Source organism: Rhodococcus sp. P4_E4, assembly GCF_056401575.1.
The window spans coordinates 1-57,671 of sequence record NZ_JBFUJB010000028.1 but is presented as its reverse complement, the minus strand read 5'-3'; the positions used below and the strand labels follow the sequence as shown (position 1 = coordinate 57,671).

Sequence of the window (57,671 nt, the reverse complement as noted above, 5' to 3'; positions counted from 1 at the left end):
GTAGTGGTCCGCTACACGACGTGATTGTCGTCGACCTCACGCGCGCACTCGCGGGTCCTCACGCGGCAATGATGCTCGGCGATCTGGGTGCCGACGTGATCAAGGTCGAATCACCTCACGGTGGCGACGACACCCGTGGGTGGGGGCCGCCTTTTGTGGAGCCACCGCTGGAACCACCGAACACGCAACGGGAATCGACGTATTTCCTGTCCACGAACCGGAACAAGAAGTCGATCACGCTCGACCTCAAATCCGACAGCGGGCGCGCAACCCTCGAAGATCTTGTCTGCCGCGCCGACGTTCTCATGGAGAACTTCCGCACCGGAGTTCTCGATCGACTCGGATTCTCCACCGAGCGGCTGGCCGAACTCAATCCTCGACTGATCGTCCTGTCCATCAGCGGTTTCGGCCACGACGGCCCGGAAGGTGGTCGCGCCGGTTACGACCAGATCGCCCAGGGGGAAGCCGGACTCATGTCGCTGACCGGCTCGAGCCCGGACGACGTTCAACGAGTCGGAGTTCCGATCGCCGATCTTCTCGCCGGAATGTACGGGGCGTTCGGTGTCGTCGCGGCTTTGAAGGAACGCGAACAGACGGGGAGAGGCCGTGTCGTTCGAACGTCGCTCTTGGCCAGCGTGGTCGGTGTTCACGCGTTTCAAGGAACGAAGTGGACCGTCGCCGGCGAGGTAGGCACAGCGCAAGGCAACCACCATCCCTCCATCGCACCGTACGGACTCTTTCGTACCGGCGATGGCGCAGTACAGATCTCGGTCGGCAGCGAAAGCCTGTGGAGAAGATTCTGCGAAGGATTCGACCTCGACCCTGACGCCCCCGGTATGGCAACAAACGCCGAACGCGTCGAAAATCATTTCCAGGTCGTCGAATTGATCGAACGTACCTTCAAACCGTATTCGCGTGACGAGCTTCTGACCGAACTCGACCGCATCGGAATACCGGCAGGACGGGTTCGGACGATCTCCGAAGTGTACGAATGGGAACAGACCCGATCACAGGGATTGCTCGTCGACGTCGACCACAGCACGCTCGGAAACATCACTCTGCCCGGGCCGCCGCTGCGATTCTTCGATCCGGACGGAACCGAAGTGACGGAGACCCGGCACACCGCACCGCCGGTACTCGGTGAAGACACTGACGAAGTCATGTCGTGGCTACAAGGATTCACCCGATGAACCGCCTGACGGCTCGCGACTTGCTCGACCTGGTGATCGATGCCGGCACCTGGAAGTCGTGGGATACCCCTCCGATCCCCGTCGCGACCGACTCCGATTACGCCGAAGCACTTCTGCGGGCGCAGGAGAAGACCGGGCTCGACGAGTCCGTCCTGACCGGAAGCGCCTCCGTCCGAGGCCGCCGTGTGGCAATCATCGTCTGCGAGTTCGGTTTTCTCGGCGGATCGATCGGCGTGGCGGCGGGCGAACGCCTCGTCGTCGCCATCCGTCGAGCGACGCAAGAGCAGCTGCCCCTTCTTGCGCTTCCCACCTCCGGAGGAACGCGTATGCAGGAGGGGACAACGGCATTTCTGCAGATGGTCAAGATCACCGCGGCGCTCATCAAGCACAAAGAAGCGCACCTGCCCTACATCGTCTACCTCCGAAATCCCACCACCGGAGGCGTATTCGCGTCCTGGGGGTCACTCGGTCACGTGACGATCGCGGAGCCAGGAGCCCTCGTGGGATTCCTCGGCCCCCGGGTGTTCGAGGCCTTGTACAACTCACCTTTCCCCGTCGGTGTCCAGACAGCGGAGAACCTTCACGAGCACGGACTCATCGATGCGGTGAGGCCGCCAGACCAGCTCGCCGAAATCGTCGACCGCGCATTGCGCATCATCACCTCGAGACGTCGTGGGTACTCGTTGCCGAGTGACCCGTGCTCGTACGATTGCCCACCCGATACGTCGGCGTGGGAATCCGTCGTCGCATCCCGACGCGAAGACCGACCGGGGATCCGGGAAGTGTTGCTCAATTCCGCCTCGGACATGCTCCCGCTCAACGGAACCGGCCAAGGCGAGAACGATCCCGGCATCATGCTCGCGCTCGTTCGCTTCGGCGACATGCCCTGCGTCCTTCTCGGACAGGACCGACGCGGACAGACTGCTCACTCCCCACTCGGCCCCGGCGCTCTGCGGGAAGCTCGGCGAGGGATGCGGCTTGCCGCAGAGCTCGACCTGCCGTTGGTGACGATCATCGACACGGCAGGCGCGGCACTGTCGAAGGAAGCCGAAGAAGGTGGATTGGCCGGCGAGATCGCTCGGTGCATAGCCGACATGATTTCACTCGAGGTCCCGACCATTTCCCTCCTGCTCGGGCAGGGCACCGGCGGCGGCGCCCTGGCACTGATTCCGGCCGATCGAGTGCTGGCGGCCCGCCACGGTTGGCTCTCGCCCTTACCTCCCGAGGGGGCGAGCGCGATCATGTTCCACGACATCACGCACGCTCCGGAGATGGCGGCCGGTCAAGGGATACGGTCCTTCGATCTGCTCACGGGCGGCATCGTCGATCGGGTCATCCCCGAATTTCCCGATGCCGCGGACGAATCCGCCGCCTTCTGCACTCGCGTCGGAGCGGTACTGCACTACGAACTGAGCGTGCTTCCTCCAAGGAGGATGTCCGGCCTTCGACAATCGAGCACACTCAGCCAAGTGTCACGTGAGCTGCGGGGCGGGTTCTTCCCGTTCGCCGCCGGGAGCCTTCGAATCCGGCTTGTTCGGTTCCGGATTCTTCGCATTCAGCTCCGGGTTCTTCGAACCGATGAACTGGCACAGGTGGTACATCCCGATCACGACGATGGTGCCGAGCGCGATCCCGCTGAGCGAGAACGTGTCACTGAACTTCAGAGCCGTGTCGCCGATACCGATGATCAGACCGGCCGCGATCGGCATGAGGTTGAGCGGATTCCCGAAGTCGACGCCGTTCTCCTTCCAGATCTTGGCGCCGAGCAGACCGATCATGCCGTAGAGCACCACGGTGATTCCGCCGAGAACACCGCCGGGCGTCGCCGAGATGACGGCACCGAACTTGGGGGAGAAGCCGAGCATCATCGCGACGATGCCCGCGACCGCGTAGGCGGCGGTGGAGTACACACGGGTCGCTGCCATGACACCGATGTTCTCGGCGTACGTCGTGGTGGGCGAACCGCCGACGCTGCTGGCGATGGCGGTGGCGAAACCGTCACCGGCGAGCGCGCGTCCCATGTACGGGTCGAGATCGTCGCCGGTCATCTCTGCGACTGCCTTGACGTGGCCGGCATTCTCCGCGATCAACGCGATGACACCGGGAAGGACCAGGATGATGAACGTCAGGCTGAACGACGGAGCGTGGATGCCGACGATTCCGTTGGCCTCGTCCGAGAACGGGGGCAGGCCGAACCACGACGCCGACTGCACCGAATCCCAGTTGACGCGGAAGTGCTCGGTGATCTGACCGGTGCCTGCGTCGTACGAGGTGATCGTGCCCGAGACCCGGTCGAGGATCCAGGAGAGGACGTAGCCGAAGATCAGCGCGAGGAAGATGGCGATGCGCGCCATGAAGCCTCGTAGCGCGATACTCATGACGATCAGGGCCACCATGACGATCAGAGCCACCCACTGGTCCTGCGGCCAGTACAGCCCCGCGACGACGGGTGCCAGGTTGAATCCGATCAGCATCACCACTGCGCCGGTCACCACCGGGGGAAGAACCTTGAATACGACCCGGCCACCGAGGAAGTGGATCGCGATACCGATGGCTGCCAGGACCAGTCCGGACACCAGGATCGCGCCGGTCACCTCTGCGGACGTTCCGCCTTGGGCACGAATGGCGGCGATACCGCCGACGAAGGCCGCCGACGTACCGAGGTAGCTGGGAATGCGTCCCTTGACCACCAGCAGGAAGAAGAGCGTACAAAAGCCCGACATCATCACGGCAAGTTGAGGATTGAGCCCCATGATGATCGGGAAGACGAACGTCGCGCCGAACATCGACACCACGTGCTGGCTGCCCAGCCCGATGGTTCTTCCCCAGCTGAGCCGCTCGCCGGGAGCGACCACTTCACCCGGTCTGATGTTCTTTCCATCTCCGTGCAACGTCCAAATCGGCATGATGGGACCTTTCGTGCAGAGGAAGGTGTCCGAACGCTGAGTGTGCTCCAGCTCACAAAACACCGTGACTGGAGTGAAACGCTATTACAGCGAGGGGGTATCGACGTGATGACAATCTGCCAGAACCCACGGACCCGGATTGGCAATATTAGTGATTGATGCCGCGCATCGCGGTTATCTTCAGTGCTAGAGACAGATCCAGCCGGAGCTCGGGTTGCGCGGTGAAGGGTCCAAGCATTTTCTCCAGCTTAACGACCCTGTAACGCAGTGTGTTGTAATGGAAGTGGAGCTTGCGCGCTGTCTCGGCGATGTTGATGTTGGTCGCGAGCAAGACTTCCAATGTCTTGCGCATGTCCTGCGCTTCGGCAGTTTCCTCCGTCAGTTCCCGCAATGTCTCCCGGGCGAACGTCTCCAGCTCGTTTTCGTCCTCGACCAGACTGAGCAGTCTGTACACACCGAGATCGTCGAACTGAGTCACCGTCCACGGACCGGAGATCCGGCGTCCGACGGTCAGTGCGGTGCGCGCCTGACTGTAGAGCGCGGGGACGGCGTCGATCGCCGCTGTCGGCCGGGACACCCCGACACTGAACGGCCTTCTCCCGCCGCCACCTTCACCGCGAACGACCGTGACGAGGTCCCGCACCAATGCCATCGTGTCGGTGCCGACGCCCATGACGATCACCGTCTCGCCCGTCAGCGCGGTCACCGCCGCACCGGGATCGCGGTGGGCGATCGCCCCGGAGAACGCCATCGCCTGGCGATCGACGACGGGCAGCCGAGCGGGCGCCGCAGAGGCCGGTTCGTCGATCGGGTCCGGCTCGATCGAGACGATCACCAGCGGGCGATCGAAGTCCCAACCGAACGTCTTGGCGTGGGAGACAACGTGATCGTGGTCCCCGGCCCGGCCGAGGAGCAGGTCGTGAACGAAGTTGGCGCGATGGCGTTCTTCCACCGACGCCACGGCCTGCTCACGGGTGATGACCAACGCGCACACCGACGCCGCTCGCTCGACCAGGTACTGGTCGTAACTCGTCATCACGCGCTCACCGGTGAACAACGCGAGACGCCCGTGGTCGATGTGATTGGCGGAAATCGCGGACACCGCGATGAATTGACCGTCGAACTCGTGCAGACCCAACCCGCCCTCGACGGTGTCGGTCCGCAGACGACCGGTGGAATCGACGGCGGGACAGGCAGACAGATGCTTGCGCTCCGCGGCATCCCCGGCGCGGCAGATCTCGCGTCCGTCCGAGGTGGTGATCAGGGCGGCGCCCTTCATCTCCCGTGCGATGACCTCGGTCAATTGCGGGAGGCCGCCGCCGCCCATCACGACGTCGACCAGCAGCCGTCGCAAGCGCTCGGCCCCGAACATGGCGTCGATCTGGGCCGACTCCGTCTGCTCACGGTCTCTCGCCGCAGGGTGATCGCACGCACCGTGAAAAACCAGGAGCGGGAAGCCTGCGTTTTCGGCCGCGTCGACCAGTTCCGGCGCGAGAGTGTCCCCGTCTGCTCCGAATTGGACGGCGAGCGCTGCAACTCCGCGCGTCGACAACCGTCCGACAAATGCTTTGAAGGTTTCGGTGACCCGGGCGAGGGTTTCCGGCGTGGTGATCAGCAACTGTCCGTGTCGCAGCCACGGACCGATGTCCGGAACCGCCATGAATCCCACCCGGGCTACCGTCGGGTCTTCGGAGCCGCCGGCGACCTTTCGAACACCAGGAAGGAGCGGGGTTCGAAGAAGTTCGGAGAGAACAGCATTCACCTCGGATGCCGGTACGGCCGGGTTTGCCACTTGGCAGGCACCTCGATTTCATTCGGATCACGGAAGATGGTTCACGAAAGAAACGATCCTATCCCCACCGAACACAAGATGTCCGAATTCAGCGCAGTCGACTCAGGCCGTTCGATGCAGGGCGGTCGGATTCTCCTGAGGTGGCGGGTGGATCGGCCCCTGCAGATCCCGCAGTTCCAAACCGGATGCATTGCGCAGGGTCTTGGTCATCTCGGCGAGGATCGACACTGCAGTCTCCTCCGGCGTCCTGGCGCCGAGGTCCAACCCGATCGGTGAGTGCAGACGCCCCAACTCGACGTCGGTGACGCCTCGCTCCTTCAACAGCGCCACCCGACGCTCATGCGTCGCACGACTTCCCATCGCGCCGACGTATGCAGCCGGCGAACGCAGCGCGATCTCGAGCAAGGGGATGTCGAACTTCTCGTCGTGCGTGAGCACGGCCAGGACGGTTTTGTTGTCGATCGGTGCGGTTTCGAGGAACTTGTGTGGCCACATGACGACCAGATCGTGGGCGTCGGGGAAGCGCGCCCGTGTCGCGAAGACCGGCCGTGCGTCCACGACGGTCACTCGGTAACCCGCAAAGGCGCCCAACGTACACATCGAGGCGGCGAAGTCGATGGCTCCGAAGACGTACATCCTCGGTAGCGGCGCGAAGATCTCGACCAGCAAGTCGTGCTGCGAATCGATGAGAGTTCCCGCCGGCGCGACAAAGGCTACGGACTCACCGGTGTCCATCGTGCGCAACAGGATGGAGACCTCGTCCTCCGTGGCATCCAGATCCCCGCTGCGTCGGCCGTGCTCGACGACGAGGTGCCGCGCCGGCGCTCCCGGACGCACTTCGGTGACCACGACGACGGGCGTATCGGCCTCGATTCGTTCACAGACCTGACCGAACTCGGCGAAATCGGCTCCGACGGCCTGGACAAACACTTCGATGGTTCCGCCGCAGGTCAGCCCTACTCCGATGGCGTCGTCGTCGGAGACGCTGAAGACCTCGACGCGACTGGTGCCGTCGGCGAGAACCTCCTGGGCGATCTCGTACAGTGCACTCTCGATACACCCGCCCGAGACGCTGCCGACTACCTCCCCGGAGCGTGAGACGGCCATCGAAGCACCGGGCATGCGCGGTGAGGATCGCCAGGTACGGACAACCGTCGCCAGTGCAAAATCCTCGCCGCGGGCGTGCCACTGCGCCAGCTGAGTGGAAATGTCGCGCATCGCCTCGCCTCCCGCTTGCATCGCCGTCCGTAGAGAGTTCACGGTATCGGCCCACCGCAATCCTGCCTGTCACACAATGCGCCTAAATCCGGGCCCTGCAGTTGTGCAATGTCGCCGTCGCATCACCGTGCGCTCTCGACCAGTGTTGTCACCGAGCCCAGCCGAAAGCAGGCCTGACCTTCATTCTTCCCCTCTCCGACGATCACTGCAGCGGTAATTCACGCAGATGGTGCGACGGATCGAGTGGGCGACGTTGCACACCACAGAACCGAGGTTTCTCCCATGGACCAATTGCTCAGCGGTATCAAAGTTCTCGACCTCACCCGCGCTCTCGCGGGCCCTCTGTGCACGTCGCTGCTCTCGGACTTCGGCGCCGACGTGGTCAAGGTCGAAACCCGTGGCTCCGGCGACAGTTCGCGTCAGTGGCCGCCGTTCGACGGCGATCGAAGCCTCTACTTCGCTTCCGTGAACCGCGGCAAGAGGTCGATCGCCATCGACATGCGCAGTGACCGCGGGCGGAAACTGCTTCGCAGCCTGGCCCTCGACGCGGATGTGCTGGTCGAGAACTTCCGTCCGGGAGTGCTGGCCGACATGGGGCTCGATCCCGATTCGCTAGAGCAGGAGAATCCGGGTCTCGTCGTGATGAGCATCAGTGGTTTCGGCCCGGTGGGCCCTGACCAGTTCGCGCCCGGACTCGATCAGGTGGCCCAGGGCATGTCCGGGTTGATGTCGGTCACCGGCGCCGGGGAACAGACCCCGATGCGGGTCGGTATCCCCATCATCGACACGGTCTCGGGCATCTACGCGGCGCTGGGTATCACGGCGGCGTTGGCTTCGCGCGGACGCGACGGTCGTGGGCACCGCGTGCAGACCTCGTTGCTGGAATCCGCGATCTCGATCATGACCTTCCAGGCGCAGGACTACCTGAGCACCGGGCGGGTGTCGACGCCGAACGGCAATACGCACCCGACGATCACGCCGTACGGCGCTTTCGACACTGCCGACTTCCCGATCAACATTGCCACCGGCTCGGACAAGCACTGGATCGCGCTGTGCTCGGTGATCGGCGACCCCGATCTCGCCTTCCGTGCCGAATATGCCACGGGTAAAGAACGTTTGGCGCACCGAGACCAACTGACCAAAGAACTCGAGGACCTACTGACCACGAAGGGCGCCGCACAGTGGATCGCCGAGATCCGCGGTGCCGGAATCCCCTGCGGCCCGATTCATTCGATCGATCAGGTGTTCTCCGACCCGCAGGTCGAGGCATTGCAGATGGTCGAGCAGACCCAGAGCGCCGACGGAACATCGATTCCCGTTGTCCGCGGACCGTTCTGGGTGGACGGCAAGACCCTTCCCGTCAGGAATGCGCCACCCATGACTCTCGGCGGTGACGCCGACGGCGTACTCACCGACTTCGGCCTGCGCCCGGAGGAGATCGAGGATCTTCGCGCAAATTCGGTGATCTGACCGCACACTAGTAACAGAGCAGACGCTCTGTTACTGTGCGTTCATGCCTCGGCCACGCGTCCACGATCTCGACACGCTGCTCGACGCTGCCGAAAAACTTGCCGCCACTGCCGGACCGAGCGCTGTCACGGTCAGGGCGGTCTCCGACGCCACCGGTGTATCCAACGGGGCGATCTATCACGCATTCGGCTCTCGCAGTGGACTGGTCGGTAGCGCGTGGCTGCGTGCCGCGCAACGATTTCTCGCGCTTCAGCAATCGAGAGTGGACGACGCTCTCGCGGACCCCGCGCCGACCTCCGCGGTTTCCGCCGTCGTCGCAGCCGCCGAAGTTCCGGCCGTCTTCGCGCTCGACTACCCACAATCCGCGTTGCTGCTGCTGACGATTCAGCGCGACGAACTGCTCGGCACCGACGTCCCTGCCGACATCGCCGAGAAACTCACACAACTCGACCGGTCTCTGGTCGAGTTGTTCATCCGGTTGTCGACCGCGCTCTGGGGCCGCAAGGACGGCCGAGCCGTCGAAGCAATCGAAGCCTGTGTTGTCGGCCTGCCTACCGGGCTGCTCATTCATCCCGCCAAACGCGCCGACGGTTGGCGAGTCCCCGACGCCGCAGCACGCGCGCGGTTGGATGCCGCCGTTCGAGCGGTTCTGCATCTCGACCCACCACTGCCCAAGCCCCGCAACAGGAAAGGCCAATCATGACCGCAACTCTGCGCTTCGAAGACAAGATCGCCGTTCTCGATCTCGGCGAGGACGAGAATCGATTCTCGCCGGATTGGCTCGATTCCGTCGACCAGCTACTCGACCAGGCTCTGAGCGAAGGCGCACACGCCCTGGTCACCACGGCGACGGGCAAGTTCTACTCCAACGGACTCGACCTCGACTGGCTGGGCGCGAACGGCGACAAGGCGAAGTGGTATGTGCAGCAAGTCCAGTCGCTGTTCGCCCGGATGCTGACGTTCCCCATGCCCACCGTCGCGGCGATCAACGGCCACGCCTTCGGAGCGGGCGCCATGCTCGGCATCGCGCACGATTACCGCGTCATGCGCGATGATCGCGGCTACTACTGCTTCCCGGAGGTGGACATCAACATCCCCTTCACCGAAGGAATGGCAGCTCTCATCCAGGCCAAGCTCAGCCCGGCGTCGGCAATCGTCGCCATGACCACGGGGCGGCGATACGGCGGAAGTGACGCATTCGCAGCCGGTTTGGTGGACTTCACCGCATCCGTCGATGCTTTGACCGCGAAGGCCATCGAAATGGTTGCGCCGATCGGCCCGAAGAATGCGGGCACACTTGGGGCAATCAAATCGACGATGTTCGCTTCAGTGGTCACCGCTCTGAACACCGACGGCTAAGAGCGCTGGACTGCGTTCTCGCAGAGCCGCTTCCAGATCATCGGCAACACTTTCGGGATCGCGGCCTTCTGTGCTCAGAACCACGTCGACCCCACTGAGCGTCGGCATCGAACCGGCCAGCAGTTGTGACGCTTCCACCAGAGCGTCCAACCCGGCCCAGCCGGCCGGTTCACGTTCGACGATTCTGGTGCGCAACGTATCCGGATCGGCCTCGAGGCGCGCCAGCAGGTGCCCCTCGGCGCCGGTCGCAGCCAGCAAGGCATGCCCGTAGTCGTCGTCTTCGACGGTCGCCGTGAGGAACAGGAGTTCGTACCCCGCTTCCCGGTACGACGCGCACAACATCCCGACGTGTGCGATTGCCCGCTCGGTTCCCAGCGGCGGGTAGCACCGCTCGAGTTCGTCCACCTCGATCATCGCGTTGCTCACCCCGGCCTCGCCGAGTCGATCGTGAAGCGCGGTCAGCACGGAACTCTTCCCCGCGCCCGGCGGGCCTGTCAGCAGTAGTACGAACACGTCCTCCACTATTCCAGAGCCTTGTGCAGGCGCGGGGCGGCGAGAAGGCTGGAGAAGACAGATTGACGTGCACAACAGCCCTGATCGGAGCACAGCGATGACCACCACGATCACCGAAATCGCGCCGGACATCTACCGACTGTCGACCTTCGTGGACGAAGCGAACCTCACGATGAACCAGTTTCTCGTCGACGGCGAGGAACCCTTGCTCTTCCACACCGGGCAGCGAGCGTTGTTCACCTCAGCTTCCGACGCACTCTCCACGCTGATCGACATCGACCGTCTGAAATGGATCACGTTCGGTCACGTCGAGGCCGACGAGTGCGGGTCCATGAACTCCTGGCTTGCGGCGGCCCCCGAAGCACAAGTGGCGCACGGCGCGATGGGGTGCTTCGTTCAGGTCAACGATCTGGCCGATCGGGCGCCACTTCCCTTGCAGGACGGCGACGTACTCGAAACCGGCAGGCGCCGAGTCCGGCACATCGACACCCCGCACGTCCCGCACGGTTGGGACGCGGGCCTGATGTTCGAGGAGACGACGTCCACGCTGTTCTGCGGAGATCTCTTCACTGCGTTCGGGCACCACCCCGCGACTACCGAGCACGAAATCGTCGGTCCCGCTTTGGAAGCCGAGGACTTGGGCCACGCCACCTGCCTCACCCCGGATCTCGAACCCACGATCCGCGCCCTGGCCGACCTCGAGCCGCGGATTCTGGCTACCATGCATGCACCGACGTACTACGGCGACTGCGTCACCACGCTTCACGACCTGGCCGACTCGTACGCAACACGTTTCGCAGCCGAAACCGAAAGATGGAAGTCAGACTAGAGCTTGCGCATTCGACGTGATTCGCGCCGCCACGGACAGCGCAACATGCTCGTGGAACGGTCGCGCCACCACCTGCACTCCGATCGGCAAACCGTCGCGGGAGAGTCCTACCGGAACCACGACCGACGGAAGGCCGAGCACACTGATCGCCCGGCAACTCGCGAGCGCGTCCATCCACGTGAGTTTGCGACCGCCCACCTCGAAGCTCTCCACACCGAGCGGCGGAGCGAGCACCGACGCAACCGGCAGAATCAGGACGTCGCCCACCTCGCCGAGGAAGTCGGTGATCAACACCGCGCGATCCGCCCACAGCGCTTCCACCTCGGCTGAACTCCGATCATGGCCTGCCGCAAGCATGGCGGTGATGTCCGCGTCGAAAGAGTGCGCTGAACCTGCGGCGAGAGAGTGGATGTCCGCGTGGGTCTCGACCGATCGCAACGCGCCGAAAAGCGCGTTGGCCCGCGGCAGAGCCAGACCGTCGTACTCACTCGCGTCCAGGCTGTTCGCCACCGAGCGAACCGCCGACAGGATTTTTTCGTCGACAGGCATGGTCCCTTCGCCGGGTGTCCAGCGGATGTCGAGGTGTTCGACGTCGACCGAGTCCGGCTCGGTCCACGCGAGATACGGCTTCGACAGGACGCGCAGCGCAAGCGTCGCATCACCGAGGTTGCGGGCCAGTGGGCCGATGGTCTGGATCGTGCCGTGCATCGTCGCCGGATTGGCGAGTACCCGTCCATCCGAAAGCACGCCGGGGTATTGCCCTTCCGGGTCGATACGGCCGAGCGTCGGGCGAACCGAAGTGAGGCCGGTGCAGTGGGCGGGCCAACGCACCGAGCCACCAAAATCCGTACCGAGTCCGAGCACGCTCATTCCGGCAGCAACCGACGCGGACTCACCGCCACTCGATCCGCCGGGGGACCGGACGACGCCGTCCGGTCGCACCGGGCTGGCCGTGGTTCCGAACAGTTCGTTGCGCGTCAGGCCGCACGCGCCGAATTCCGGCGTGTTGGTCTTGCCGATCAGGATTGCGCCGGCAGCCTTGAACGCTGCAACGGCCGGGGCGTCGACGGCCGGTATGTTGTCCGCCAGAGTGCGAGAACCGGCGGTGGTACGCACGCCGGCTGTGGCGATCAAGTCCTTGACCGTGAACGGAACCCCGGCAAGGGGACCGAGTGTCTCGCCGAGAAGGCGACGTTCATCCAGGTTGTCTGCGGCCGCACGCGCGTCCTCGGCGCACACGGTGACCAGTGCGTTGAGCTCGCCGTTGCATTCGTCGATCCGTGCGAGATGTTCTTCGACGACGGTCCGCGTCGACGCCTGACCCGACCGCACGGCTTCGGCGATGGATCGGGCATCACGGCCCACCCAGCTCTCACGACTCATCGCACGCCTCCCCTCGCCGGACTCCTCTGCCGAGCGTAAGGACAGCGAGCAACCCGAGAAACGACCACAATGCACATACCGACGGCTCCGGCGATGTGAGGTTTTGCCACAACGTCCGCGGTTCCGGAGGGATCGGTCAGGTGCTGGTACCTACAAACCCTGCCTGATGAATGCAGCAAGCTTCTCGATCTGTTGCTCGTTTCGTTTGTAATGCCGCCACTGGCCGATTCGTGTGGTGGTGACCAGATCCGCGGCCTGGAGTGCGGCCATGTACTGAGACGCAGTCGATTGCGACACCTTCGCCCTCGCTTGTATGTGCTTGAGGCACACTCCGACCTCCTCGGCAGGCTCGAGCTGAGGGGGAAAGCTCCCGGGGTCTTTCAACCACTGCAGGATTTGTACACGCATCGGGTTGGCCAGCGCCTTGAACGCCGTTTCCCACTCGGTTGTTGCGTCTTCCATGCTCGAGATCATACCGCTAGATCGCGAAATGCCGATATATATGGTTCACTCCCTATATCGCAACATCGCGATATTTCAATGGGAGGCTGAAATGGTGCATCACAATAAAGTCGCACTCGTGGTCGGAGCCCGAGGTGTGATCGGTGGGAACTTGATCGATCACCTCGGATCAACCGGCGAATGGAAGATCATCGGACTCTCGCGCAGAGGCGGCACGAACACCGACCGGGTCGAACACATCGCAGTCGACCTGCTCGATCCTTCCCGGACTGCAGCGGCACTGAGCGGACTGGACGACGTCACCCACGTCTTCTACGCCGCCTATCAAGACCGCCCGACATGGGCCGAGCTGGTCCCGCCCAACTTGGCGATGCTGGTCAACACTCTCGACGCCATCGAACCCGTTGCCGGCGGACTCGAGCACGTCAGCCTGATGCAGGGCTACAAGGTTTACGGGGCACATCTCGGACCGTTCAAAACTCCGGCCCGCGAGAGCGATCCACCGCACATGCCACCCGAGTTCAACGTCGACCAACAGCAGTTCCTCGAACGCAGGCAGCTCGGCAAGTCGTGGACGTGGTCGGCGATCAGACCCTCGGTCGTCTCCGGATTCGCGTTGGGCAACCCGATGAACCTCGCGATGGTCATCGCCGTCTACGCGACCATCTCGAAGAAACTGGGTGTCCCACTCCGATTCCCCGGCAAGCCCGGCGCGTACACCAGCTTGATCGAGATGACCGACGCCGGACTCCTGGCCGAAGCAACGGTCTGGGCCGCGACCAATCCCGAGTGCGCAAATCAGGCGTTCAACATCAACAACGGCGACCTGTTTCGCTGGCAGGAAATGTGGCCGAAGATCGCAGCCTTCTTCGACATGGACGTCGCACCTCCGCTCCCGATGTCCCTCGATGTCGCAATGGCGGACAAGGAGTCGGTGTGGGATGAACTCGTCGAGGAACACCAACTTGCTCGGACCCCGTATTCCGATGTCTCGTCCTGGGGGTTCGGTGACTTCGTATTCGGATGGGACTACGACTTTTTCGCTGACGGATCGAAAGCTCGGCGGTTCGGATTTCACCGCCACGTCGACACCGAAGCGATGTTCCTCGACATCTTCGCCAATCTGCAGGCTCGGAAGATAATCCCCTGACTACGAACATCGTCACTTCGGATCCTACGAACACTGTCACTGTCGGACCCCGGGACTACCGTCGTAGGCGGGGTTTGAAAAGCAGGGGTTTCGGCGAGTCGTCGGTAGGGCCCCATGCGCCCCCCGGACCAGAGGAGCGACGATGTCGGACAATACTTTCGATCTGGAAATCCTGAGTGCCTGGACTACTTTCGAGACTCATCTCGCTCGCTACATCTCCGTGATGGAGGACGACGACACCCTCGTGGTGGAGTCGCATTACGACAGCATGGACGAACTGGCGGACGCACCCGCGTGCATCCAGTTCTTCGCGTGGAATCAGACCTCCGTGCGCTGTGAAGTCCCTTCCAACAGGTTTCTGCATCCACTGCGGATGCTCGAACCGGAAGACCATTCAGCGCTGCTCGACATGGGGTTCAGCGCTCCCGATCTGTGCGAGCACGAGCCCGAGGGCAACGGATCCATGTCCTTCTACATCGACGTCGACCGCACTCGTCCCGAGGAACTGGTGACAAAGGTGCTCCGCGTCTTCCGCGAGATGTGGAGCATTGCGCACCCGTCGTTCCTGCGTGCCAGCACCAGTGGACGCGAGTCGACGCCGGCGTTCGCCACGACGCCGTCGCACGCTCCCTCGGGTTCGGGTGACATGCTGCGGATCCTGGTCGACGGGGCCGTCGAACGCCTTCTCGGCCATCCACCCAAGCGTGACGACGACGGCGACATCCCGCTGGTCCGCGGTGAGCAGGTCACCTATGTTCGTGTCCTCGAGGACGACGAGTACGTGGAGGTGTTCTCGCGGGTCGTGCATTCGGTGGAGAACGTCGATAACGCTGCTGTTGTTCTCGCCCAGCTCAATCGGCAGTGGCCGACCATCAAACTCATTCTCGTCGAGCAGAGTGTGCTGGGCGTGGTCCGCGTAGACGGCGCACCCTTCGTCGCCGAGCACCTCCTGCGGGCTCTGCGCTCGTTCGCCGAATTGGCCGAAGCATCCGACGAACTCGCCGAAGAACTGGGCGGGCAACCCATTCGCGCTACCGGAGACACCGCCTTCAACGACGGGATGGCCTCCGAGCACGAAGATCCCGGTGCCGAATACGAATCACACGAGTGCCACGAATTTCCTCCGGCACTCATGGCGCTCCTCGAACTCGACGCCGACGGAACGGGCGAGCTCAGCGCCGAAGAGGTTGCCGTGATCTGTGAGCACGACCGCGACACCATTCTCGACTACCTGAGGATCAGCCAGGAGCAGGAGACGGCGTGGCACGAGGCGTTGACCGAGTCCATCCGGCGCAAGGACGATGACACCGACCTGTGTGCGGGCGAAAAGCGCGCGTGGACGCACGCGATCCGCAACCTCAGGCGCGGACTGCGCGTCGTCGTGCTTCCCGCCAAGGATGCAGCGCCGACCCAGCTCGGCCTCTTCGACGATCAGGCCTGAGAGCCGGAAATCGAGCGCTGTGTCAGCCCGGTAGCGGGATGACGATGCCAGGCAAGATCTCGATCTGACGCGGCAACTGGGGAAGCTGCGGCACTTCGATCGGCGGCAGGCCGGGCACCTCGATGGGTGCTGGGGGAGCGGCCGCGCCCGTCGTGGGCGTGCCCGTCCCGTCACCCGAGGTCACACCGGAGTTGGCGGGAACGCCGGCCTGCCCGCCGATGGGATCGGGCCACGGGAAGCTCTCCCAGTCGGAGCCCTTCAACGCGCCGTCCATCGTGCTCTTCCAAATGTCCGCAGGCACTCCGGAGCCGTAGATCAAACCACCGTAGGAGTTGGTGATGGCCTGCGCGTCGGAAGTCCCGATCCACACCGCGGTGGACAGCGACGGCGTGTAACCGACCATCCACGCATCCTTGTTCTGCCCCGTGTCACCCAACTGCGCGGTGCCGGTCTTGGCAGCAGACGGGCGTCCACCGGCGAGCGCGTGACCGTTCGAGTACGACGCGATCGGCAGCATTGCCTGCGTGATGTTGTCGGCAACGGCAGCATCGAGACGACGCTCACCGGGAGAGACCGGGCGATCGAGCAGGACTTCACCTTCGGCCGTCACGACCTTCTGGATGAAGTGCGGCTGCTGGTACACACCGGAGTTGGCGAGCGTCGCGTACGCGGATGCCATGTCGATAACACGAGACTGATACTGGCCGAGCACGATTCCGTTCTCCGGCGGGCCACCCTCCTGTGTGAGCGTCGGGTAGTCGAGTCCGGGAATCTGTTCGGGGATGCCGGCCAGATGGGCGGCGTCGGCGATCTTCTGGGCACCGTTCTCCATCGAGAGCATCAACCGGTAGAAGCTGGTGTTCAGCGAACGCTTGAGTGCCTCGGCGATGGTGCATCGACCACAGGATTCGCCGCCGACGTTTCCGATGGTCACACCGTTGATCGTGAGCGGTGAACTGTCGAACCGTGCGGACAGCGGAATGTCTTCCATCAATGCTGCGACCAGGCCGAAGACCTTGAACGCTGAACCGGTCTGCAGCGGCGCCTGGGCGTAGTCGAATCCCGCTCCGTCGTCACCGCCGTAATAGGCGTCGACGCCACCGGTCTTGGGGTCGATGGACACTACTGCGGTCCGCAGGTCTTCCGGTTCACCGTCGAGATTCCGCTTGACGGCGCCCAGCGCAGCTTCCTGCGCAACCGGGTCGATGGTTGTCGTGATTTGCAGACCAGCGGTGTTCAGCGTCTGGTCGCTGATACCGGCCTCGGCCAGTTCCTTGAGTACCTGAGTCTTGATGTGGCCTTCGGGTCCGGGCGCCTGGTTCAGATCGGTCGGCCGATTGGCGGGGGCGACAGCCGGGAACTGCATCGCGTCGCGATCCGTCTTGGTCAGGCTGCCCAGTTCCACCATGCCGTTGAGAACGTAGTCCCAGCGCGCTTGCAGCGCGGACAGATTGGTCTCGGGGTCCAGGAACGACGGGCTCTGGATGACGGAAGCGAGAACTGCGCCTTCCTCGACGCTCAGCTCACTGACCGGCTTGTCGAAGTACGCGTTCGACGCGGCGGCGATGCCGTAGGCACCGCGACCGAAGTAGATGGTGTTGAGATACGCGGCAAGAATGTCGTCCTTGGACCATTCGCGCGCCATCTTGGCGGAGATGACAAGCTCACGCAGCTTCCTGTCGATACTGCGCTTGTCACCGACCAAGACGTTCTTCACGTATTGCTGAGTGATCGTCGAGCCACCGCCGGCGCTTTCCTTGCCCATCACGTTGTCTCGGGCAGCGCGAGCAAATCCGGAGATCGAGAAGCCGGGGTTGGTGTAGAAGTTGCGATCCTCCGCCGAGAGCACCGAATCGCGGACGTGAATCGGGATGGCCGACAACGCGACCTCGGTGCGGTTTCCCTCCGCCGGCACCACCTTGCCGAGCACGGTCGTGCCGTCGGCCATGTAGATGGTGGACACCTGATTGGTCTGCATGTCCGAGGGGCGCGGGACATCGGTCCGGCTGTACGCGACAGCAAAAACCGACGCAGGCACGATGATCATCAGGAGCACGAGAACGTAGATGGTCCGCCGGACGTACCGCCACTTGGAGCGCTGCTTCTTCTCCGGCTTGGCCGACTTGCTCGACCGTGGGGAATTAGCCGACTTGCCCGATCGAGCCGACGACTGATCGCCACCCGTCGCACTCGATCTGTTCGATGGACTCACTCAACACTCCCGGTCGTGGATCCGGACTTACCGGCACCATTCCACCAGGGTGATATCTCGATCAGATAACTCCCGGCAACTGCGATACCGAAATGTCACCCTACCGGGCTGGCTACTCGCGACGTTCTGCTCGGACCGCGTTCCGATATCCGCGGAACGCCAGCCCGAGAGCGACGACGCAACCGAGCAGCACCAAAGACGGCATCACGCCGGGGTCGCCCTTGACGATCGCGACCACAGCGCCGATCAACGCCATGAGGGTGAAGACCGAGATGAAGCCGGCGATCAGCTCCATGCGCTGGGCGCGCGAAGCCCGCCTCATCGATACCGCGCGCCCGAAGCCCGCATCACGACTTGACGCCGCCTGCGGTCAGACCGGCGATGATGCGTCGCTGGAAGATGAGAACCATGATGACCAGCGGGATCATCACAAGGGTTCCGCCGGCCATGATCGAGGTGTACGGCGTGACGAATGGGTCGGTTCCGGAGAATTTGGCCATCGCCACCGTGACGGGCGCGGTTTTGTCACTAGAGAGTTGCAGCGAGAGCAGGTACTCGTTGACCGTTGCGATGAAAGCCAAAATCGCGGTGGTGAACAGGGCCGGCGCGGCGAGCGGCAGCATGATCAGACGGAAGGCCTGGCCACGGGTGGCGCCGTCGATACGCGCCGCTTCTTCGAGCTCCCACGGAAGTTCGGAGAAGAACGACGTCAGCGTGTAGACCGTCAGCGGCAGCACGAACGAGATGTTCGGGATGATCAGCGCTTTGTAGCTGCCGATCCAGCCGATGTCGGTGAACAACTGGAACAGCGGGGTCACGAGGGCGACGACCGGAAACATGGACGCGCCGAGGATGATTCCGGTGACGAAGTATTTGCCACGAAAATCGAATCGCGAGAGCGCGTACGCCGTGAACACGCCGATGACCAAGGCGATCAGCGTGGTCGCACCCGCGATGATGAGGCTGTTCATCAGTGCCCGGGTGAAGTTCACCTTCGCGTCGGGATCGAGCGCCGCGGTGAAGTTCGACAGCGTGAGATTGGTGGGCCACAGCGACGTCGAGAACGTGTCAGCCGGGTCGCGCAACGCCGTCACGATCATCCAGTAGCAGGGAGCGAGTCCCCACACGATGATCAGTACGACGCCGATGTAGGTGCCGATCTTGCCGCGTAGTGCCTTGTTCATACCGGCTCCCCCTTCCGCTGCTTTTCCTGCGTGCTGACCGCATTGGCTCCGAGGAATCGGACCAGGATGAAGGCCACAGCGAAGATGATGAGGAACGTGATGGTGGACAGGGCCGACGCCGAATTGGCGCCGACGCGCATCTGATCGACCACCAGAACCGAGATGGTGGAGGTGGCGGGATTGGATCCCATCATGATCGCGGGCAGGTCGTACATGCGCAGCGCGTCCATCGTGCGGAAGAGCACCGCCACCATGAGTGCGGGCTTGACCAGCGGAAGCGTGATCATGCGGAACCGCTGCCACGCCGTCGCACCGTCGACCTTGGCGGCCTCGTAGACGTCGGCGGGAATCATCTGCAGACCCGCGAGAATCAGCAACGCCATGAACGGCGCGGTCTTCCAGACGTCGGCGACGACGATCGCGAATCGTGCCGGCCAGGGATCCGCCGTCCACAGGATGTTGGTGCCGAGGATCTTGTTGGCAATGCCGTCGTTGGCGAAGATGAAGAACCAGAGCTTCGCGGTGACGGCGGTGGGGATGGCCCAGGGAATCAGCACGGAAGCGCGGAGCAAACCGCGGCCGCGGAACGTCTTGGCCATGATCAGCGCCATCGACAGACCGATCACCGTCTCGAGCAGAACGGTGACGACGGTGAAGCCGAACGTATTTCCGATCGACTGCCAGAACTGCGATCCGAGCGTGCCGGGCGGGCATGGAATCGAGCCGTTGGCGGTGTTGCAGGACTCGGTGATCCAGTTTTTGTAGTTCTCGAACCACGTGAACTGACCGGTGACGAACATGCCGGTCTCGGGGTCGAGCTTCTTGCCGTCGCTGTGCATCGACATCCAGATCGCTCGTCCGAGCGGATACAGAATGATGACGGCGAGAACGATCAGCGACGGTGCGACGAACGCCCACACCGGAACTCGTCGACGCTTCTTCGGCTTGTCGGCCGACGCAGGCGGGGGCGAGGTCGGTGGGGGTGGAGTAGCTGCAAGGTCAGGCAGAACCTTGGTCAGGGATGTCCCTGCTGCCTCGGATGCCGACGGCTCTTCTAGCGGTTCCGGTGCACGGTGTCTCCCACCAACGCCCGAACGGTCGGGACCGGTTGAACCGGCCCCGACCGTGGGGTTGGTAGGCACAGCCGCGGAAGGATCCTGCGGTTCTGCCATTGCTTATTGCTCCTGGTAGATCAGTTACCGGCGGTTTCGATGCCGGCCTTGGTGTCCGCCAAAGCCTGCTCGACGGTCTTCTCGCCGCGAATAGCAGCGTAGGTGTTGTCGGAGATCGACTTCGACACCTGCGTGTAGTACGGCGTGACGGGGCGCGGCTGAGCGGTAGCGAGTGCTTCCTTCAGGGTCGCGAAGTACGGGAACTGGGCGAGCACTGCCGGGTCGTCGTAGACAGCCGAGAGGACGGGTGCGCCGCCGACCTCGGTGAAGTACGTCTGCGACTTCTTGGTCTGCATGAACTCGAGGAAGTCACGAGCCGTTGCCGGCGCGTCGGAGTACGCGCTGATGCCGACGTTGTAGCCGCCGACGGTCGAAGCGCCCGGTCCGTCGACACCCGGAAGAACGGTGTAGCCGTACTTGCCGGCAACCGAGGTCTTCTCACCGTCGACCGAGAAGCCGGACCACGTGCGCATGAAGAGTGCCTTGCCGTCACCGAACGCGGTCTGCGACTCGCCCTCGGAGTAGGTCAGTGCTTCCTGCGGGATGGTGTTGTCGGCGAAGTTGTCGACGATCGACTGAACGCCTGCCTTCGTCTTGTCGTCGATGGCCGGGGTGAGTCCGTCCGGGCCGACCCACGGGCCGTCGAAAGCGTTGGTGATCTCGGTGGTGTTGACCGTCAGGCCCTCGTAGTTCTTGAACTGACCGATGTAGCAGGAGATGCCGGCTTCGACAGCCTTCGGGCAGTTTTCCTTGAGCTCGGCCCACGTGGTGGGAGCCTTCTCGACGAGGTCCTTGCGGTAGTACAGGAACGCGGCGTTGGTGTTCTTCGGCGCTGCGTAGAGCTTGCCGTTGTAGGTGCCCGAAGCGACGGTCGACGGCAGGAGGCCGGACTCGTCGATCGCGAGGTCACCCTCGAGCGGCAGCAGCCAGCCGTTTGCGGCGAACTGAGCGGTGTTGACGACGTCGACGCCGATGAGGTCGTACTCGTCGCTCTTGGCCTGCATGCGCTGGGTGATGTCGTCGACCTGCGCGTTGGCTTCCTTGGCCAGCGGCTTGAGCGTGACCTTCTCGTCCGGATGCTCCGCATTCCAGTCGGTGATGATGTTTTCGAGCGCCTCGTTCAGGGCATCCTGCCCCTCGACGATCGTGATGGGTCCGCGGCCTTCGCTCGAGGACGATCCCCCGGATGCGGCCGTGGTGCTGGTTCCGCTGTCCTTGTCCGAATCGGACGAGCAGCCTGCCAGTACCAGCATGGACGCTGCCGTGGCTGCAATTGCAGCGCGGCGCATCGCCTTCGAGTTCAGAACCATGGATTCGCTCCCCGTATGTGTATGACAAGTAGACGGTCACCGAGAGCCGGCTCACGGCATGCGCCATGGGTGCCGGCTCCCGGCATCGGCCCCTACTGTGGCACGAGACACCCCTACTTGTGGGTATTACGCCGAACCTGAATCGGTCATGTGTCGTTTGACAGGTCCACCTAACCCAGGCGACGCCCGTCGGTGGTGGCAAAAATGTGCACCTTCTCAGGGTCGACGCGCAGGTTGACTCGCTCGCCCTTCTGCGGCGGGTTGCGCCAGTCACCACGCGAAACGATCTGCTGCAACCGTCCGCCGATCGTGGTGCGTCCGTAGACGTAGGCGTCGGAACCGAGTTCCTCGACGACGTCGACCTCCATCGGCAGGCCTTCGGCGGCGATCTCGAGGTGCTCGGGGCGAATACCCAGAACAACCTCGGTTTCGACGACACCGTTCATCGTCTCGCGCGGAACCGGAACGATCCCGTCACCGAATGCGACGCCGCCGTCGACGACGGGGAGGGTGAACAGGTTCATCGCGGGTGAACCCATGAAGCCGGCGACGAAGACGTTCTTCGGCTTGTTGTAGAGCTCGCGCGGCGAGGCGCACTGCTGCAGGATTCCCTTTTCGAGGACTGCGACGCGGTCACCCATCGTCATGGCCTCGACCTGGTCGTGGGTCACGTAGACCATCGTCGTCGCGAGGCGTCGTTGCAGCTGAGCGATCTGCGTGCGTGTCTGAACACGGAGTTTCGCGTCGAGGTTCGAGAGGGGCTCGTCCATGAGGAAGACCTGCGGCTGGCGGACGATGGCGCGGCCCATCGCCACTCGCTGACGCTGACCACCGGACAGCGCCTTGGGCTTGCGGTCGAGGTACGGCTCGAGATCGAGCATCTTCGCGACCTCTTCGACGCGGGCGCGGATCTCCGTCTTGTTGGTTCCGGCGAGCTTGAGCGCAAAACCCATGTTCTCGGCCACCGACATGTGCGGGTACAGCGCGTAGTTCTGGAAGACCATCGCGATGTCGCGCTCTTTCGGTTCCTGACCGGTGACGTCGCGGTCGCCGATGAGGATGCGCCCGCTGTGGACGTCTTCGAGCCCGGCGAGCATGCGCAGGGTGGTCGACTTTCCGCAGCCGGATGGTCCGACGAGGACGAGGAACTCGCCGTCCTCGATCGCGAGGTCGAGCTTGTCCACTGCCGGGGTGTTCGATCCGGGGAACAGGCAGGTGGTGCTCTCGAAAGTCACTGAAGCCATGACGGGGTTGATCCCTTCTACCGGCAGGAACGTGCCGGACGATCCAAGTTGAGGGTGAGCGTGTGCGCTAGCAGCATAAACGTCCGTGTCGGCGCGCGAGCGTAGTCTTTCACGGTGAGTTCGGAGAAGATGCTGACCCGCATCGGTGCGCTGCTTCGCCAAGCGGAGTCCACCGACAATCCACACGAAGGTGAAGCCTTCATGGCCGCCGCGCAGCGGTTGGCCACCGGTTCCGCGATCGACCTGGCGGTCGCGCGGGCGCACACCGCGTCCTCGGAAAAACGTGCCACACCCACTCAGCGGCTCATCACCATCGGCGAACCGGGCAAGCGCGGGCTGCGAACGTACGCCCAGTTGTTCATCGCGATCGCCGCTGCCAACGACGTACAGTGCGACATCGCGCAGACGTCGGCCGTCATCTACGCCTACGGCTTCGCCGGTGACATCGACGTGTGCGAAGCGCTGTACTCGAGCCTGCTCTTCCAGATGGTCCGTGACTCCGACGCGTACGTGCGCTCCGGGGCGTACCGCGGCGAAACGTCCGTGCGGACCGTCGTCGAAACTCGTGGACGACGACGCGTCAACACGCAGGTTCGCAAGCCTGTGGCCGGAGTGACGGCGCGCCTGAACTTCCAGATGGCGTACGCGTCCCGCATCGGCGCTCGGTTGGCCGAGACGAAGCAGGAGACGGAGAAGGCGGCGATCGCAGAATCTGCCACGTCGTCTTCGGAAACCGCACTCGTGCTGCGCAACAAGGAAATCGAGCTCAAGGACTACTACTCGTCCAACTCCCAGGCACGTGGGACGTGGCGGGGCGGTGGCCGGGCGAGTGCCGGGCACTCCTCGCATGCTCGACGAGCGGGTGATCGGGCGGCGCGCTCCGCACGTCTGGGAAACCTGCCGGAGATCGGCGGGGTGCGCGGGCAGCTCGACTCGTGAGGGATACGCAGCGGAGCGCCGTCTACGAGGCAGAGACGTTGGTGCGCACCATGTTCGATCGCGCCGACGAGCGCGGACTTCGGAGCGTCGAGGTCATGGGTTCCACCATCACGTTGCCGGTCGAGCGCAAATTCGGTTCCGTGGAGTCGGTCCAGGCGTACTGCGATCAGCTACTCGGGCTGAACTGGGTACTCGCGACCTGGCCTCGCGCAACCGTTCCGGTGTCCGTACGCTCCCGCGCCGGAAATGCCGCCGCTCACTACTCGAACGACGTCATCGCCGTCCCGGACGACCGTGACGGCCGGTGGGCGCTACGCGAATTCGTTGTCTTGCACGAACTTGCGCACCACCTCGGCGACCCCACTTCCGACGAGGCCTCCCACGGGCCCGAGTTCGTCGACCGCTATACGAGCCTGGTCGGTGAGATCATCGGACCCGAGGCGACCTTCGTTCTTCGAGCGATGTTTCTTGCTGGTGGTGTTCGAACGGACTAGATGTCAGCCCTCGGTGAACCGGGTGGTGTGCGAACCGGTCGGCTGGAATACTCGGCCTATGGATGCGCCGCGCAGACTGGTCCTGGTCAAGGGTGAGTCGGAACTCCCCGATCCGGCTGTCGCCGTGCGCAAACCCCCGCTGATTCGTGAAGCCTACGGACGAGTGCTGAGGGAGGTCCGACGCGATCAGGACCGAACTCTCGACGACGTAGCCGCAAAGGTCGGGATGTCGAAGCAGTACCTCTCCGAGATCGAACGGGGCAAGAAGGAACCGTCGTCGGAAATTCTGCGCGCCATCTGCGAAGCGCTCGGGATGCCGCTCGAGCACCTGCTGTTCCGAGCGGGCAACAGGATCGTTGCGCTCAACTCCCTCACCTTCGGACATTCTCCCGCACCGATCTCCGGTCCCGTCCTGATGGCAGCCTGATCAGTTCCCTTCGATGAGGGTGTCAGCCAGTCCGTAGGAGATAGCGTCGTCGGCAGTGAAGATCCTGTCGCGATCGGTGTCCTTACGGAGCCGCTCGACGCTCTGACCGGTGTGCTTACTCAGAATCGCCTCGGTCTGCTCCCGGATTCTCAGGATCTCGGCTGCTTGAAGCGCGAGGTCCGAGATGGTGCCGCTACCTTGCGTCGACGGTTGATGCAGCAGCACCCGCGAATGGGCAAGAACATGCCGATGGCCCGGAGTGCCTGCGGCCAGAAGCACTGCAGCAGCCGAAGCCGCTTGACCCATGCAGTACGTCGAAATCGTCGGTTTCAAGAACTGCATGGTGTCGTAGATCGCGAGCATCGCCGTGGTGGAACCGCCGGGAGAGTTGATGTACAAACCGATTTCGCGATCCGGGTTGTCGGCCTGCAGATGCAGCATCTGAGCCATCACGACATTGGCGACGCCGTCGTCGATCTCTGTGCCGAGAAAGACGATGCGTTCGTTGAGCAGCCTGCTGAAGATGTCGAAAGATCGCTCACCCGTTGGTGTTCGCTCGATGACACTGGGAATCGTGTACTGGGACATGACGTCACAATCCGATCTTGGGGAAGGTGGCTTGCGGTGCGATCTCGGCGAAGGACGTCACGACGCGGTCGACGATTCCGTACTCGCGCGCCTGCTCGGCGGTGAACCAGCGATCCCGATCGCTGTCGGTCTCGATCTCTTCGACGGTCCGGCCCGTTTCGGCGGCGAGGATTTCCTGCGATTGACGCTTCATCAGCTCGAGGCTCTCGGCCTGGATCGCAATGTCCACCGCAGTGCCACCGATACCCGCCGAAGGTTGGTGCATCATGATGCGGCTGTGCGCCAGGCTGATTCGCTTGCCGTGGGTGCCGGAGCAGAGAAGCACCTGGCCCATGCTGGCGGCGAAGCCCATCGCGACCGTCACGACGTCGTTGGGGATGAGCTTCATCGTGTCGTAGATGGCCAGCCCGGCAAACACCGATCCGCCGGGTGAATTGATGTAGAGCACGATGTCGCGCTTGGGGTCGGTGGTGGCGAGGAGCACCAGTTCCGAACACACACGTTCGGCCATGGCGTCGTTGACCTCGCCGGTGAGCAGAATCGTTCGCTGTCGGAAGAGCCTGTCTGTCAACAGGTCACGGTAGCCGGTGTCGGTGGGCGCTTCAGTAGTCATGAATCCATTCCTACCGGCGCAGCGATGCCGGGGCCCCGCCTGTCTGCTGTGGGCAGACCACCCCTGTTTTTACCCGCCCCCCTTTTTTGCCCGCCCCCTGTTTCTGCCCGCCCCCCCTGTTTGAGCGAACGGCACGTTCAGTCGATCTAAGGCGCCGAAAGTACCGTTCGCTCGAAAAGGGGTGGGTACAAGTGCGGGCAAACCCGTCACCGACGGCGGCGGTAGCGGTACCGCGCACACCCGGCCATGATGGGAGAAGACAACCATTCCTCTCGTCAGGAGCGTGGCATGACTCGTCCGGTACGCATCGGTGTTCAACTCCAACCCCAGCACGCACCCGATTACGGGTTGATACGCGACGCCGTCTTGCGGTCCGAGGACGCCGGGGTGGACATCGTCTTCAACTGGGACCACTTCTACCCGTTGACCGGCGATCCCGACGGCGCCCACTTCGAATGCTGGACCATGCTCGGCGCCTGGGCCGAGCAGACCGAACGCGTCGAAATCGGCGCCCTGGTCACCGGTGGTGGCTACCGCAATCCGGATCTGCTGGCCGACATGGCGCGAACCGTCGACCACATCAGCGGCGGACGCCTGATCCTCGGCATCGGTGCCGGCTGGTTCGAGAAGGACTACGACCAGTTCGGATACGACTTCGGCACTCCCGGTTCACGGCTGAAACTGCTGGGCGAATACCTCCCCCGCATCACGGGCCGCCTGGCGAAGGGCAACCCGCCGCCGACGCGCAACATCCCGGTCCTCATCGGCGGTGGCGGCGAGAAGAAGACCCTGCGCTTGGTCGCCGAGTACGCCGACGTCTGGCACAGCTTCGGTGACCGCGAGACACACCTGCGCAAGTCAGGCATCCTCTCCGACCATTGCGCCGACGTAGGCCGGAACCCGCTGGAAGTAGAGCACTCGGTTCCGTGGCCTGGGCTCGAGAATGCTGCTGACCTGGTCGCCGACGGTGTCTCGCTCTTCACCGTCGGCGTCAGCGGACCGGACTACGACCTCACGACGCTTGCCGAGGCCATCGCTTGGCGCGACGACAACACACCGCCTGCGTTGAGCGGGCTGGCCTGAGCGGTACCAAGGACTTCGTCGTTGTCGGCGCCGAGAACGGGCGGCGCCGACGTCAGACGTGGCCTCTGGCCGGAGAAGTTGACCGGAAAGGCCACTTGCTTCAACGGTCCGAGCGTCGGATGGTCGACGGTTCCGACCATTCCGAGCGCGGCGGTGTGGGGATCGGAGTAGATCTCGTCGAGATGGCGGATCGGTGACACCGGCACCGCGCGTTCGGCGAGAAGAGCGCACCAGTGTTCGACGGTTTCCGATGTGAAGGCGCTGGTGAGTTCTCGTTCCAGACTCTCGCGGTTCTCCACCCTGTCGCGGTTGTGGACGAAACGCGGATCGGTGACCAGTTCACTCCTTCCGATGGCCTCGCACAGCGACGCCCACATCCCGTCGTTGCCGACAGCGATGACGAAGTACCCGTCGCTGGCAGGAAATGCTTGATACGGAGCAAGATTCGGATGACCGGAGCCCAATGCAGTCGGGCGCTCACCGGTGGCGAAGTAACTGGTCGCCCAGTTCACGTGCATCGCGAGTTGGCACTCGTACAGCGACGTGGTCACGTACTGTCCGCGCCCGGTCCGGCCTCGCTCGACCAAGGCAGCCAGGACACCGACCAGTCCGAAGAGCGCTGCGCCCAAGTCTCCCAACGCAAACCCGGATTTCATCGGAGCACCACCCGGTTCACCGGTGAGCGACATGAGCCCACCCGCGGCCTGCGCGATCATGTCGTACCCCGGTTCGTCGCGCAGCGGTCCTTCTTCACCGAAGGCAGAGATGTGCAGGGTGATCAGATGCGGGTATCGCTCGGACAGTGCCTGGTAGTCGAAGATCTTCTGTAATCCGCTGCCCGGCTTGAAGTTCTCCACGACTACATCGGTCTCTTCGAGCATGCGGTGGATGATCTCCTGTCCTTCGGTGGACTTGAGGTCGATCGTGACCGACTTCTTACCGCGGTTGATCGCGAGATAGTAGGCGGCATCTACCCCGACGAAGGGAGGCCCCCACGAACGCGTGGGGTCGCCGCCTTCAGGGTGTTCGATCTTGGTGACGTCGGCACCGAGATCGGCAAGCGACATGGTTGCGTACGGCCCGGCAAGGATCTTCGACAGATCCAGAACACGGACGCCGGCGAGGGGTGTGGGGCCTGTTGGAGAATTCACCGATGACCACCTGCTACAGAGAGGAACTCGGCTACGACGTCACGTGCATCATCCAGCTCGACGTCACCGCCGTCGGTGATCACGTCGAGATTGCCGAGTGCAGCCGACGGCACCTTCCCCGCAAGACCGGCCAGGTAGGAATTCGCCACCAGCAGTGACCGGTACCCATTATCGTGTCGGATGCCGTGATCCGCAAGATCGAAAAGCAGGGTCGCCATGACGGCACGAGCCAACTCGTCGGCATACTTTGCACTGGCGGCCTGGGCGGCATCGTCAGATCCGGAGATCAGACGATCTCCTTCCTCTACCAGTTCCTCCCAGCGCCGCAACAGAACTCCGGACCCGGCTTCGCAATCCGGTCCGACGGTGGACAAGATGTCCGTCATCGCTCCCGCGACCGTGCGGTGCGCGTTGAACTTGCGTAGGCACCGAAGTACGTCCAGCGCAATGACATTGCTCGAGCCCTCCCAGATCGAGCCCAAGTGGGCATCCCGCACTAGTCGCGCGTTGGCCCAATCCTCGATGTAGCCGTTTCCTCCGCGCACCTCCATGGCCTCGCCAGTGACCACCCGCGCGCGTTTGCAGACAAAGTGTTTGGCGATCGGCGTCAGTACCCTGATCAGTGCGCGCGCCTGTTCGTCGCCGCCGTCTGCTGCCTGAAGACACTGTGCGCTGTACGCGACCAGGGCCAGCGAAGCCTCGGCATCGAGTGCAAGGGGAAGAAGCGTCGCCCGCATCAGCGGCTGGTCGAAGAGCTTCTTACCGAACACGACTCGGCTCTTCGAATGTTCGACGGCTTCGCGGACTGCTCGGCGCATGAGAGCGCTCGAACGCATCGCATTGGACAGGCGAGACGTGTTGACCATCTCAGCCATCTGGCGGAATCCTCGATCGAGTTCGCCGACCTGGAGTGCGTGCGCGCGGTTCAGCGTCACCTCGCCGCTCGGCATGGAACGCGTACCCAGCTTGTCCTTGAGACGATCGATCATGAGGTTGTTGCGCTCGCCGGATCCCAAGGTCTTGGGCACCATGAACATTCCGACTCCACGCGTCGAACCATCCTGTCCGCCCGGGAATCTTGCGAGGGTGATGATCACATCGGCATCCGGGTTGGAGGCGAACCACTTCTTGCCCGTCAGAACCCATCCGTCACCGTCGCGCTCGGCGCGTGTTTCGGTGCAGGCGATGTCGGTGCCTGCCTGAATCTCGGTCATGAACATCGCACCCGTCTTCGCCTGCTCGGGGTCCGTCGACGTCAACGCGTCGATCCAGGGCGAGAACACGGCCGGATCACCGAACATACGCAGGGTCCGCGCAGCAGCATCTGTCATCGACACCGGACAGGCCAGCCCGAACTCGGCCTGCACGAAGATGTACGACGCGAGGTACTTCGCGAGTGGCGGATGCACGGAGTCCCATCCGTGCAACCCTTTTCGGTGCGACATGGCGGACAGGCCGTACTCGTTGTACGCCGCCCGGCACAGTTCCAGGTAGGCCGGGTGATAGGAAATCCGGTCGACGCGGTCACCGGCCTTGTCGAATTGCTGCAGCACCGGCGGGTTCTTGTCTGCGATGTCGGCAAGCTCGGACAAACGGCCGGCGGCATCTCGGCCCAGTCGGTCGAGCAATCCGTTCAACGTCTCTCGGTCCGCCCCGGCGGTCCATCTGTCCACTACCGCTGCCAGAGCGGGGTCGGTGTGTGCAAAGTTCATCAGTGGTCAACGCCTTTCAGGGTGGAAACATCGGTCATGTTCGAGGAGCTCGTCGACTCCAGCCCTTGCGCGTGCAGCGCACTCCTGCGCAAAAGTGCCGTCATACAGACAAGGGAGAGAACGACATACACGAGCCCAAGAGCGACGACCGGCCAGATCGAGTTGGTTCGCGTCAGCAGATACTGGCTGACCATCGGGGCCGTTCCGGCAAATACGGCGGTCGACAATTGGTACGACAGAGAGATGCCGGTATACCGAACATTGGTGGGGAAAACCTGCGCCAGGATGCCGGCCAACGCGGCGTAATACATTGCGTGAGGCGCCGTCGCGAGGACCATACCCAGAATCGCCAAGGGCACGGAGCCCGTCTGAACCAGCACGAACATCAGTGGTAGGAGCACGATCTCCGGAAGCAGCATCCAACGGACCGCTTTCGACGGATCGATCCGCGTGGCCAGCACAGCACCGAAAGGCTGTACGAGCGCCTGGGCTACCAGTGCCACGGTGATCACGAGGAGGAAGTCACTACGCTCGAAGCCGAGATCCGTTGTCGCCCATGAGAGCGCAAAGGTTGTCTTGACGTACGTGATGGCAACACCGGCAACCACAGCGCCGACGCCGAGAGCAAGTTCGACGGGATGCGAACGCAACACTTCGACCAGCGGCATCCGTGTACGTTCCTGTGCCGCAACAGCCTTCTTCATCTCGGGTGTCTCGGAGATGTGCAGTCGGATGTAGAGAGCGACGATCACCAAAGCTGCGGATCCGAGGAACGGCAGACGCCAACCCCACGACTCGAACACGGAATCCGACATCAACGTCAGGCCGAGGAAGGCCAGCGTCGCGAGCAGGTTGCCGACCGGTGAACCCTGCTGCGCAAACGCACCGTAGAGCACCTTTTTCTTCGGGGGAGCGAACTCGGTGGCGATCAATACGGCGCCACCCCATTCGCCGCCCATGGCAATGCCCTGGAGAACACGCAGTGCCACAAGCAGTATCGGTGCCCAGATCCCGATCTGGGAGTACGTAGGGAGGAGACCGACACCGACAGTTCCCAACCCCATGAGCGCGAGGGTGATGATCACGGCGTTCTTGCGACCGAACTTGTCTCCGAAATGACCGAACACCACTCCGCCGACCGGACGAGCCACGAATCCCACGGCAAAAGTCGCGAAGGCTGCGAGTGTTCCCACCGCCGGCGACGCATCCGGGAAGAACAGCGGGCCGAGCACCAAGGCAGATGCGGTTCCGTAGATGTAGAAGTCGAACCACTCGATAGTCGTTCCGACAAACGCCGTGATTCCGGCCTTGCGTGCCTGTTTGGTGTTGTATTCAGGCGGATTGGTGTCTTGACCTGGGTGTTGATCCACGGTTCTCCCTGATTCTCGCGTCGGGCATCACCAAGGGATGCAATGTGAGGCGTGAATCACTATCGTCCGAAATCCATGTAGAGTCCAAGACTTAGTTCGACTCATTTATGTGGAAGAACCACATAATGAAACCCGGGAGGAGCGACATGGAATTGCGTCAGCTGCGCGCGTTTCTCGCAGTCGCCGACGAGCTTCATTTCGGCCGGGCCGCCGAGCGACTCCACATCGGGCAGTCCCCGCTCAGCCAGACCATTCGGGCGCTCGAGCGCGAACTCGGCACCGACCTGTTTGTCCGGACCACCAGATCAGTGCAATTGACCGCAGCCGGCGAAGCCTTGGTCACGCCCGCACGAATCATCGAAGCGCAGATCGCCGTCGTACGAGATATCGCATCAGCGGCGTCAACCGGGGAAACAGGCCGTGTCACGGTGGGTTTCGGCGGAACGGGCGGCTACACGGTGCTGTCGGCCCTCACACGATCGCTGGCCGACTCCCATCCGGGAATCGAACTGGACCTACGGCCGCAGATGTACTCGGGTGAGGTGCTCGACGCTCTCCGACGCGGAACACTCGACATGGGCATAGTCGGCCTGCCCATTCCGCGCGGATTCGAGACTCACACTGTGCGCGAGGAAACCTTGATGGTCGCGGTTCCGGCCAGGCATCACCTCAGTGCCCGGGACTCGGTGTCACCGGAAGACCTGGCAACCGAGCGATTCGTGATGTATCCCGCCGAGCACGGCTCGGTGGTGCGCGATGCGACGTTGTCCGTCTGCGCCACAGCAGGTTTCACGCCCACCGTCGCGCACGAAGCCCCCGATCCGTACAGCCTGTTGGCCATGGTCGGAGCGGGGGTCGGGATCGCCGTCGTCGTGGAGTCGACGGCGCATCTGTCCATGGACGGGGTCGTGTACCTGCCGATCGCCGGGGCCACGCCCACGCTGAAAATCGCGATGGCATGGCGGCCCAACAATCCGACGCCGGCAGTACACACCGTCACCAGGGTACTGAGGGAGCAGCCTTAGGCTCTCGCGAGAATTCCGGCGAAATCTGTTCCCACAGGCAGAGTTCCGTACTCGTGACCACGGTCGGCGCCGAGGCGAGCGGCAATGAACGCATCGGACGAAGCGGCCGGGGAGTGGCGCACCATGAGCGAAGCCTGCAGCGCCAACGCCATTGCCTCGACGACGGTCCGAGCGCGGAGCTGGGCGTCGGCGGGTGCCATCGTGGCGAGCTCACCGAGTTGGCGTCGTACCCGATCGAGGTGATGATCGAGGACCGGGTTGTTGCCGCGAGCGAGGTTGACCTCGTGGTCGAAGGCGGCAACGGAATCGGGTTCACGGGTCATAGCGCGCAGGACATCGAGCGCGATGACGTTGCCCGACCCCTCCCACACGGCCATGACGGGCTGCTCACGGTAGCGACGGGCAAGCGGGAAGTCCTCGGTGTAGCCGTTACCGCCCAGGCATTCGAGTGCCTCGTAGGAGTGGTGCGGGCCGCGCTTGCAGATCCAGTACTTCGCAACAGCCGTCGCGAGTCGGCGGAACGCCTTTTCCTGCTCGTCCGCGTCCTCGTCCTGCGCGCGAGCCAATCGCAGTGCAGTGATGGTGGCGGCTTCGGATTCGAGAGCCAGATCGGCAAGCACCGACGTCATCGCCGGCTGATCTGCCAGGACGGCACCGAAAGCGCTTCGGTGCCGTGCATGCCACACCGCTTCGGCGACCGACTGACGCATACCTGCCGTGCTGCCGAGGATGCAGTCGAGTCGCGTCTGGGACACCATTTCGATGATGGTCCGCACGCCACGACCCGGTTCGCCGATCATGGTGCCGACGGTGCCGTCGAGTTCGATCTCGGACGACGCGTTGGACTTGTTCCCCAGCTTGTTCTTCAGACGCTGGATGCGGAAGACGTTGCGCGTGCCGTCAGGCAGGATGCGGGGGAGAAGGAAGCAGGAAAGCCCCTCACCGGCAGCACCTTCGGCCTGAGCGAGAACCAGGAAGGCGTCGGACATCGGCGCGGAGCAGAACCACTTGTGTCCGGTGAGCAGGTAGTCCGCACCCGGACCGCCACGTCCGGCCGGCTTGGCGATGGTCGTGTTGGCTCGCACGTCGGAGCCGCCCTGCTTTTCCGTCATCGACATTCCGAATATCGCGGATGCCTTTCCGGGAGCATCCAACTCGGGGGTGTAACTCCGAGAAAGGGCTCGCGGCGTCCAGAGAGCGGCCACGTCCGGTTGCAGCTCGAGCGAGGGGATCACGGCGTGCGTCATGGAGATCGGGCACGCGTGGCCCGGTTCGACCTGGGAGAACAGCATGAATGCCGCGGCCCGAGCCACGTTGGCACCCGGCTTGGGGTCAGCCCAGGCAGAGGTGTGCGCACCGTGCGCTACGGCAGCAGAGGTGATCCGGTGATACGACGGATGGTATTCGACCTCGTCGATGCGGTTTCCCCAGCGATCGAAGGTCTTCAATTCGGGGATCACCGTGTTGGCCAGCTCGGCGTCGTGCTGGAATCCAGCACTGCCGACCAGTTCACCGATGTCGGTGAGTTCGCTTGTGGCCCAATCCGCGTCGTGGCGCGCGACCCCTTCGGCCAGGACCGTATCGAGCAGGAACTCGTTGACGTCCGTGCGCGGTACCGACTGGTTGAGCACTGCATGGGTGCGATGCGGAGCCGGGTGGGTGACGGTCTTCTCGGAAATATCAGTCATGACAGGCCTTTCAGCTCGCTGCGCGGATGAGGTGCTTCTGGATCTTGCCGGTCGGTGTACGCGGAAGAATGGTCGCGAACACCACTTCACGCGGAATCTTGTAGCGCGCCAACTTGTCCGAGAGGTAGTCCTTGATGTCGTCGGCGCTGATGACATCCGGTTCACGCCAGACGACGTGTGCGACGACGGTCTCGCCCCATTCTTCGTTGGGTTTTCCGACAACGGCGACGTCGACGACGTCCGGGTGGCCGGAGATCACGTCCTCGACCTCCTTGGAGTAGACGTTCTCACCGCCCGTGATGATCATGTCCTTCGCGCGGTCGACGATGAAGAGGTAACCGTCCGCATCCTTGCGCGCCAGATCGCCGGTGCGGTACCAACCTCCGTCGGCAAAAGCAGCCTTCGTGGCAGTGGGGTCGTCGAGGTACCCCTGCATGACGGTGTCGGCGCGCAGCCAGATCTCACCGATCTGATCGGGCTCCGCGTCGGTGCCGTCATCGGCAACCAGGCGCAGGTCGACGCCGGCCAGCGCGACGCGGCCGATCGAGCCCGCCTTGCTCAACTGCTCCTCGGGGTACAGCACAGTGCCCACCGGCCCGGTCTCGGTCATGCCGTAGACCTGCCGGAATTCGGTGGTGCCGTACGACTCCACCAGTCGCCGAGCGACATCCGCGCCGATCGGTCCGCCGCCGTACAACCACGCACGAACGCTACCGAGGTTGTAGTCGGCAAAGTTCGGCACGAGGTTGAGTGCAGTGGTGTAGATGACCGGCGGGCCGAAGCAGAGGGTAATACGTTGTTCCTGAACAGTTTCCAGGAATTTGACGGGATGGTACTCGCGCAGCAGCACGACGGTTCCGCCCATGTAGAGCGTGGACATGAACCAGTTGTTGAGCGGGGAAGCGTGCCAGATCGGGACGGCCATGAGCAGGCGCTCGTCCCGAGTCGTCGACACGGCGAGGGCCGCGGTGACGGCAACACCGACGACGTTGCGGTGGCTGTGGACGCAGCCCTTGGGCGAGCCGGTGGTCCCCGAGGTGTAGAGGATTTCAGCCGGATCGTTCTCGTCGATGTCGATACCGTTAACGCCCTCTTGTCGGGTGATGGCGTCGTCGAAGAAGTCGAAACCGTCTGCGACAGAGTCCGTGCTGATCAGCTTGGCCGTTGTCTCCAGTCGACCGACAACCGGCGCCAACTCACCGTCGAAGACGCACACCGACACCTTCGCGTGTCCCAGCACGTAGGCAACTTCCGGAGTCTGCATCTTGTGGTTGATGGGGACCACGACGGCGCCCAAGCGCCAGGCACCGAGCATCGCGTACACGAATCCCGGAGTGTTGTAACACATCAGCGCGACGCGGTCGCCCGGCTGCACGCCCAGCGACTGCAAATAGCCTGCGGCGCGTCGACTTCCGTCCTGAACCTGGGAGTACGTGTGATCGTGACCGTCGAATATCAGGAAGGGTTTGTCCGGGGTCTTGGTGACGTTGCTGTCGAATACGCGAACGATGTTCATCGAAGTCCTTGTCGGAGAATCACGCTCGAAGAGAGTTCATTCCATCGAGCTGTTGAGTACGGCGTCGGGTATCTGGAGAGTGGCGAAGATGACGGCGACCGCCTCCTCGAGGGAGTAACCGAAGCTCTCGCCGGTGGCAGTTTTCTGAATGACGAGGCCGAAGATCGCAGACCAGAAGGCCTTGGATTCGACGTCGATGCCCGCGCGCAGCTGCCAGCCGGTGCGGATCAAGGTACGGAGGAGGGCTGTTTCACCCGAGGAATGCAGAGTGCGAAGCGTCTCGGAGATCAGATCGCGGAGTTCACCACGGCGACCCGTCATCATCATCGCTTCCACGAACAGTTCGACACTGGGAGCGCCCGAGCCGAGGAGTGATCCGACCAGCTTCTCGGTGTAGTCGCCCACGGTGTCGGCGTCGGCGGCATCGACCTCGGCACGCTTGCCTGCGCGCAGAACGGCTGCACACGCCACCTCGACGAAGAGCTTCTCTTTTGAGCCGTAGTAGTAGGTCACCTGGTTTGGATGGGCGCCGGCGGCGGTGCAGATCTGCGCGATGGACACGCTGTCGCCATGTTCGAGGAAGAGCTCGGTTGCAGCGTTGAACAGTGCCATGCGCGTCTGCTTGCCCGACTCACGCGTCGCGCGCGCTGCTGGAACTGACTCGGTGACCATCACGAACTCCTACTTGTTTGTATGACAAACAATAACTCGGCGTTGTTTGTATGGCAAACAATTTCTCCCGACGTGATGACATGTCGACTCCTATCGACATGTCCGATGTGCGGGATTACTCTCTGAACATCGAGCACCCGAGAACTTCGGCTTTTCTGCGAGGAGGCGCCCTGCAATGCTCGCGCGATCCGGCTTCTCCCTGCCCACCCGCACGACTCTCACGGGCGACTGGGCAGATTTATTGCGTGAGCATTTTGTCGCGCTCGACGTATCCGATATCGAAGACGGCGATGGATTCAGCGGGGCCGTGCACTCGGCCCAACTCGCACACGTTCGGGTGTCCGCAGTTCAATCGATGGAACAACGAATAGTCCGTAGCAGCAGCCTGATCAAGAGTGACGGTGCGGACTATCTGCAAATCGGAATGATCCGCCGCGGTAGCGCGGTAGTGCGGCAAGACGACCGCGCATGCGTCCTGCGACGTGGCGACTACGTCCTGTACGACACCACGCGCCCCTTCGATTGGCAGATCGAGGGACACGCACACGACGGCATCTGGGGACTCGAGGTGTTCACCTGGCCACGGTCATACCTGTCCCTCAGCGACGCGGAGGTCACGAGCTTGACAGCCATTGCCTTCGACGGACACTCGGGCCTGAGTGGCCTGCTGGGTCGCTTTCTTCACGATCTTGCCTCCGTCCGCATGACGTCCGACGCGAGCGGAGACGAGGAGGAAGTCGTCAACGAGATCGGCAGCCTGGTCAAGTCGGTTCTTCACGCAACCGCGCGTCCGATCGTCTCCCGGCGAACTGGCCTGTACGAATCCGCTCTGTCGGCCATAGACGCCCGCATCGCTGACCCGGCCCTGTCACCGGTGGACATCGCGGGATCAGTCAAAGTCTCCATTCGCCAGTTGCACCGAGCCTTCGCCGAACACGGCACAACGGTGTCGCGTTCGATTCGCAGCCGTCGACTCGACGGTTGCCGTCGTGAGATCGTGCAACGCCACAGCATAGAGCGGTCGCTGACCCAGATTTCTCACCGCTGGGGATTCACCGACCTGGCCGCCTTCAGTCGCGCATTCAAGGCGGAGTTCGGGATCAGCCCGCGGCAATACCGGTCGCAAGCAGTGGCCCCCACAAGTACTGCTCGCTGATCTGTAACATCCTCGGACACTTACCTATTCAACATGATGTTCAAAACGTTCTGTCGCCGACGCCTATCCACAATTCTCGGCGCGGTAGGCCAAGTATCGGGCGCTGACGGCCAAGTTTGCTCGGCCTCGCGGGCGTAGATTTTCGGCACGGCGTTGCCAAGTGCCAGGCACCCGATCCGACCACCTACATCACAGGGAGCACTCATGGAATCTGCAATCGGTGAACATCTTCAATGCCCGCGCACGCTGACCAGGCGCGTTCCGGATACCTATTCGCCACCATTTCCCATGTGGGTCGGGCGTGCGGACGACACATTGCACCAGGTCGCGATGGGCTATCTCGGCGTGCAGTTCCGCGGCGAGGGTCAGCGCTCGGCAGCACTGCAGGCAATGCGGGATATCGTCGCCGGCTTCAACTTGCCGGACGGACCGGCACACCACGATCTGACCCACCACATCGACAACCAGGGCTACGAGAATCTGATCGTGGTCGGGTACTGGAAAGATGTTTCTTCCCAACATCGTTGGAGCACATCAGCTCCGGTGGCCTCCTGGTGGGAGTCCGAGGACCGCTTGTCCGACGGATTGGGGTTCTTCCGGGAGATCGTGGCACCGAGAGCCGAACAATTCGAGACGCTCTACGCGTTCCAGGACGATCTCCCCGGAGTGGGAGCCGTCATGGACGGTGTCAGCGGCGAGATCAACGAGCACGGCTACTGGGGTTCGATGCGCGAGCGCTTTCCGATCTCTCAGACCGACTGGATGCAGGCCTCGGGCGAACTACGGGTCGTCGCCGGTGACCCCGCCGCAGGTGGACGCGTAGTAGTGCGGGGACACGACAACATCGCACTGATCAGATCCGGGCAGGACTGGGCCGACGCGGAAGCAGACGAGCGCAGCCTCTACCTCGACGAAATCCTGCCCACTCTTCAATCGGGCATGGACTTCCTCCGCGACAACGGCCCGGCCGTCGGGTGCTACAGCAACCGTTTCGTACGCAATATCGACATCGACGGAAACTTCCTCGACCTGAGCTACAACATCGGTCACTGGGCCTCACTCGACCAACTCGAGCGGTGGTCGGAATCCCACCCGACCCATCTGCGGATCTTCACGACGTTCTTCCGGGTGGCCGAGGGCCTGTCGAAATTACGTCTCTACCATGAGGTCTCGGTATTCGATGCCGCCGATCAGCTGTACGAGTACATCAACTGCCATCCCGGGACCGGGATGCTGCGCGACGCGGTGGCCATCGCCGCGCACTGACCGAAGCCGCCGGAAATCTTCGGCCACGTTCTTTCCCTCGGAGGCAACTCGAGATATGTTGACGAGTGTCGACATATCTCAGTAGAGGCCATCGAGGAAGCGCGGACAGCACACAGTGACTACTCAAAGAAACGAAGAGTTGGCGTTTGCTGTGCTGGCCGACCAGGTGCGCCGACAGATTCTCGACACTCTGGCTACCCACGGCGAATGCAACGCAGGCTTCATCAGCGATCAAATTTCGACGGTCGGTCGCACCACGGTATCCACACATCTCAAGGCGCTGCGGCTGTCCGGAGTTATCGTCGAACGCCGTCAAGGACGTCATCGCTTGTTTTCGATCGATCCGTCTGGGCCCGCCAACGATGCACTCCAGTTCCTGCGCGACGTCCTCGGGCGAGCGCTGGAAGCAGGTTCGAACGCCTCCGAGTTGCCGACCACGGCGACTGAGGATTCCGACGCGGCTTCGGTGCGTCGCCGGGCTTGAGGCCCTGTTTGAGCCCCAGCATCTATTTCAGGCAGGAAGTAGAACGTGCCAGGTCTCTCCGTAACGGCACAGATCGTGACGACGGACCCGCCAGGGTCAGCCTTCGAGCGCTTCGAAACGGGGCAACTGCTCGAACTCGAATGTGAGCAACTGACGGTCGGGGCCGCCGTCGCCATCTCCCTTCCCGTCGGCGACGGCGCACGCGCAGATGTAGCCGGAATGCCGATCACTCTGTTGGGGTACGTCGCCGGCGTGAAGCGGGGCCGCTCGGTCGTGATCGTGCACCACCAACCGTGGCGCGGCCGTCTGACGATCCGGTTCTTTCCCGACGGCACCGGCACCCGACTCGTTCTCGAGTCCAGCCTCGATCAGGACGGCATTTCCTGGCTTGCCAACAAGCGCGGATTCGCTCCACCCGAACCTCCGCGCTCCGACCGACATCGGATCGGACTGCTGGTCAGCAAATCCGGCTCGGCGGCTGTATTCGCCCAGGCCACAGAAACACTCGCTGCCCTGGCGGTGGAAGAGATCAATGCAGACGGCGGTGTCGGCGGCGTTCTCGTCGACTTGGTGATCGGCGATGACGCTTCCGACTCGGCGGCCGGAGCGGCGACCGCACTGCGATTGGTGAAAAGCGGATGTCGCGCCATTTTTGCGTGCGTGACGTCGTCGACCTTCAACGCCGCCGCATCTGCGTTGCAAAACACCGGTGTGTTGTTGGTACACACAGTTCTCAACGAAGGAGGTCGATCGCGTCCGGGGATCCTTCGATTGGGTGAGCGGCCACTCGACCAGACGCGAGCGGGCATACCCGCAATGATGTCCGATACCGGTTCTCGCACTTGGTTCCTGGTCGGTCAGCAGTATTCGTGGTCGTTCGGAGCACATTGGGCGGCTCGGCGTGTGATCGCCGAATCCACAGGTTCGGTGGCCGGCGAAGTCTACGTACCGTTGGGAACAACCGACTTCTCACGGATCATCGAGTCGATAGTCGACTCCGGGGCGGAACTGATTCTTTCCACCCTGGTGGGCCATGACGAGGTCTTCTTCGAACGGCAATGCGCCCAGCACGGACTGCGGGCCACCACGCGGACGTTCGCGCTGGTCCTCGACGAGGCCACTCAGCAGCTCATCGGCAATTCCGATGCCGACGGAGTCTGGGCGGCATTCGGCTACTTTCAATCCGCAGCCGGCGAGCACGACCTCGAAAAGCGATACAGCGCAAGCTCGAACGAACTCCTGCCTCCGCTCAGTTCCCTGTCGGAGACAACGTACGAAGCGATCGTCGCTTACGCACGCGCAGTCGAACGAACGTCGGCGGGCGATCCGGAAACAGTACTTCGGCAGCTTGTCACAACGTCGAAAAGCTCGACGGACACCGGCGTTCCACTGCATCGCCCGATCCTGATCGCTGAATCACGCCATGGGCGTCTGTACCCCCGCTCTCTCTGAGCGCGCGTAACCCGAACTTAACGAGTCAATATGTCGATACCTATTGACGCAATTACTGATCCGGCCCTAGTCTGAAAGACAAGTGAAGCCGATCACATCAGGAGCACACTTCTCATGGCGACAATCCGACCTGACGACAATGCAATAGACACCGCTGCAAGGCATTACGGCATCACTCTCGACCAATCAGCCCGGCTCGAGTGGCCGGCACTGATCGACGGAGCACTGGGCTCCTACGACGTCGTCGACCAGTTGTACGCCGACGAGGCAACCCCGCCGACCACGTCACGCGAGCATGTGGTGCCAACTGCGAACGAAAACCCCTTGAGCGCTTGGTATGTGAACACAAGCATCCCGCCGACGTCGGACGGCGTCCTGACCGGCCGACGCGTGGCGATCAAGGACAACGTGACCGTGGCCGGAGTTCCGATGATGAACGGATCTCGGACGGTAGAGGGATTCACTCCGTCTCGCGACGCGACTGTGGTCACTCGACTACTGGCGGCCGGTGCAACCGTCGCAGGCAAAGCTGTGTGTGAGGACCTGTGTTTCTCCGGTTCGAGCTTCACACCGGCAAGCGGACCGGTCCGCAATCCATGGGACCCACAGCGTGAAGCAGGTGGATCATCCGGTGGCAGTGCAGCTCTCGTTGCAAACGGTGACGTCGATTTTGCCATCGGCGGGGATCAAGGCGGATCGATCCGGATCCCGGCGGCATTCTGCGGCGTCGTCGGACACAAGCCGACGTTCGGGCTCGTCCCGTATACCGGCGCATTTCCCATCGAGCGGACAATCGACCATCTCGGCCCGATCACACGCACGGTCCACGAAGCCGCACTGATGCTCTCGGTCATCGCCGGTCGCGACGGTAACGACCCACGCCAAGCCGACAGCGTCGAAGCAGGTGACTATCTGTCCACCCTCGACTCCGATGTGGATGGTCTGCGAATCGGGATCGTTCGAGAAGGTTTCGGGCACGCGGTCTCACAGCCCGAGGTCGACGACGCAGTCCGCGCAGCGGCACACAGTCTGACCGAAATCGGTTGCACGGTAGAGGAAGTAAACATCCCGTGGCACCTGCATGCTTTCCACATCTGGAACGTGATCGCCACGGACGGTGGTGCCTACCAGATGTTGGACGGCAACGGATACGGCATGAACGCCGAAGGTTTGTACGATCCGGAACTGATGGCACACTTTGCTTCTCGACGCATTCAGCACGCCGACGCTCTGTCCGAAACCGTCAAACTAGTGGCCCTGACCGGCCACCACGGCATCACCACCCTCGGCGGCGCGAGCTACGGCAAAGCCCGGAACCTCGTACCGCTCGCCCGCGCCGCCTACGACACTGCCTTGAGACAATTCGACGTCCTGGTGATGCCCACACTGCCCTACGTCGCATCCGAATTGCCGGCGAAGGACGTGGATCGTGCAACCTTCATCACGAAGGCTCTCGGGATGATCGCCAACACGGCACCATTCGACGTGACCGGACATCCGTCCCTGTCCGTTCCGGCCGGCCTGGTAAACGGGCTTCCGGTCGGAATGATGATCACCGGCAAGACCTTCGACGATGCGACGGTCCTCCGAGTCGGGCGCGCATTCGAAAAGCTTCGCGGCGCGTTTCCGACGCCTGCCGACCACATCTCCGACTCTGCACCACAACTCAGCCTCACCTAGTCCTGTATCCGCACTTGCACAAAAAATTCCTCCGATTCACACATGATCAGCCCGCATAGAAAAGGTGAACCAGATGTCAGTAACGATCGACCACACAACGGAGAACGCCGCACCGGCCCAGGCGCCGGTCTCCGATCGCGCGTGGGCCCTGTTCCGCGCACTCGACGGTAAGGGATTGGTACCCGACGGTTACGTCGAGGGATGGAAGAAGACCTTCGAGGAGGACTTCAGTCCAAGGCGCGGAGCGGAATTGGTCGCGCGGGCTTGGACCGACCCCGATTTCCGGCAACTGCTTCTCACCGACGGTACCGCCGCGGTTGCCCAGTACGGATATCTGGGCCCCCAGGGCGAATACATCGTGGCAGTCGAAGACACCCCGACCCTCAAGAACGTGATCGTGTGCTCGCTGTGTTCATGCACCGCGTGGCCCATCCTCGGTCTGCCGCCGACCTGGTACAAGAGTTTCGAATACCGTGCACGCGTGGTCCGCGAGCCACGGAAGGTTCTCTCCGAGATGGGAACCGAGATCGCGTCGGACGTCGAGATCCGCGTCTACGACACCACCGCCGAAACTCGGTACATGGTCCTACCGCAACGTCCCGCAGGAACCGAAGGCTGGAGCCGGGAACAACTGCAGGAAATCGTCACCAAGGACTGCCTGATCGGCGTCGCAGTCCCGCAGGTCCCCACCGTCTGACCACCCCGACAAGAAAGAAGCACACCATGGATGGAGTACACGATCTTGCCGGAGTTCAAGGCTTCGGCAAAGTCCCGCATACCGTCAACGCCGACATCGGCCCCACCTTCCACGCCGAGTGGGAACACCTGCCGTACAGCCTGATGTTCGCCGGTGTCGCCGAACTCGGGGCCTTCAGCGTCGACGAAGTTCGATACGTCGTCGAGCGGATGGAGCCCCGCCACTACATGATGACCCCGTACTACGAGCGGTACGTCATCGGCGTCGCGGCGCTGATGGTCGAAAAGGGAATCCTGACGCAGGAAGAGCTCGAAAGCCTTGCGGGAGGACCGTTCCCACTCTCCCGGCCCAGCGAATCCGAAGGCCGACCCGCTCGCGTCGACACAACCACCTTCGAGGTCGGTCAGCGAGTACGTGTGCGAGACGAATACGTTCCCGGGCATATTCGAATGCCTGCTTACTGCCGAGGACGGGTGGGGACCATCGCTCACCGGACCACCGAGAAGTGGCCGTTCCCCGACGCAATCGGTCACGGCCGCAACGACGCCGGCGAAGAACCCACCTACCACGTGACGTTCGCTGCGGAGGAATTGTTCGGCAGCGACACCGACGGCGGAAGCGTCGTTGTCGACCTCTTCGAGGGTTACCTCGAGCCTGCGGCCTGATCACAACGATTCACTCATTCGGAAGGACACTGGAAATCATGGTCGACACACGACTTCCGGTCACGGTGCTGTCAGGTTTCCTGGGCGCCGGGAAGACGACGCTACTCAACGAGATCCTGCGCAATCGGGAGGGCCGCCGGGTTGCGGTGATCGTCAACGACATGAGCAAAATCAACATCGACAGTGCAGAAGTCGAGCGTGAGATCTCGCTCAGTCGCTCCGAGGAGAAACTGGTCGAGATGACCAACGGCTGCATCTGCTGCACTCTGCGAGAGGATCTTCTTTCCGAGATAAGCGCCTTGGCCGCCGATGGCCGATTCGACTACCTTCTCATCGAATCTTCGGGCATCTCCGAACCGCTGCCCGTCGCGGAGACGTTCACCTTCATCGATACCGACGGCCATGCCCTGGCCGACGTCGCCCGACTCGACACCATGGTCACAGTCGTCGACGGCAACAGTTTTCTGCGCGACTACACGGCTGGAGGTCGCGTCGAAGCCGATGCCCCGGAAGATGAACGCGACATCGCGGATCTGCTTGTCGATCAGATCGAGTTTGCCGACGTCATCCTGGTGAGCAAGGCCGATCTCGTCTCGCACCAGCACCTGGTCGAATTGACTTCGGTCCTAAGATCTTTGAACGCAACTGCTGCGATAGTTCCGATGACTCTCGGCCGTATCCCACTCGACACGATTCTCGATACCGGCTTGTTCTCGCTCGAGAAAGCTGCTCAGGCCCCTGGATGGCTACAAGAACTCCAAGGTGAACACACCCCCGAAACCGAGGAGTACGGAATCGGTTCGGTGGTGTACCGCGAGCGCGCGCCCTTCCACCCACAACGCCTGCATGATTTCCTGAGCAGCGAGTGGACCAACGGAAAGTTACTTCGGGCCAAGGGCTACTACTGGAATGCCGGCCGGTTCACCGAGATCGGGAGTATTTCTCAGGCCGGTCATCTCATTCGCCACGGATACGTCGGCCGTTGGTGGAAGTTTCTACCCCGTGACGAGTGGCCGGCCGACGACTACCGTCGCGACGGAATCCTCGACAAGTGGGAAGAACCTGTCGGTGACTGCCGACAAGAACTCGTCTTCATCGGCCAATCCATCGACCCATCTCGACTGCACCGAGAACTCGACGCGTGTCTACTCACCACAGCCGAGATCGAACTCGGGCCAGACGTGTGGACCACCTGGAGCGACCCCCTGGGCGTCGGCTATACCGACCAGACCGTTTGATATTGGTCCGATTTGCCGTAAGTTGTGCGCAATGGGGCTATCACGCAACCGAACTCGGGCGTTGTTGATCGTCGCGGCAATCGCAGCCGGGACCGCTGTCGCGGCAATCGCAGCCGGGACCGCTGCCGCGGCGACGCCGGCGAAGGCCACCTGGACAACCGCGCCGATGTGCGGCGATTGGCAGGTCGAGACCGTAGCCCAAGGGTTGGAACAGCTTGAGAACCTCGAGACCGATGACAACGGCGGGTTCTACCTCTCCGGCGAGTCGAAGATCTATCACGTCGACGCCGAAGGACAGGTACGAACCGTCCTCGACGGCATGGCTGCTCCTGGCGGTTTGCAGCTCGACGGTTCGAGGCTGTCCTTCCTCACCAGACAGGACGGCAAGCTGTGGCACCTGGACACCACGACGGATCAGCTGTCCGCGCCCGCCGACTTCGCGGGCAACGGCTTGCTCCGCCTACCTGACGGCGATCTTCTGACGACGTGGGTCGGAACGGAGGGCGGCCAGTCGAAGGGCGTGTCGCGCTATCAACATGACTCCCGAACCGTCGTACCCAATTGGGCCGCAGTGCCACGTTCGGAGGGGCTCGCGCTCAGTCCGGATCATCGAGCCGTGTACACCGATGATCTGTTCACAGGTCAGATCATTCGAGTCCCTGTGGATACCCCTGATGCGTGGGCCGTTGTCGCAACCGTCCCGAGCCCGGTACCCGGTCTCGACGATCTGACCATGTCGCGGGATGGGATGCTCTACGTCGCTGCTCACCTCGAGGGCGCGATCTATCGTGTAGATCCCGAGACCGGGAAGTCCTGCGTCGTCGCTTCGGGTCTGTCGGGTGGGTGGACCGGGCCGAGTTCAGTGCGTATCGGCCGGGACGGCGACGGCCGGGCGCTCTACGTCACCGGCTTCGACGGGACACTGCGCCGCCTGGTACCTCCGGCGAGCGTCGAACTCGCACCGGTTCGGTAACTCCGTTCTCTTCGAGACGGGTTTCTCCGACCTGGCGATACTTAAAATCACGCTGATTTGAAGGCATGCCCGCAGCGCAGCGGCCGCTTGTCCGAAAACTGTCAACAGTTCTACACGGAGAAATGGCTACCCTTAGGTTTACGCTGCTCGCATGTTTTCTTCCGTCGCAGCGAAGATCCGCCTGGTGGTGGCACTGCTCCTCACTGCCCTCCTGGCGTTGACTCTGTCATCGTGCTCGAGTGGCTCGGATTCGTCGGCAGCCCCCACAGACCTGTGTGCACCTCCAGGAGTGGGAGCCGCAACCGCGGCGCCCACCAATCTGGATGCGGCAGCGGGTGCGGGCGCCGAAGACCGCTACACCACGGCCACCGTCACCCCGGTCGATCGGATCGACACCTCGAAGCTGAACTTGATCAAACCCGGGGTCATCACGGTCGGCACGCTCGGTGACGCGCCCCCGAGCATCTGCGTCAACTCCGAGAATCAGTACACCGGATACGACAACGAGCTGCTGAAGGCCGTCGCGGACAAGCTGGGCCTGAAGGTCGAGTTCGTCGGCACCGAGTTCGCCGGGCTCCTCGCCCAGGTTGCCGGTCGACGCTTCGACGTCGGCTCGTCGTCCATCACCACCACAGACGACCGTCGCAACACCGTCGGCTTCACCAACGGTTACGACTTCGGATACTTCTCCCTCGTCGTGCCTAACGGCAGCCCGATCACCGGCTTCGGAGACCTGGACGCATCAAAGCGCATCGGCGTCGTGCAGGGAACCGTGCAGGACGACTACGTCGTGAACACGCTCAAGCTCGATCCCGTGAAGTTTCCCGACTACGCCACGGCGTACGCGAACCTCAAGTCCGGACAGATCGACGCCTGGGTAGCTCCGTCTCAGCAGGCCGAAGGCGCAATCGCTCCGGGTGATCCGACCTCGATCATCCAGAACACCTTCTCGGTCAACAACTTCGTCGGCTGGGCGGTGAACAAGGAGAACCAGCCGCTGATCGACGCCCTCAACTCCGGCCTCGACGCAGTCATCGACGACGGAACCTGGTCTCAGCTGTACGCCGACTGGGTACCGCGCCAACTCCCTGAAGGCTGGAAGCCCGGATCCAAGGCCGCGGCCACTCCGGAACTGCCCGACTTCGCAGCCATTGCCGCGGAAAACGCAGCAAACGGTGACGGTGGCGATACTGCGTCGTACCAACCGAAGTCGACGCTCGAACAGCTCAAGGACACGTTCTTCGACTGGGATCTGTACAAGAAGGCATTCCCCGATCTCCTCAAGACCGGTCTTCCCAACACCCTGATCCTTGCGCTCGCGTCTGGCATCATCGGCACGATCCTCGGCATGCTGCTCGCTGTCGCCGGTATCTCGCGAACCCGTTGGCTGCGTTGGCCCGCCCGCGTCTACACCGACATCTTCCGTGGCCTGCCCGCCGTCGTCATCATCTTGATCATCGGGCTCGGCGTCGGACCGATCGTCAAGGGAATCACCGGAAGCAATCCGTACTGGCTCGGTGTCGCGGCGCTGTCACTGCTCGCGTCGGCGTACATCGGTGAGATCTTCAGATCCGGTATCCAGAGCGTCGAGTCCGGGCAGCTCGAGGCTTCACGTGCCCTCGGCTTCAGCTACCGCAAGTCCATGTCGCTGGTCGTCATCCCGCAGGGTGTACGACGCGTTCTGCCGGCGTTGATGAACCAGTTCATCTCGTTGATCAAGGACTCGTCGCTGATCTACTTCCTCGGTCTCCTCGTCACCCAGCGGGAGCTCTTTGCCGTCGGACGTGATCTCAACGCCCAGACCGGCAGCCTGTCCCCGCTCGTTGCGGCAGGCTTGTTCTACCTTGCTCTGACCATCCCGCTGACGCACCTCGTCAACTACATCGACAACCGACTCCGGACCGGACGCGCCGACACTTCAGGCACGTTGGATCCGCTCGAGCAGGCCATCGTCGTGGAAAGGGGCTGAGGACATGACCACCAGCTCTGAACTGAAGTCCGTATCGCTCACCGGCAAGGACCTGCATCTGTCCTTCGGCACAAACAAGGTGCTTCGCGGCGTCAACCTGCACGTCGACGCCGGAAACACCGTCACCGTCATCGGGCCCTCCGGTTCGGGCAAGTCGACGCTCCTGCGCGTGCTGAACCGTCTGCACGAGCCTGAGCAGGGTGACGTGCTGCTCGACGGGAAGTCCGTCTTGAAGGACAACCCCGACGAGCTTCGCCAGCGAATCGGCATGGTGTTCCAGCACTTCAACCTGTTCCCACACAAGACCGTCGCCGAGAACATCGCGCTCGGGCCGAACAAGCTCAAGGGGTTGTCCAAGGAACAAGCTCGGGCGCTCGCGCTCGAGCAGCTGGATCTGGTGGGGCTCAAGGAGAAGGCGGACTCGCGGCCCGGCAACCTTTCCGGTGGTCAGCAGCAGCGCGTCGCCATTGCCCGCGCCTTGGCGATGAAGCCCGAGGTCATGTTCTTCGACGAGGCGACGTCAGCTCTCGACCCCGAACTGGTCAAGGGTGTTCTGGCGTTGATGGCCGATCTCGCGAAGTCCGGTATGACCATGGTCGTCGTGACGCACGAAATGGGCTTCGCGCGTTCCGTTTCCGACAAGGTGCTCTTCATGGACCGCGGCGCCGTTGTCGAAACCGGTACTCCGGAACAGCTTTTCGACGATCCCGAGACCGATCGACTGCAGGCGTTCCTGTCACAGGTTCTCTGACCCAGGACGCTTCAGAGATCGACGGGCGTTGATCCTCGACGCCTGAAGCATCAGATGGTCACGTTCGGCGAGGTTGGATGCCTTGTGCGCTGCATCGGCATACAACCTCGCCGCCGTCTCCACGTCTCCGTCGCGTTCACGGAGATAGGCCTCGACTGCGGCATGGCGTGGAAGTGAATCGTCCAGCGCTGCAAGAGCTGCCAAGCCGGCGCGTGGCCCGTCCGCCTCGCCGACCGCCACCACTCGGTTGAGCCGGACGATCGGGCTGTCGGTCAGGGCTGCGAGTTCGTCGTACCACTCCACGATCTGCACCCAATCGGTCTCGTCTGCTGTGAGAGCGTCGGCATGAAGTGCGGCAATCGCGGCCTGGGCTTGGAACTCGCCCAATCGGTCGCGAGCGAGGGCTCCCTGAAGGATCACGACCCCTTCCGCGATCGTCTCGGTGTCCCACCGTCCGCGGTCCTGCTCGGCAAGCGGAACCAGGCTGCCGTCTGCGGCAGTGCGCGCGGCGCGGCGAGCGTGATGAAGCAGCATCAGAGCGAGCAACCCCGCCACCTCGGGATGATCGATCGCAGCGGCGAGCTGCCGGGTGAGCCTGATGGCCTCGGCAGCCAGGTCGACGTCGCCGGAGTACCCCTCGTTGAAGACCAGATAAAGGACACGTAGAACGGTGGCGACATCGCCGGGTTGCTCGAACCGGACGCCGGAGACCGTGCGCTTGGCTCGGCTGATGCGCTGAGCCATCGTCGCCTCAGGCACCAGGTAGGCCTGCGCAATCTGGCGAGTGGTCAGCCCGCCGACAGCGCGCAGCGTGAGTGCAACGGCGGACGACGGCGTCAACGACGGGTGAGCGCACAGAAAGTAGAGCTGGAGTGTGTCGTCCACGCCCGGCACCGACCCGCTGACCGGCCGCTCGCCTGGCTGCTCGTCAACCAGAAACTCCCGCTTGCGACGAGCCGCATCCGACCGGATCCCGTCGAGGAACCGCCGCCAGGCCACTGTGACCAGCCAGCCCTTGGGGTCCCGCGGCGGGTTGTCCGGCCAGGCCCTCACCGCCTCGAGCAGAGCGTCTTGCACGGCGTCCTCGGCCGACGCGAAATCTGCTCCGCGGCGGACGAGGATGCCGAGCACGCTCGGAGTCAGACGTCGAAGCAGCGCGTCGTCCATGAGAGTCGTCAGTCCGTGATGGTCGGCGGCTCGGTCAGGAACGGGCGCAGTTCGAGCCATTCGTGAATCGGCTTCCCGCCTGCGCCGGGCGCGGCCGAGAGCTCCCCGGCCAATTCGACGGCTCGGTCGTAGTTGTCGACGTCGATCACCATCCAGCCGGCAATGAGGTCTTTGGTTTCCGCGAACGGGCCGTCGGTGACCGGCGGGCGACCCTCACCGTCGTACCGGACAAAGGTGCCCTCAGGAGCGAGAGCCTGACCGTCGACGAACTCGCCCGCCTTCTCGAGCCGATCCGCGAAGTCCTGCATGTACTTCACGTGGGCCGTGATCTCTTCCGGTGTCCACTGGTCCATCGGCACGTCGTTGACTGCAGCCGGAGCGCCGCGGTAGTGCTTGAGCAGCAAGTACTTGGCCATCGTGAATCTCCTCTGTGTCGGTGCCACCCATTCTGGTCGCACTTCACTACAGGGACGAAGCAAGTCGGGGATTCTCGACATCGCAGGGCCTTCGGCCCTGTGCGCCTTTTTGGTAGTGCCCGCAACCAGAAAGGCGCACGGGGGCCGGAGGCCCTAAATCCACCCCTGCCGACGAGCGATCACTGCAGCTTCGTGCCGATTGGCCGCACCGAGTTTCGTGACAGCTGACGACAAATAGTTTCGGGTGGTACCCGCAGACAGGTGTGCCCGGGAAGCGATCTGCTCGATGGATGCCCCGTCGGCCGCGTATTCGAGTACGTCCGCCTCGCGCGGAGTAAGCGGTGAGTCGCCGGCGCCGATCGCCTCGGCAGCCAACGACGGGTCGACGTACCTCCCGCCGGCATGGACGCTGCGGACCACCTCGGCGAGCGTCGCCGCAGGCGTCGTCTTCGGTAGAAACCCGCGGACACCTGCTGACAGTGCCTTCTTCAAGTACCCGGGACGCCCGTGGCTCGTCACGATGATCGAGACGCACCCCGAGACCGTCTGCGCAATCTGCTGCGCCGTCTCGATGCCGTCGATACCCGCCATCTGAAGGTCGAGCACTGCTACGTGAGGTCGATGCTTTGCAGCAGCGATCACGGCATCCTCGCCGGATTCGGCTTCTGCCACGACAACGATGTCGTCCTCGAGCGACAACATCATGGCCAGAGCCGAGCGGATCAGGTTCTCGTCGTCGGCCAGCAGTACCTTGATCGGCTCGGTCACCGAGACTCCTTCGTTCGGGACGGAAAGTGGGCGGTGAGGGTGAAGCGATCTTCGTCCTGCACGGTTTCGACAGTTCCTCCGACGGCGCCGACGCGCTCGCGCAATCCGTTCAGGCCGGTTCCGTTGTTCGGCTCTGCGATCCGTGCGCCGTCGTTGGCAATCACGATGCCGTCCGCGAACACCTCGATGCTGCAATTCTCGGCACTGGAGTGCCGGAGAATGTTGGTCACGCCTTCACGGACGACCCAGGCAGCGGCTTCGGCCAGTTCCACCGGCAGTTGATCTGCCGATCCACGTATCGCGGTGGAGATTCCGGCGGCCTCGAGCAGAGACTGCGCACCGGCCAACTCGGATGCCAAGGCGATGGACCGGTATCCCCGAACCAACTCGCGCGCTTCGTCGAGAGAATCTTGCGCAAGTTCGCGTACTTCGTCCATCTGCGCGGCTGCACGATCGTCACCGCGCCGTGAAAGAGTCGCTGCAAGTTCACTTTTCACCGCAATTGCAGACAGCGCACGCCCGACGACGTCATGGAGATCGCGCGAAAATCGCAACCGCTCCTCGGCGACGGACAGGGCAGCGGCAGCTCCGCGAGCCTCGTCCAATTCGGTGACCATGCGAAGCAGCCACACCGACATGTAAACGGTCAGCCCCATGAAGGCGGCGACGATTCCGACGGACACGCCGCTTTCCGGACCCGCAAGCAGTCCCAGTACAACCCCGGCGGCCACCGAGCCCACGATCAGCCAGCGCAACGACGTCAACCCCGCAAGGGGCACGACAAGGATTGCCGCCAACCAGAAATACGGGCCGTTCTCGCCATTGCTTCCCAAGGCGATTCCCGCCGAGCAGAACGCGGACAATGTCATCACGGCAAGAGGAATCTGGACGGGCTTGGCCACGACTCCGCCCAGATCTGACATCCGAGAGACGGCGATGGCGCACGCAACGGCACTGATCCCGAGGAAGACACCCGACAGGTACCGATCCGCAACGATCTCGGTGACCGCACCGAAGCCACCGAAAACCACTGCGACCATGATGAACGATTGCCGCGTGTAGAGGCGAACCTTGTCGACGTTCGACGCGGTTCGCCACGTCCGTCTCGGATTCCAGCGTCCGAAGTTCTGCGCGATCATGCCCACTACCTTCTCAGAGTTCTACGAACGCGGTTCCCAGCGGAAGTGGACGTTCGCGATCAGAACCGAACCGACGATCCACGCCAGCATGACCAACAGCGGTTGCCCAGCCGAACCGAAGGTGTCGACAAATCCGGCCGCCGCACCGGGCGAATCGCCCAGATCAGCCAGTTCGCCAGTGGTCCGCCCCAGCCATCCGAGATTGAGATGGTCGACTACTGCGGCCAGCGGAGTGAAATCGAGAATGCGAGCAACGTTGTCCGGCACGACATTCCTGATCGAAGACATACCTGCCGTCGCCAGAATCAGAATCGGCATGCAGGTGATCTGCGCCGCCTCTGCGTTCCGAGTGACAGCCGAAGTGATCAACGCCAGCGCTGTGAAGAGCGCGGCGCCGCCGATCACCGCGACCAGCACCAGCACCGGATTGACCGGAGCACTGCCGCCGAGAACCATCACGGCGATCCCGATGACCACCGTCAACAGGGCGGTGAGAACCCACGACGGCACTGCCGGGCCCGCCAGGATCTCGGCGTCGCTGCATTCCCCGGTCCGTAGTCGCTTGAGAACCAACTCGTCACGGCGCGTCGCGTACACCGACAGCAAGTTGTAGAAGACCACGAAGACGAGAAGGAAGAGCGCAAATACCTCGAGGCCTGCGGACACCGACTTGTCCGACAGCCCGCCGTCTCGCGACAGGTACAGCATTCCCACGGGAAAGATCAGCGGGAGGACGATTGCATTGAAGAGCAACAGTCGATTTCGTCCCAGGAGCGTGAACTCCGAACGAGACAGGGTTGCTATGCGGTTCATGCCGACGCTCCTTCGAGAGTTGCGTGATGATCGAATTGGTCTGCAATGGAGAGGAATACTGTCTCCAGGGACGCCGCTCGGGCATCCAAGCCGGTCAGCAAGACATCATTGTGCTGCGCCCACAGCAGCAGTTCCGTCAGCGTCTCCTGGACGGTGCGAGTGGTGATCAGCACCAGATCATTTTCGACGCGCACCTCGGCGCCGGCCAGCGCTGGGAGCGGAAGACCTGGGCGGTGCAGTTTGATCTGGGCGGGATGATCTGCGACGACGTCCGCCACGGTTCCGCTGCGCACGACCGATCCACGGTGCATGATCGCCAATTGGTCGCACAAGGATTCAGCTTCGTCCAGGTAGTGCGTCGTCAACATGATGGTGACGCCCGACGCTTTCAAGTCAGCGATCAATTGCCAAGTGTTACGACGACTTTCGGGATCCAAACCAGTAGTCGGTTCGTCGAGGAACAGTACGAGTGGCCGGCCGATGATCGCGCACGCCAGATCCAGTCGGCGCGCTTCACCGCCCGAGAGGAACTTCACGCGGGTATCGCCACGGTCACGCATGTCCACGCGCTCGAGCACCTCGTCGACGGGAAGCGGATTCGAGCACGTTCCGGCCCACATCGCCAAACTCTCACGAGCAGTCAGGTCTTGGGGAAGCCCACCCTTCTGGAGCATGATGCCAAGCGACGGTCGAATCTGCTTGCGGTTGCGCACCGGATCCATTCCCAGAACGCGCACCGTACCGGCGCTGGCTCGTGAAAGGCCCTGAATCACTTCGAGAGTGGATGTCTTGCCGGCACCGTTTGTTCCGAGGAGGCCGAACAGCTCGCCTTCCTGAACACTCAGATCCAGATTGCGAACAGCATCGAACGCCTCCTTGCCGGAGCCGTAGCGCCGCGACATTCCGACTACGTCGATCACGGGATCGCCCTTCATCGCTGCGCCTCCTCTCGGTTCCAGCTGCGCAGTCCGATCGTGAATCGAATGCCCGCGTAGACCGCGAGAGCGGCAACAAGAATCCAGGACACCGGATTGGAGCCGATGATCGCGAACACCCCTCCGATGATCGCGATGTTCACCACGATCACAACAAGTTCGCGGCCCATCGTGGGTGCGGGTCCGATGTCCATCAGGTCCGTCAGGAGGCTTCCCTCATGTGGTTCTCTCATGCCTCCAAGCCTCGCGGGAAGTCCGCGACGAAAACAGTGCACAGCGTCATCACCTGCGGTGACACCGTCATGGATCGGCGATGACAAATGTCATGCGACGTCCCCGCGGGGACGCGTCGTAAATTGCAGGTAAGGGTCGCCTCGTTGTTTTGCCGTTCATTTTTACGTTCCTTTACCCTCGCTTAGAGCTTCTACGGTTCCCGAAGTCCGTACATCGAATCTCGGGAGTTCACGGTGGCTATCAAGCCTTTGGCCTTGTTCGTCAAACACGACGGCGTGTCTGCACGCGCGTCGATCACCTGCCAGTACAAGTGCGGAAACGCGTGCTCTCATGAGGTCCCCAACACCTCGGGCGGCGAATACTTCCGCGATATCGCACGCACGGCACTGACTCGTCGCGGCATGCTCCGGGGCAGCGGCATGGCAGTCCTCGCGGTGGGAGCAGGCAGCGCCCTCGTCGCATGTTCGGACGAATCCGCAAGTGCGGAACCGGGAACCGGTTCGACGAGCGGCAGCAGCGGCGGAACCACACCAGCGGGGACGAACTTCGACGCCGTCGCGCCCAACAAGGAAGACAAGGTCACCGTCCCTGACGGATACGATCAGGCCGTCGTCATCCGTTGGGGTGACGCCGTTCTCGCCGGAGCCCCGGCATTCGACTTCGACAAGCAGACTGCGGCAGCACAGGAACTGCAGTTCGGATTCAACAACGACTTCGCCGGATTGCTCCCGGTCGACGGGCAGCCCAACACCTACCTCCTCGTGGTCAATCACGAATACTCCACCGAGCCGGCGATGTTCCGCGGCTACGATGCGGAGAACCCGACCGAGGAGCAGTTCAAGATCGGCCTGGCCAGCCACGGACTGTCGGTCGTCCAGGTCAAGGGCGAATCCGACAACGGCAAGCTGGTACCGGAGATCGGATCGAACAACCGCCGCATCACCGGAACCACGGAGTTTGTCGTGACCGGCCCCGCTGCAGGTAGCGACTTCCTCAAGACGAGTGCCGATCCCACGGGAACCAAAGTGCTCGGCACCCTCAACAATTGCGCTGGCGGCGTCACACCCTGGGGCACAGTGCTTTCCGGCGAAGAGAACTTCAACCAGTACTTCGCGAACGCCGAGGGTGTCACCGATCCCACGGTGGCAGCCCGGCTGAAGCGCTACGGTCTGGCCGGAGCCGCTTCCGAGCGCAAGTGGGAACGCTTCGACAAGCGGTTCGATCTGGTCGCAGAACCCAACGAGGTCAACCGATTCGGATACGTCGTCGAGATCGATCCCTGGGATCCGTCGTCGACTCCGATCAAGCACACAGCGCTCGGACGTTTCAAGCACGAAGCCGCCACCATTTACATCACGTCGGACGGTACCGTCGTCGCCTACAGCGGCGACGACGAGCGCTTCGACTACATGTACAAGTTCGTTTCGAGCCGAAAGATGCAGGACGGCAAGAGTCAGGCAGCCATGCGCCACAACATGACTCTGCTCGACGCCGGAACACTGTACGTTGCAAAGCTCAGCGGAAACTCCGCCGGCGAGATCGACGGAACCGGCAAGCTCCCGTCGGACGGCACGTTCGACGGAACCGGCGAGTGGGTAGCCATCCTGCGCACCGGCGAAGACGGCAAGGGCGAATCGCTGGTAGACGGTATGAGCGCCGAAGAGGTCGCCGTCTTCACCCGCCAGGCCGGTGACAAGGTCGGGGCAACGAAGATGGACCGCCCCGAGGACTTCGAGGCAAACCCGAAGAGCGGCAAGGTTTACGTCGCACTGACCAACAACACCAAGCGCGGAGTCGACGGTGGCGCCGTGGCCGACGAGGCGAACCCGAGGAACAACAACAAGAACGGCCAGGTCCTCGAAATCACCGATGACCACGCCGGCACCACCTTCGGCTGGAATCTTCTTCTCGTCTGCGGAGATCCGGCCACAGCCGATACTTACTTCGGCGGGTTCGACAAGAGCAAGGTCAGCCCCATCTCATGCCCGGACAACCTTGCCTTCGACCCGCACGGCAATCTGTGGATCTCCACCGACGGCAACGCACTCAAGTCCAACGACGGACTGTTCAGCGTTGTCCTCGAAGGCGAAAACCGCGGTGAGACAAAGCAGTTCCTCACCGTTCCCGTCGGCGCCGAAACCTGCGGCCCCATCGTGGACGAGAAGCGCGTCATCGTCTGCGTCCAGCACCCCGGCGAGACCGACGACGCCAGCATCGAAAGCCCCGCATCCCATTGGCCCCAGATCGCATACTCTGCGATCTGCCCCACGTCGTTTACCTCAGATTCTCAAGAGAATCAGTTGTCACCATCCTCGCGACGCTTACGCGTCAGGAGAACAACACCCGTTCCCAGCGCCAGCAGCAGAACCAAACCGCCTGCCGCGAGCAACCCGGTGTTCACGCCACTCTCACCAGCGCCACCACCCGAGTTGATCGTTCCACCCTGAGGAGCAGACGTCGGCGGCTTCGGCTGACCCGGCTGACCCGGGTTTGCTGTCGGCGGCTTCAGCTGTCCCGGAACCGTGCTCGGAACCGGCTGACCCGGAACCGTCGGCGGTACGACGATCGGAGGCACAACGACGATCGGGGGAATGATGATCGTCGGTGTAACCGGCACCGTCGTGTTCGGAACCGTCGTGGTCGGCGGAACTGTCGTGACCGGCGGCGTTGTCGTCGGCGGCGTCGTTGTCGTCACGCCACACGGATCCACAATCTCCTCCGCGACAACTTCTTCTGTCGTGGTCTCCTCTGTGGTGGTCTCCTCCGTGGTGGTGGATTCCTCCGTACCGGTCACATCAGCGTCACCGGCAGTGGTCGCGCTAGCCGTCGTCGTCGCAACCGTTGTGGTCGGAACCATCCGCGTGGTCGTCGTCGGAGGAACACAGGGCTCCGTCGTAACCGGCGGCGTCGTGGTTGTGGTCGTCGGAGGCACCGTGGTGGTGGTCTCCGGCGGGTCCACCGGGTGTTCGGTGCAGAGAGCGTCGCCCGGAACACAGTCCACCGGCGGGTTCTCGCCACCAACCACCAGGTAGTTGTTCAGGACGCCCGGAGTGAATCCGGGACCTGACAACGTTCCGATCTCAGGATTGACCTTGACGGTGTACGTCACCGTCGCGCTCTCACCCTTGGCCAGCTTTCCGGTGACCGTGAAGACGTTGTCGACGACACCCGAAACAACCAGCGTGGAAGTAGTAGCCGGATTCTTCGTCATTACTGCATCGTCGAGAACATCAGTCAGATCGTCGTAGAAGCTGATCTCACCATCCGCGGTGCCCACATTCTTGAACGTGAGCGTGTACGTGATCTCCTGGCCGCCAACCACACGGTTCGTGGTGGACGGGTCAGAGGACTTCAGTACCTCGATTGCGGGAGTGCCATCAACCGGGTGTTCGGTCGTCACCGGCGGAGGAGTGATCTCCGGACCGGTCGGCGGCTTCGCAGTACCGGTGACCTTGTTGTTGACCAGAACCCCGCCGGCAACACCGTCGTTGACCTTCACCTGATAGGTCAGAACAACCGACTTACCGGCCTCGAGTGCACCCGTCCAGGAGAGCGTGGTACCCTCGAGGGTCGGAGCAGTCGCGTCGACACCGTCGACCGTCGCCTTGAGCGAACCGTCCACCAACGCGGCGTTGTCGAGAACCTTCGACAGATCATCGGTCAACACCACCGGATCAAGGGTCGTGTTACCCGTGTTCGCACCGGTCACCGTGTACGTGATCGTCTGACCAGCAGCAACATTGGTACCCGACCGA

Annotated in this window: 51 protein-coding genes and 2 pseudogenes (1 of these 53 running past the window's edge); 25 read left to right on the top strand and 28 right to left on the bottom strand. The window is 62.9% G+C overall.

What is annotated here, in order from left to right; translation table 11 throughout:
• Together AC1DVN_RS27680 and AC1DVN_RS27675 are read left to right on the top strand one after the other, a co-directional pair.
• Nucleotides 1-1,190, top strand: the 3' portion of a protein-coding gene (locus AC1DVN_RS27680; RefSeq protein ID WP_408989033.1) for a CaiB/BaiF CoA transferase family protein. It extends 37 nt beyond the left edge of the window; only the last 1,190 of its 1,227 coding nucleotides appear in the window; its start codon lies off the left edge, out of view; it ends in the stop codon at nt 1,188-1,190.
• Nucleotides 1,187-2,611: pseudogene (locus tag AC1DVN_RS27675) on the top strand (carboxyl transferase domain-containing protein); the annotation flags it as partial. The gene AC1DVN_RS27680 and the pseudogene AC1DVN_RS27675, both read left to right, overlap by 4 nt.
• A gap of 51 nt (nt 2,612-2,662) precedes the next feature.
• Here the strand turns inward: AC1DVN_RS27675 and AC1DVN_RS27670 are convergent.
• From AC1DVN_RS27670 to AC1DVN_RS27660, 3 genes are all read right to left on the bottom strand, one after another.
• On the bottom strand, nt 2,663-4,096 hold the full coding sequence (locus AC1DVN_RS27670) for a uracil-xanthine permease family protein (RefSeq protein WP_020971407.1): 1,434 nt from the start codon (nt 4,094-4,096) through the stop codon (nt 2,663-2,665).
• 148 nt (nt 4,097-4,244) lie between these two features.
• Nucleotides 4,245-5,888: a PucR family transcriptional regulator gene (locus AC1DVN_RS27665; RefSeq protein WP_151532028.1), complete on the bottom strand. Its 1,644-nt coding sequence runs from the start codon at nt 5,886-5,888 to the stop codon at nt 4,245-4,247.
• A 102-nt stretch (nt 5,889-5,990) separates the two neighbouring features.
• Complete coding sequence (locus AC1DVN_RS27660; RefSeq protein WP_042926172.1) at nt 5,991-7,106, bottom strand: XdhC family protein; 1,116 nt, start codon at nt 7,104-7,106, stop codon at nt 5,991-5,993.
• 282 nt (nt 7,107-7,388) lie between these two features.
• Here AC1DVN_RS27660 and AC1DVN_RS27655 point away from each other — a divergent pair, with 282 nt between their 5' ends.
• The 3 genes from AC1DVN_RS27655 to AC1DVN_RS27645 are packed head-to-tail and all read left to right on the top strand — an operon-like array spanning nt 7,389 to nt 9,935.
• Complete coding sequence (locus tag AC1DVN_RS27655; protein ID WP_020971408.1) at nt 7,389-8,576, top strand: CaiB/BaiF CoA transferase family protein; 1,188 nt, start codon at nt 7,389-7,391, stop codon at nt 8,574-8,576.
• Between the two features lie 43 nt (nt 8,577-8,619).
• The gene (locus AC1DVN_RS27650; RefSeq protein WP_070797533.1) at nt 8,620-9,279 is read left to right on the top strand and encodes a TetR/AcrR family transcriptional regulator; all 660 of its coding nucleotides are present in this window, start codon (nt 8,620-8,622) and stop codon (nt 9,277-9,279) included.
• Nucleotides 9,276-9,935, top strand: coding sequence for an enoyl-CoA hydratase-related protein (locus AC1DVN_RS27645; protein WP_020909755.1), 660 nt, complete (start codon nt 9,276-9,278; stop codon nt 9,933-9,935). Before AC1DVN_RS27650 ends, AC1DVN_RS27645 begins: the two co-directional genes overlap by 4 nt.
• On the opposite strand, the gene AC1DVN_RS27640 is transcribed toward AC1DVN_RS27645, so the two are convergent.
• On the bottom strand, nt 9,903-10,448 hold the full coding sequence (locus tag AC1DVN_RS27640) for an ATP-binding protein (RefSeq protein WP_477847745.1): 546 nt from the start codon (nt 10,446-10,448) through the stop codon (nt 9,903-9,905). The two genes, AC1DVN_RS27645 and AC1DVN_RS27640, sit on opposite strands and share 33 nt — an antisense overlap.
• Nucleotides 10,449-10,545: 97 nt before the next feature.
• On the opposite strand from AC1DVN_RS27640, the gene AC1DVN_RS27635 reads away from it, so the two are divergent.
• Nucleotides 10,546-11,277, top strand: a complete 732-nt coding sequence (locus tag AC1DVN_RS27635) for an oxygen-binding di-iron domain-containing protein (RefSeq protein WP_020909757.1) — start codon at nt 10,546-10,548, stop codon at nt 11,275-11,277.
• On the opposite strand, the gene AC1DVN_RS27630 is transcribed toward AC1DVN_RS27635, so the two are convergent.
• Both AC1DVN_RS27630 and AC1DVN_RS27625 read right to left on the bottom strand, forming a co-directional pair.
• A complete protein-coding gene (locus AC1DVN_RS27630; RefSeq protein ID WP_472795769.1) occupies nt 11,269-12,660 on the bottom strand; it encodes an amidase in 1,392 nt (463 codons plus the stop codon). The two genes, AC1DVN_RS27635 and AC1DVN_RS27630, sit on opposite strands and share 9 nt — an antisense overlap.
• A gap of 150 nt (nt 12,661-12,810) precedes the next feature.
• The gene (locus AC1DVN_RS27625; RefSeq protein ID WP_007735219.1) at nt 12,811-13,122 is read right to left on the bottom strand and encodes an ArsR/SmtB family transcription factor; all 312 of its coding nucleotides are present in this window, start codon (nt 13,120-13,122) and stop codon (nt 12,811-12,813) included.
• Nucleotides 13,123-13,213: 91 nt separating this feature from the next.
• On the opposite strand from AC1DVN_RS27625, the gene AC1DVN_RS27620 reads away from it, so the two are divergent.
• Both AC1DVN_RS27620 and AC1DVN_RS27615 read left to right on the top strand, forming a co-directional pair.
• Entirely contained in the window at nt 13,214-14,272 is a 1,059-nt protein-coding gene (locus AC1DVN_RS27620; RefSeq protein ID WP_472795770.1) for an SDR family oxidoreductase, read from the top strand.
• A gap of 142 nt (nt 14,273-14,414) precedes the next feature.
• Nucleotides 14,415-15,713, top strand: a complete 1,299-nt coding sequence (locus AC1DVN_RS27615; protein WP_020909759.1) for a T3SS (YopN, CesT) and YbjN peptide-binding chaperone 1 — start codon at nt 14,415-14,417, stop codon at nt 15,711-15,713.
• Nucleotides 15,714-15,735: 22 nt separating this feature from the next.
• On the opposite strand, the gene AC1DVN_RS27610 is transcribed toward AC1DVN_RS27615, so the two are convergent.
• The 6 genes from AC1DVN_RS27610 to AC1DVN_RS27585 form a co-directional block, all read right to left on the bottom strand.
• The gene (locus AC1DVN_RS27610) at nt 15,736-17,925 is read right to left on the bottom strand and encodes a transglycosylase domain-containing protein (protein ID WP_041815441.1); all 2,190 of its coding nucleotides are present in this window, start codon (nt 17,923-17,925) and stop codon (nt 15,736-15,738) included.
• Between the two features lie 112 nt (nt 17,926-18,037).
• On the bottom strand, nt 18,038-18,247 hold the full coding sequence (locus tag AC1DVN_RS27605; RefSeq protein ID WP_230817733.1) for a hypothetical protein: 210 nt from the start codon (nt 18,245-18,247) through the stop codon (nt 18,038-18,040).
• A 25-nt stretch (nt 18,248-18,272) separates the two neighbouring features.
• Nucleotides 18,273-19,109, bottom strand: coding sequence for a carbohydrate ABC transporter permease (locus AC1DVN_RS27600; RefSeq protein WP_019746113.1), 837 nt, complete (start codon nt 19,107-19,109; stop codon nt 18,273-18,275).
• Nucleotides 19,106-20,281: a carbohydrate ABC transporter permease gene (locus AC1DVN_RS27595; protein ID WP_078377577.1), complete on the bottom strand. Its 1,176-nt coding sequence runs from the start codon at nt 20,279-20,281 to the stop codon at nt 19,106-19,108. The genes AC1DVN_RS27600 and AC1DVN_RS27595 overlap by 4 nt, the downstream gene beginning before the upstream one ends.
• Nucleotides 20,282-20,301: 20 nt before the next feature.
• Complete coding sequence (locus AC1DVN_RS27590; protein ID WP_003946022.1) at nt 20,302-21,591, bottom strand: ABC transporter substrate-binding protein; 1,290 nt, start codon at nt 21,589-21,591, stop codon at nt 20,302-20,304.
• Nucleotides 21,592-21,761: 170 nt separating this feature from the next.
• Nucleotides 21,762-22,835, bottom strand: a complete 1,074-nt coding sequence (locus AC1DVN_RS27585; protein WP_477847737.1) for an ABC transporter ATP-binding protein — start codon at nt 22,833-22,835, stop codon at nt 21,762-21,764.
• Nucleotides 22,836-22,949: 114 nt separating this feature from the next.
• Here AC1DVN_RS27585 and AC1DVN_RS27580 point away from each other — a divergent pair, with 114 nt between their 5' ends.
• From AC1DVN_RS27580 to AC1DVN_RS27570, 3 genes are read left to right on the top strand one after another with little or no spacing between them, the layout of a single operon-like run.
• On the top strand, nt 22,950-23,774 hold the full coding sequence (locus AC1DVN_RS27580) for a DUF2786 domain-containing protein (RefSeq protein ID WP_021346121.1): 825 nt from the start codon (nt 22,950-22,952) through the stop codon (nt 23,772-23,774).
• Nucleotides 23,771-24,268: a TIGR04338 family metallohydrolase gene (locus tag AC1DVN_RS27575; protein ID WP_047889992.1), complete on the top strand. Its 498-nt coding sequence runs from the start codon at nt 23,771-23,773 to the stop codon at nt 24,266-24,268. Before AC1DVN_RS27580 ends, AC1DVN_RS27575 begins: the two co-directional genes overlap by 4 nt.
• A 58-nt stretch (nt 24,269-24,326) precedes the next feature.
• On the top strand, nt 24,327-24,695 hold the full coding sequence (locus AC1DVN_RS27570; RefSeq protein ID WP_003946041.1) for a helix-turn-helix domain-containing protein: 369 nt from the start codon (nt 24,327-24,329) through the stop codon (nt 24,693-24,695).
• On the opposite strand, the gene AC1DVN_RS27565 is transcribed toward AC1DVN_RS27570, so the two are convergent.
• Nucleotides 24,696-25,283, bottom strand: coding sequence for an ATP-dependent Clp protease proteolytic subunit (locus AC1DVN_RS27565; protein ID WP_003945993.1), 588 nt, complete (start codon nt 25,281-25,283; stop codon nt 24,696-24,698).
• Nucleotides 25,284-25,287: 4 nt separating this feature from the next.
• A complete protein-coding gene (locus AC1DVN_RS27560) occupies nt 25,288-25,896 on the bottom strand; it encodes a ClpP family protease (RefSeq protein WP_020909763.1) in 609 nt (202 codons plus the stop codon).
• 288 nt (nt 25,897-26,184) lie between these two features.
• Here AC1DVN_RS27560 and AC1DVN_RS27555 point away from each other — a divergent pair, with 288 nt between their 5' ends.
• Nucleotides 26,185-26,979, top strand: a complete 795-nt coding sequence (locus AC1DVN_RS27555) for an LLM class F420-dependent oxidoreductase (protein ID WP_020971420.1) — start codon at nt 26,185-26,187, stop codon at nt 26,977-26,979.
• On the opposite strand, the gene AC1DVN_RS27550 is transcribed toward AC1DVN_RS27555, so the two are convergent.
• From AC1DVN_RS27550 to AC1DVN_RS27540, 3 genes are read right to left on the bottom strand one after another with little or no spacing between them, the layout of a single operon-like run.
• Nucleotides 26,901-28,130: a CaiB/BaiF CoA transferase family protein gene (locus AC1DVN_RS27550; RefSeq protein WP_020909765.1), complete on the bottom strand. Its 1,230-nt coding sequence runs from the start codon at nt 28,128-28,130 to the stop codon at nt 26,901-26,903. The genes AC1DVN_RS27555 and AC1DVN_RS27550 overlap by 79 nt on opposite strands.
• On the bottom strand, nt 28,127-29,842 hold the full coding sequence (locus AC1DVN_RS27545; protein WP_477847732.1) for an acyl-CoA dehydrogenase family protein: 1,716 nt from the start codon (nt 29,840-29,842) through the stop codon (nt 28,127-28,129). Before AC1DVN_RS27545 ends, AC1DVN_RS27550 begins: the two co-directional genes overlap by 4 nt.
• Entirely contained in the window at nt 29,842-31,212 is a 1,371-nt protein-coding gene (locus AC1DVN_RS27540) for an MFS transporter (RefSeq protein ID WP_047889988.1), read from the bottom strand. Before AC1DVN_RS27540 ends, AC1DVN_RS27545 begins: the two co-directional genes overlap by 1 nt.
• A gap of 146 nt (nt 31,213-31,358) precedes the next feature.
• On the opposite strand from AC1DVN_RS27540, the gene AC1DVN_RS27535 reads away from it, so the two are divergent.
• On the top strand, nt 31,359-32,237 hold the full coding sequence (locus tag AC1DVN_RS27535) for a LysR family transcriptional regulator (protein ID WP_029537275.1): 879 nt from the start codon (nt 31,359-31,361) through the stop codon (nt 32,235-32,237).
• Here the strand turns inward: AC1DVN_RS27535 and AC1DVN_RS27530 are convergent.
• From AC1DVN_RS27530 to AC1DVN_RS27520, 3 genes are read right to left on the bottom strand one after another with little or no spacing between them, the layout of a single operon-like run.
• Complete coding sequence (locus AC1DVN_RS27530; protein ID WP_477994489.1) at nt 32,234-33,925, bottom strand: acyl-CoA dehydrogenase family protein; 1,692 nt, start codon at nt 33,923-33,925, stop codon at nt 32,234-32,236. The genes AC1DVN_RS27535 and AC1DVN_RS27530 overlap by 4 nt on opposite strands.
• Nucleotides 33,926-33,935: 10 nt before the next feature.
• The gene (locus AC1DVN_RS27525) at nt 33,936-35,441 is read right to left on the bottom strand and encodes a class I adenylate-forming enzyme family protein (RefSeq protein ID WP_477994487.1); all 1,506 of its coding nucleotides are present in this window, start codon (nt 35,439-35,441) and stop codon (nt 33,936-33,938) included.
• A gap of 36 nt (nt 35,442-35,477) precedes the next feature.
• Entirely contained in the window at nt 35,478-36,113 is a 636-nt protein-coding gene (locus AC1DVN_RS27520) for a TetR/AcrR family transcriptional regulator C-terminal domain-containing protein (protein ID WP_007735239.1), read from the bottom strand.
• 175 nt (nt 36,114-36,288) lie between these two features.
• Between AC1DVN_RS27520 and AC1DVN_RS27515 the strand changes: the two genes are divergently transcribed.
• From AC1DVN_RS27515 to AC1DVN_RS27465, 11 genes are all read left to right on the top strand, one after another.
• Nucleotides 36,289-37,269 (top strand): helix-turn-helix domain-containing protein, encoded by a 981-nt coding sequence (locus tag AC1DVN_RS27515; RefSeq protein ID WP_477994485.1) that lies wholly within the window; start codon nt 36,289-36,291, stop codon nt 37,267-37,269.
• Between the two features lie 204 nt (nt 37,270-37,473).
• Nucleotides 37,474-38,535, top strand: coding sequence for an aliphatic aldoxime dehydratase (oxdA, locus tag AC1DVN_RS27510; RefSeq protein WP_477994483.1), 1,062 nt, complete (start codon nt 37,474-37,476; stop codon nt 38,533-38,535).
• Between the two features lie 115 nt (nt 38,536-38,650).
• The gene (locus tag AC1DVN_RS27505; protein ID WP_020909773.1) at nt 38,651-39,019 is read left to right on the top strand and encodes an ArsR/SmtB family transcription factor; all 369 of its coding nucleotides are present in this window, start codon (nt 38,651-38,653) and stop codon (nt 39,017-39,019) included.
• 45 nt (nt 39,020-39,064) lie between these two features.
• Nucleotides 39,065-40,471 (top strand): substrate-binding protein, encoded by a 1,407-nt coding sequence (locus tag AC1DVN_RS27500; protein ID WP_047889983.1) that lies wholly within the window; start codon nt 39,065-39,067, stop codon nt 40,469-40,471.
• 114 nt (nt 40,472-40,585) lie between these two features.
• On the top strand, nt 40,586-42,151 hold the full coding sequence (locus AC1DVN_RS27495) for an amidase (protein WP_477994480.1): 1,566 nt from the start codon (nt 40,586-40,588) through the stop codon (nt 42,149-42,151).
• Between the two features lie 73 nt (nt 42,152-42,224).
• The gene (gene nthA, locus AC1DVN_RS27490) at nt 42,225-42,848 is read left to right on the top strand and encodes a nitrile hydratase subunit alpha (RefSeq protein WP_042953455.1); all 624 of its coding nucleotides are present in this window, start codon (nt 42,225-42,227) and stop codon (nt 42,846-42,848) included.
• A gap of 26 nt (nt 42,849-42,874) precedes the next feature.
• Nucleotides 42,875-43,513 carry a nitrile hydratase subunit beta gene (gene nthB, locus AC1DVN_RS27485; RefSeq protein WP_003946075.1) on the top strand — a complete coding sequence of 213 codons (639 nt, stop codon included), beginning with the start codon at nt 42,875-42,877 and terminating at the stop codon, nt 43,511-43,513.
• Nucleotides 43,514-43,551: 38 nt separating this feature from the next.
• Nucleotides 43,552-44,751, top strand: a complete 1,200-nt coding sequence (locus AC1DVN_RS27480; RefSeq protein ID WP_477994476.1) for a GTP-binding protein — start codon at nt 43,552-43,554, stop codon at nt 44,749-44,751.
• A 31-nt stretch (nt 44,752-44,782) separates the two neighbouring features.
• Entirely contained in the window at nt 44,783-45,724 is a 942-nt protein-coding gene (locus AC1DVN_RS27475; RefSeq protein ID WP_477994474.1) for an SMP-30/gluconolactonase/LRE family protein, read from the top strand.
• A 151-nt stretch (nt 45,725-45,875) separates the two neighbouring features.
• Complete coding sequence (locus tag AC1DVN_RS27470; protein ID WP_041815445.1) at nt 45,876-47,693, top strand: ABC transporter substrate-binding protein/permease; 1,818 nt, start codon at nt 45,876-45,878, stop codon at nt 47,691-47,693.
• Between the two features lie 4 nt (nt 47,694-47,697).
• Complete coding sequence (locus AC1DVN_RS27465) at nt 47,698-48,444, top strand: amino acid ABC transporter ATP-binding protein (RefSeq protein ID WP_020909781.1); 747 nt, start codon at nt 47,698-47,700, stop codon at nt 48,442-48,444.
• On the opposite strand, the gene AC1DVN_RS27460 is transcribed toward AC1DVN_RS27465, so the two are convergent.
• From AC1DVN_RS27460 to AC1DVN_RS27430, 7 genes are all read right to left on the bottom strand, one after another.
• Nucleotides 48,430-49,611 carry an RNA polymerase sigma factor gene (locus tag AC1DVN_RS27460; RefSeq protein ID WP_182261762.1) on the bottom strand — a complete coding sequence of 394 codons (1,182 nt, stop codon included), beginning with the start codon at nt 49,609-49,611 and terminating at the stop codon, nt 48,430-48,432. The two genes, AC1DVN_RS27465 and AC1DVN_RS27460, sit on opposite strands and share 15 nt — an antisense overlap.
• Before the next feature lie 8 nt (nt 49,612-49,619).
• Nucleotides 49,620-50,027 (bottom strand): YciI family protein, encoded by a 408-nt coding sequence (locus AC1DVN_RS27455; RefSeq protein ID WP_021346141.1) that lies wholly within the window; start codon nt 50,025-50,027, stop codon nt 49,620-49,622.
• 153 nt (nt 50,028-50,180) lie between these two features.
• Nucleotides 50,181-50,795, bottom strand: coding sequence for a response regulator transcription factor (locus AC1DVN_RS27450; RefSeq protein WP_322742249.1), 615 nt, complete (start codon nt 50,793-50,795; stop codon nt 50,181-50,183).
• The gene (locus AC1DVN_RS27445; RefSeq protein ID WP_477994469.1) at nt 50,792-51,934 is read right to left on the bottom strand and encodes a sensor histidine kinase; all 1,143 of its coding nucleotides are present in this window, start codon (nt 51,932-51,934) and stop codon (nt 50,792-50,794) included. Before AC1DVN_RS27445 ends, AC1DVN_RS27450 begins: the two co-directional genes overlap by 4 nt.
• Before the next feature lie 21 nt (nt 51,935-51,955).
• Nucleotides 51,956-52,747, bottom strand: coding sequence for an ABC transporter permease (locus AC1DVN_RS27440; protein WP_477994467.1), 792 nt, complete (start codon nt 52,745-52,747; stop codon nt 51,956-51,958).
• Nucleotides 52,744-53,682 carry an ABC transporter ATP-binding protein gene (locus AC1DVN_RS27435; protein ID WP_019746143.1) on the bottom strand — a complete coding sequence of 313 codons (939 nt, stop codon included), beginning with the start codon at nt 53,680-53,682 and terminating at the stop codon, nt 52,744-52,746. Before AC1DVN_RS27435 ends, AC1DVN_RS27440 begins: the two co-directional genes overlap by 4 nt.
• Complete coding sequence (locus AC1DVN_RS27430; protein WP_019746144.1) at nt 53,679-53,915, bottom strand: hypothetical protein; 237 nt, start codon at nt 53,913-53,915, stop codon at nt 53,679-53,681. The genes AC1DVN_RS27435 and AC1DVN_RS27430 overlap by 4 nt, the downstream gene beginning before the upstream one ends.
• A 234-nt stretch (nt 53,916-54,149) precedes the next feature.
• On the opposite strand from AC1DVN_RS27430, the pseudogene AC1DVN_RS27425 reads away from it, so the two are divergent.
• Nucleotides 54,150-56,156, top strand: a pseudogene (locus AC1DVN_RS27425) (PhoX family protein); the annotation flags it as partial.
• Between the two features lie 56 nt (nt 56,157-56,212).
• On the opposite strand, the gene AC1DVN_RS27420 reads toward AC1DVN_RS27425, so the two are convergent.
• Nucleotides 56,213-57,671 (bottom strand): DUF7927 domain-containing protein (locus tag AC1DVN_RS27420; RefSeq protein WP_477994465.1); only part of this gene is annotated, 1,459 nt, incomplete at its 5' end.

Coding starts and splice junctions, on each gene's coding strand:
- AC1DVN_RS27620 (WP_472795770.1), top strand. CDS start 13,214: ATGGTGCATCACAATAAAGTCGCACTCGTGGTCGGAGCCCGAGGTGTG.
- AC1DVN_RS27560 (WP_020909763.1), bottom strand. CDS start 25,896: ATGACTACTGAAGCGCCCACCGACACCGGCTACCGTGACCTGTTGACA.
- AC1DVN_RS27535 (WP_029537275.1), top strand. CDS start 31,359: ATGGAATTGCGTCAGCTGCGCGCGTTTCTCGCAGTCGCCGACGAGCTT.
- AC1DVN_RS27495 (WP_477994480.1), top strand. CDS start 40,586: ATGGCGACAATCCGACCTGACGACAATGCAATAGACACCGCTGCAAGG.
- AC1DVN_RS27650 (WP_070797533.1), top strand. CDS start 8,620: ATGCCTCGGCCACGCGTCCACGATCTCGACACGCTGCTCGACGCTGCC.
- AC1DVN_RS27455 (WP_021346141.1), bottom strand. CDS start 50,027: ATGGCCAAGTACTTGCTGCTCAAGCACTACCGCGGCGCTCCGGCTGCA.
- AC1DVN_RS27630 (WP_472795769.1), bottom strand. CDS start 12,660: ATGAGTCGTGAGAGCTGGGTGGGCCGTGATGCCCGATCCATCGCCGAA.
- AC1DVN_RS27440 (WP_477994467.1), bottom strand. CDS start 52,747: ATGAACCGCATAGCAACCCTGTCTCGTTCGGAGTTCACGCTCCTGGGA.
- AC1DVN_RS27595 (WP_078377577.1), bottom strand. CDS start 20,281: ATGGCAGAACCGCAGGATCCTTCCGCGGCTGTGCCTACCAACCCCACG.
- AC1DVN_RS27660 (WP_042926172.1), bottom strand. CDS start 7,106: ATGCGCGACATTTCCACTCAGCTGGCGCAGTGGCACGCCCGCGGCGAG.
- AC1DVN_RS27625 (WP_007735219.1), bottom strand. CDS start 13,122: ATGGAAGACGCAACAACCGAGTGGGAAACGGCGTTCAAGGCGCTGGCC.
- nthB (WP_003946075.1), top strand. CDS start 42,875: ATGGATGGAGTACACGATCTTGCCGGAGTTCAAGGCTTCGGCAAAGTC.
- AC1DVN_RS27570 (WP_003946041.1), top strand. CDS start 24,327: ATGGATGCGCCGCGCAGACTGGTCCTGGTCAAGGGTGAGTCGGAACTC.
- AC1DVN_RS27635 (WP_020909757.1), top strand. CDS start 10,546: ATGACCACCACGATCACCGAAATCGCGCCGGACATCTACCGACTGTCG.
- AC1DVN_RS27670 (WP_020971407.1), bottom strand. CDS start 4,096: ATGCCGATTTGGACGTTGCACGGAGATGGAAAGAACATCAGACCGGGT.
- AC1DVN_RS27530 (WP_477994489.1), bottom strand. CDS start 33,925: ATGACTGATATTTCCGAGAAGACCGTCACCCACCCGGCTCCGCATCGC.
- AC1DVN_RS27520 (WP_007735239.1), bottom strand. CDS start 36,113: ATGGTCACCGAGTCAGTTCCAGCAGCGCGCGCGACGCGTGAGTCGGGC.
- AC1DVN_RS27475 (WP_477994474.1), top strand. CDS start 44,783: ATGGGGCTATCACGCAACCGAACTCGGGCGTTGTTGATCGTCGCGGCA.
- AC1DVN_RS27590 (WP_003946022.1), bottom strand. CDS start 21,591: ATGGTTCTGAACTCGAAGGCGATGCGCCGCGCTGCAATTGCAGCCACG.
- nthA (WP_042953455.1), top strand. CDS start 42,225: ATGTCAGTAACGATCGACCACACAACGGAGAACGCCGCACCGGCCCAG.
- AC1DVN_RS27445 (WP_477994469.1), bottom strand. CDS start 51,934: ATGATCGCGCAGAACTTCGGACGCTGGAATCCGAGACGGACGTGGCGA.
- AC1DVN_RS27430 (WP_019746144.1), bottom strand. CDS start 53,915: ATGAGAGAACCACATGAGGGAAGCCTCCTGACGGACCTGATGGACATC.
- oxdA (WP_477994483.1), top strand. CDS start 37,474: ATGGAATCTGCAATCGGTGAACATCTTCAATGCCCGCGCACGCTGACC.
- AC1DVN_RS27585 (WP_477847737.1), bottom strand. CDS start 22,835: ATGGCTTCAGTGACTTTCGAGAGCACCACCTGCCTGTTCCCCGGATCG.
- AC1DVN_RS27460 (WP_182261762.1), bottom strand. CDS start 49,611: ATGGACGACGCGCTGCTTCGACGTCTGACTCCGAGCGTGCTCGGCATC.
- AC1DVN_RS27515 (WP_477994485.1), top strand. CDS start 36,289: ATGCTCGCGCGATCCGGCTTCTCCCTGCCCACCCGCACGACTCTCACG.
- AC1DVN_RS27470 (WP_041815445.1), top strand. CDS start 45,876: ATGTTTTCTTCCGTCGCAGCGAAGATCCGCCTGGTGGTGGCACTGCTC.
- AC1DVN_RS27615 (WP_020909759.1), top strand. CDS start 14,415: ATGTCGGACAATACTTTCGATCTGGAAATCCTGAGTGCCTGGACTACT.
- AC1DVN_RS27435 (WP_019746143.1), bottom strand. CDS start 53,682: ATGAAGGGCGATCCCGTGATCGACGTAGTCGGAATGTCGCGGCGCTAC.
- AC1DVN_RS27545 (WP_477847732.1), bottom strand. CDS start 29,842: ATGAACTTTGCACACACCGACCCCGCTCTGGCAGCGGTAGTGGACAGA.
- AC1DVN_RS27655 (WP_020971408.1), top strand. CDS start 7,389: ATGGACCAATTGCTCAGCGGTATCAAAGTTCTCGACCTCACCCGCGCT.
- AC1DVN_RS27605 (WP_230817733.1), bottom strand. CDS start 18,247: ATGAGGCGGGCTTCGCGCGCCCAGCGCATGGAGCTGATCGCCGGCTTC.
- AC1DVN_RS27465 (WP_020909781.1), top strand. CDS start 47,698: ATGACCACCAGCTCTGAACTGAAGTCCGTATCGCTCACCGGCAAGGAC.
- AC1DVN_RS27525 (WP_477994487.1), bottom strand. CDS start 35,441: ATGAACATCGTTCGCGTATTCGACAGCAACGTCACCAAGACCCCGGAC.
- AC1DVN_RS27645 (WP_020909755.1), top strand. CDS start 9,276: ATGACCGCAACTCTGCGCTTCGAAGACAAGATCGCCGTTCTCGATCTC.
- AC1DVN_RS27480 (WP_477994476.1), top strand. CDS start 43,552: ATGGTCGACACACGACTTCCGGTCACGGTGCTGTCAGGTTTCCTGGGC.
- AC1DVN_RS27555 (WP_020971420.1), top strand. CDS start 26,185: ATGACTCGTCCGGTACGCATCGGTGTTCAACTCCAACCCCAGCACGCA.
- AC1DVN_RS27565 (WP_003945993.1), bottom strand. CDS start 25,283: ATGTCCCAGTACACGATTCCCAGTGTCATCGAGCGAACACCAACGGGT.
- AC1DVN_RS27600 (WP_019746113.1), bottom strand. CDS start 19,109: ATGAACAAGGCACTACGCGGCAAGATCGGCACCTACATCGGCGTCGTA.